This is a genomic window from Lysinibacillus sp. EB271-A1-10B (assembly GCF_058791335.1).
Genome location: NZ_JBYTDL010000003.1, coordinates 197,912 through 255,582 on the forward strand (window position 1 = coordinate 197,912; position 57,671 = coordinate 255,582).

The 57,671-nt window shown below is 35.2% G+C and carries 64 protein-coding genes and 1 other annotated feature (1 of these 65 cut by a window edge); of the genes, 53 read left to right on the forward strand and 11 right to left on the reverse strand.

Features of this window, described 5'->3' with window-relative positions; all coding sequences use genetic code 11:
- The first annotated feature begins 82 nt into the window (after positions 1–82).
- The 19 genes from AC3WSK_RS06210 (at position 83) to AC3WSK_RS06300 (ending at position 15,543) form a co-directional block, all read left to right on the forward strand.
- Positions 83–1,513, forward strand: a complete 1,431-nt coding sequence (locus AC3WSK_RS06210) for a phage tail sheath family protein (RefSeq protein ID WP_492413568.1) — start codon at positions 83–85, stop codon at positions 1,511–1,513.
- A gap of 17 nt (positions 1,514–1,530) precedes the next feature.
- Positions 1,531–2,052, forward strand: coding sequence for a phage major tail tube protein (locus AC3WSK_RS06215; RefSeq protein ID WP_492413566.1), 522 nt, complete (start codon positions 1,531–1,533; stop codon positions 2,050–2,052).
- 26 nt (positions 2,053–2,078) lie between these two features.
- Positions 2,079–2,507, forward strand: a complete 429-nt coding sequence (locus tag AC3WSK_RS06220) for a hypothetical protein (protein ID WP_492413564.1) — start codon at positions 2,079–2,081, stop codon at positions 2,505–2,507.
- Between the two features lie 148 nt (positions 2,508–2,655).
- A complete protein-coding gene (locus AC3WSK_RS06225) occupies positions 2,656–5,562 on the forward strand; it encodes a phage tail tape measure protein (protein WP_492413562.1) in 2,907 nt (968 codons plus the stop codon).
- The gene (locus AC3WSK_RS06230; protein ID WP_492413560.1) at positions 5,555–5,770 is read left to right on the forward strand and encodes a tail protein X; all 216 of its coding nucleotides are present in this window, start codon (positions 5,555–5,557) and stop codon (positions 5,768–5,770) included. The genes AC3WSK_RS06225 and AC3WSK_RS06230 overlap by 8 nt, the downstream gene beginning before the upstream one ends.
- Positions 5,767–6,780: a phage late control D family protein gene (locus AC3WSK_RS06235; RefSeq protein ID WP_492413558.1), complete on the forward strand. Its 1,014-nt coding sequence runs from the start codon at positions 5,767–5,769 to the stop codon at positions 6,778–6,780. The genes AC3WSK_RS06230 and AC3WSK_RS06235 overlap by 4 nt, the downstream gene beginning before the upstream one ends.
- A 1-nt stretch (position 6,781) precedes the next feature.
- Positions 6,782–6,970: a hypothetical protein gene (locus AC3WSK_RS06240; protein WP_492413556.1), complete on the forward strand. Its 189-nt coding sequence runs from the start codon at positions 6,782–6,784 to the stop codon at positions 6,968–6,970.
- Positions 6,971–6,980: 10 nt separating this feature from the next.
- Positions 6,981–7,655 carry a phage tail protein gene (locus tag AC3WSK_RS06245; protein WP_492413554.1) on the forward strand — a complete coding sequence of 225 codons (675 nt, stop codon included), beginning with the start codon at positions 6,981–6,983 and terminating at the stop codon, positions 7,653–7,655.
- Position 7,656: 1 nt separating this feature from the next.
- Positions 7,657–7,965, forward strand: a complete 309-nt coding sequence (locus tag AC3WSK_RS06250) for a GPW/gp25 family protein (protein ID WP_492413552.1) — start codon at positions 7,657–7,659, stop codon at positions 7,963–7,965.
- Positions 7,949–9,079, forward strand: a complete 1,131-nt coding sequence (locus AC3WSK_RS06255; RefSeq protein ID WP_492413550.1) for a baseplate J/gp47 family protein — start codon at positions 7,949–7,951, stop codon at positions 9,077–9,079. Before AC3WSK_RS06250 ends, AC3WSK_RS06255 begins: the two co-directional genes overlap by 17 nt.
- Positions 9,072–9,722 (forward strand): phage tail protein I, encoded by a 651-nt coding sequence (locus tag AC3WSK_RS06260; protein ID WP_492413548.1) that lies wholly within the window; start codon positions 9,072–9,074, stop codon positions 9,720–9,722. Before AC3WSK_RS06255 ends, AC3WSK_RS06260 begins: the two co-directional genes overlap by 8 nt.
- A gap of 1 nt (position 9,723) precedes the next feature.
- Positions 9,724–11,475, forward strand: a complete 1,752-nt coding sequence (locus tag AC3WSK_RS06265) for a phage tail protein (protein ID WP_492413546.1) — start codon at positions 9,724–9,726, stop codon at positions 11,473–11,475.
- Between the two features lie 11 nt (positions 11,476–11,486).
- Positions 11,487–11,900: a hypothetical protein gene (locus AC3WSK_RS06270; protein ID WP_492413544.1), complete on the forward strand. Its 414-nt coding sequence runs from the start codon at positions 11,487–11,489 to the stop codon at positions 11,898–11,900.
- Between the two features lies 1 nt (position 11,901).
- Positions 11,902–12,048, forward strand: coding sequence for a hypothetical protein (locus tag AC3WSK_RS06275; RefSeq protein ID WP_492413542.1), 147 nt, complete (start codon positions 11,902–11,904; stop codon positions 12,046–12,048).
- Positions 12,049–12,155: 107 nt separating this feature from the next.
- Positions 12,156–12,716, forward strand: a complete 561-nt coding sequence (locus AC3WSK_RS06280) for a hypothetical protein (RefSeq protein WP_492413540.1) — start codon at positions 12,156–12,158, stop codon at positions 12,714–12,716.
- A gap of 121 nt (positions 12,717–12,837) precedes the next feature.
- Positions 12,838–13,224 (forward strand): phage holin family protein, encoded by a 387-nt coding sequence (locus tag AC3WSK_RS06285; protein WP_492413538.1) that lies wholly within the window; start codon positions 12,838–12,840, stop codon positions 13,222–13,224.
- The gene (locus AC3WSK_RS06290; protein ID WP_492413536.1) at positions 13,221–13,916 is read left to right on the forward strand and encodes a peptidoglycan recognition protein family protein; all 696 of its coding nucleotides are present in this window, start codon (positions 13,221–13,223) and stop codon (positions 13,914–13,916) included. Before AC3WSK_RS06285 ends, AC3WSK_RS06290 begins: the two co-directional genes overlap by 4 nt.
- Positions 13,917–14,055: 139 nt before the next feature.
- Complete coding sequence (locus tag AC3WSK_RS06295) at positions 14,056–14,535, forward strand: hypothetical protein (RefSeq protein ID WP_492413534.1); 480 nt, start codon at positions 14,056–14,058, stop codon at positions 14,533–14,535.
- Between the two features lie 228 nt (positions 14,536–14,763).
- Positions 14,764–15,543 carry a hypothetical protein gene (locus tag AC3WSK_RS06300; protein WP_492413532.1) on the forward strand — a complete coding sequence of 260 codons (780 nt, stop codon included), beginning with the start codon at positions 14,764–14,766 and terminating at the stop codon, positions 15,541–15,543.
- Positions 15,544–15,674: 131 nt separating this feature from the next.
- Here the strand turns inward: AC3WSK_RS06300 and AC3WSK_RS06305 are convergent, their stop codons facing one another.
- From AC3WSK_RS06305 to AC3WSK_RS06325, 5 genes are all read right to left on the reverse strand, one after another.
- Positions 15,675–16,868 (reverse strand): Ger(x)C family spore germination protein, encoded by a 1,194-nt coding sequence (locus tag AC3WSK_RS06305; RefSeq protein WP_492413530.1) that lies wholly within the window; start codon positions 16,866–16,868, stop codon positions 15,675–15,677.
- A gap of 113 nt (positions 16,869–16,981) precedes the next feature.
- Positions 16,982–17,155: a hypothetical protein gene (locus AC3WSK_RS06310; protein ID WP_492413528.1), complete on the reverse strand. Its 174-nt coding sequence runs from the start codon at positions 17,153–17,155 to the stop codon at positions 16,982–16,984.
- Positions 17,130–17,543, reverse strand: coding sequence for a hypothetical protein (locus AC3WSK_RS06315; protein WP_492413527.1), 414 nt, complete (start codon positions 17,541–17,543; stop codon positions 17,130–17,132). The genes AC3WSK_RS06310 and AC3WSK_RS06315 overlap by 26 nt, the downstream gene beginning before the upstream one ends.
- Positions 17,544–17,628: 85 nt before the next feature.
- Positions 17,629–17,760 carry a hypothetical protein gene (locus tag AC3WSK_RS06320; RefSeq protein ID WP_492413526.1) on the reverse strand — a complete coding sequence of 44 codons (132 nt, stop codon included), beginning with the start codon at positions 17,758–17,760 and terminating at the stop codon, positions 17,629–17,631.
- Positions 17,761–17,991: a helix-turn-helix domain-containing protein gene (locus tag AC3WSK_RS06325; RefSeq protein ID WP_492413524.1), complete on the reverse strand. Its 231-nt coding sequence runs from the start codon at positions 17,989–17,991 to the stop codon at positions 17,761–17,763.
- A 184-nt stretch (positions 17,992–18,175) separates the two neighbouring features.
- On the opposite strand from AC3WSK_RS06325, the gene AC3WSK_RS06330 reads away from it, so the two are divergent.
- From AC3WSK_RS06330 to bioF, 11 genes are all read left to right on the forward strand, one after another.
- On the forward strand, positions 18,176–18,370 hold the full coding sequence (locus AC3WSK_RS06330) for a hypothetical protein (protein WP_492413523.1): 195 nt from the start codon (positions 18,176–18,178) through the stop codon (positions 18,368–18,370).
- 35 nt (positions 18,371–18,405) lie between these two features.
- Complete coding sequence (locus AC3WSK_RS06335) at positions 18,406–19,293, forward strand: helix-turn-helix domain-containing protein (RefSeq protein ID WP_492413522.1); 888 nt, start codon at positions 18,406–18,408, stop codon at positions 19,291–19,293.
- Positions 19,294–19,418: 125 nt separating this feature from the next.
- Entirely contained in the window at positions 19,419–20,621 is a 1,203-nt protein-coding gene (locus tag AC3WSK_RS06340; RefSeq protein ID WP_492413520.1) for a YgiT-type zinc finger protein, read from the forward strand.
- Positions 20,622–21,065: 444 nt separating this feature from the next.
- Complete coding sequence (gene queC, locus AC3WSK_RS06345) at positions 21,066–21,725, forward strand: 7-cyano-7-deazaguanine synthase QueC (protein WP_492413518.1); 660 nt, start codon at positions 21,066–21,068, stop codon at positions 21,723–21,725.
- Positions 21,726–21,728: 3 nt separating this feature from the next.
- Positions 21,729–22,202: a 6-carboxytetrahydropterin synthase QueD gene (gene queD / locus AC3WSK_RS06350; RefSeq protein ID WP_079562315.1), complete on the forward strand. Its 474-nt coding sequence runs from the start codon at positions 21,729–21,731 to the stop codon at positions 22,200–22,202.
- Positions 22,195–22,923: a 7-carboxy-7-deazaguanine synthase QueE gene (queE, locus tag AC3WSK_RS06355; RefSeq protein WP_079562316.1), complete on the forward strand. Its 729-nt coding sequence runs from the start codon at positions 22,195–22,197 to the stop codon at positions 22,921–22,923. The genes queD and queE overlap by 8 nt, the downstream gene beginning before the upstream one ends.
- Positions 22,924–23,295: 372 nt before the next feature.
- On the forward strand, positions 23,296–24,330 hold the full coding sequence (locus AC3WSK_RS06360) for a C45 family autoproteolytic acyltransferase/hydrolase (protein WP_079562317.1): 1,035 nt from the start codon (positions 23,296–23,298) through the stop codon (positions 24,328–24,330).
- Positions 24,331–24,441: 111 nt separating this feature from the next.
- Positions 24,442–24,990, forward strand: coding sequence for a GNAT family N-acetyltransferase (locus AC3WSK_RS06365; protein WP_079562318.1), 549 nt, complete (start codon positions 24,442–24,444; stop codon positions 24,988–24,990).
- A gap of 307 nt (positions 24,991–25,297) precedes the next feature.
- A complete protein-coding gene (locus tag AC3WSK_RS06370; RefSeq protein ID WP_079562319.1) occupies positions 25,298–25,801 on the forward strand; it encodes a hypothetical protein in 504 nt (167 codons plus the stop codon).
- Complete coding sequence (gene bioW, locus AC3WSK_RS06375) at positions 25,782–26,513, forward strand: 6-carboxyhexanoate--CoA ligase (RefSeq protein WP_079562320.1); 732 nt, start codon at positions 25,782–25,784, stop codon at positions 26,511–26,513. The genes AC3WSK_RS06370 and bioW overlap by 20 nt, the downstream gene beginning before the upstream one ends.
- A 3-nt stretch (positions 26,514–26,516) precedes the next feature.
- On the forward strand, positions 26,517–27,686 hold the full coding sequence (gene bioF / locus AC3WSK_RS06380; RefSeq protein ID WP_079562321.1) for an 8-amino-7-oxononanoate synthase: 1,170 nt from the start codon (positions 26,517–26,519) through the stop codon (positions 27,684–27,686).
- A 158-nt stretch (positions 27,687–27,844) separates the two neighbouring features.
- Here bioF and AC3WSK_RS06385 read toward each other — a convergent pair whose 3' ends face one another.
- From AC3WSK_RS06385 to AC3WSK_RS06395, 3 genes are all read right to left on the reverse strand, one after another.
- Entirely contained in the window at positions 27,845–28,699 is an 855-nt protein-coding gene (locus AC3WSK_RS06385) for a transglutaminase family protein (RefSeq protein WP_079562322.1), read from the reverse strand.
- 61 nt (positions 28,700–28,760) lie between these two features.
- Positions 28,761–29,726, reverse strand: coding sequence for an alpha-E domain-containing protein (locus AC3WSK_RS06390; RefSeq protein ID WP_079562323.1), 966 nt, complete (start codon positions 29,724–29,726; stop codon positions 28,761–28,763).
- Positions 29,680–31,170 (reverse strand): circularly permuted type 2 ATP-grasp protein, encoded by a 1,491-nt coding sequence (locus AC3WSK_RS06395; RefSeq protein WP_427484035.1) that lies wholly within the window; start codon positions 31,168–31,170, stop codon positions 29,680–29,682. The genes AC3WSK_RS06390 and AC3WSK_RS06395 overlap by 47 nt, the downstream gene beginning before the upstream one ends.
- A gap of 78 nt (positions 31,171–31,248) precedes the next feature.
- Between AC3WSK_RS06395 and AC3WSK_RS06400 the strand changes: the two genes are divergently transcribed.
- The 21 genes from AC3WSK_RS06400 to AC3WSK_RS06500 all read left to right on the forward strand — a co-directional run bounded on the left by AC3WSK_RS06400 (position 31,249) and on the right by AC3WSK_RS06500 (position 53,418).
- Positions 31,249–31,662 carry a hypothetical protein gene (locus AC3WSK_RS06400; RefSeq protein WP_079562325.1) on the forward strand — a complete coding sequence of 138 codons (414 nt, stop codon included), beginning with the start codon at positions 31,249–31,251 and terminating at the stop codon, positions 31,660–31,662.
- 392 nt (positions 31,663–32,054) lie between these two features.
- On the forward strand, positions 32,055–33,017 hold the full coding sequence (locus AC3WSK_RS06405; protein WP_079562326.1) for a tyrosine recombinase XerC: 963 nt from the start codon (positions 32,055–32,057) through the stop codon (positions 33,015–33,017).
- Positions 33,018–33,121: 104 nt separating this feature from the next.
- On the forward strand, positions 33,122–33,634 hold the full coding sequence (locus AC3WSK_RS06410) for a DinB family protein (RefSeq protein ID WP_079562327.1): 513 nt from the start codon (positions 33,122–33,124) through the stop codon (positions 33,632–33,634).
- Between the two features lie 446 nt (positions 33,635–34,080).
- Positions 34,081–34,452: a YxiJ family protein gene (locus AC3WSK_RS06415; protein ID WP_492413512.1), complete on the forward strand. Its 372-nt coding sequence runs from the start codon at positions 34,081–34,083 to the stop codon at positions 34,450–34,452.
- Between the two features lie 205 nt (positions 34,453–34,657).
- On the forward strand, positions 34,658–35,188 hold the full coding sequence (locus AC3WSK_RS06420) for a hypothetical protein (RefSeq protein WP_079562330.1): 531 nt from the start codon (positions 34,658–34,660) through the stop codon (positions 35,186–35,188).
- 195 nt (positions 35,189–35,383) lie between these two features.
- Positions 35,384–35,533 carry a hypothetical protein gene (locus AC3WSK_RS06425; protein ID WP_004230023.1) on the forward strand — a complete coding sequence of 50 codons (150 nt, stop codon included), beginning with the start codon at positions 35,384–35,386 and terminating at the stop codon, positions 35,531–35,533.
- 472 nt (positions 35,534–36,005) lie between these two features.
- Positions 36,006–36,176: a transcriptional regulator gene (locus tag AC3WSK_RS06430; RefSeq protein ID WP_079562331.1), complete on the forward strand. Its 171-nt coding sequence runs from the start codon at positions 36,006–36,008 to the stop codon at positions 36,174–36,176.
- Between the two features lie 378 nt (positions 36,177–36,554).
- A complete protein-coding gene (locus tag AC3WSK_RS06435) occupies positions 36,555–38,261 on the forward strand; it encodes a putative bifunctional diguanylate cyclase/phosphodiesterase (RefSeq protein WP_427484031.1) in 1,707 nt (568 codons plus the stop codon).
- 150 nt (positions 38,262–38,411) lie between these two features.
- Positions 38,412–38,630, forward strand: a binding site (T-box leader).
- A gap of 73 nt (positions 38,631–38,703) precedes the next feature.
- Complete coding sequence (proS, locus tag AC3WSK_RS06440; RefSeq protein WP_427484030.1) at positions 38,704–40,140, forward strand: proline--tRNA ligase; 1,437 nt, start codon at positions 38,704–38,706, stop codon at positions 40,138–40,140.
- Positions 40,141–40,317: 177 nt separating this feature from the next.
- A complete protein-coding gene (locus tag AC3WSK_RS06445; RefSeq protein ID WP_492534993.1) occupies positions 40,318–41,745 on the forward strand; it encodes an ABC transporter permease in 1,428 nt (475 codons plus the stop codon).
- 10 nt (positions 41,746–41,755) lie between these two features.
- Positions 41,756–42,442: an ABC transporter ATP-binding protein gene (locus AC3WSK_RS06450; RefSeq protein ID WP_492534995.1), complete on the forward strand. Its 687-nt coding sequence runs from the start codon at positions 41,756–41,758 to the stop codon at positions 42,440–42,442.
- 53 nt (positions 42,443–42,495) lie between these two features.
- Entirely contained in the window at positions 42,496–42,822 is a 327-nt protein-coding gene (locus AC3WSK_RS06455) for a hypothetical protein (RefSeq protein WP_492413178.1), read from the forward strand.
- A 920-nt stretch (positions 42,823–43,742) separates the two neighbouring features.
- Complete coding sequence (locus AC3WSK_RS06460) at positions 43,743–44,186, forward strand: GNAT family N-acetyltransferase (RefSeq protein WP_492413372.1); 444 nt, start codon at positions 43,743–43,745, stop codon at positions 44,184–44,186.
- A 218-nt stretch (positions 44,187–44,404) separates the two neighbouring features.
- The gene (locus tag AC3WSK_RS06465; protein WP_492413180.1) at positions 44,405–45,328 is read left to right on the forward strand and encodes a serine hydrolase domain-containing protein; all 924 of its coding nucleotides are present in this window, start codon (positions 44,405–44,407) and stop codon (positions 45,326–45,328) included.
- A 131-nt stretch (positions 45,329–45,459) separates the two neighbouring features.
- A complete protein-coding gene (locus AC3WSK_RS06470; RefSeq protein ID WP_427483705.1) occupies positions 45,460–45,939 on the forward strand; it encodes a hypothetical protein in 480 nt (159 codons plus the stop codon).
- A gap of 201 nt (positions 45,940–46,140) precedes the next feature.
- A complete protein-coding gene (locus AC3WSK_RS06475) occupies positions 46,141–46,827 on the forward strand; it encodes a response regulator transcription factor (RefSeq protein ID WP_170939003.1) in 687 nt (228 codons plus the stop codon).
- A complete protein-coding gene (locus tag AC3WSK_RS06480; protein WP_427483704.1) occupies positions 46,820–48,274 on the forward strand; it encodes a sensor histidine kinase in 1,455 nt (484 codons plus the stop codon). Before AC3WSK_RS06475 ends, AC3WSK_RS06480 begins: the two co-directional genes overlap by 8 nt.
- A 210-nt stretch (positions 48,275–48,484) precedes the next feature.
- A complete protein-coding gene (locus AC3WSK_RS06485) occupies positions 48,485–48,811 on the forward strand; it encodes an ArsR/SmtB family transcription factor (RefSeq protein WP_427483703.1) in 327 nt (108 codons plus the stop codon).
- Positions 48,808–49,224: an SRPBCC family protein gene (locus AC3WSK_RS06490; RefSeq protein WP_079562559.1), complete on the forward strand. Its 417-nt coding sequence runs from the start codon at positions 48,808–48,810 to the stop codon at positions 49,222–49,224. Before AC3WSK_RS06485 ends, AC3WSK_RS06490 begins: the two co-directional genes overlap by 4 nt.
- Before the next feature lie 208 nt (positions 49,225–49,432).
- Entirely contained in the window at positions 49,433–52,603 is a 3,171-nt protein-coding gene (locus AC3WSK_RS06495) for an ATP-binding cassette domain-containing protein (protein ID WP_492413184.1), read from the forward strand.
- 128 nt (positions 52,604–52,731) lie between these two features.
- A complete protein-coding gene (locus AC3WSK_RS06500; RefSeq protein ID WP_079562561.1) occupies positions 52,732–53,418 on the forward strand; it encodes a Dph6-related ATP pyrophosphatase in 687 nt (228 codons plus the stop codon).
- A 215-nt stretch (positions 53,419–53,633) separates the two neighbouring features.
- Here AC3WSK_RS06500 and AC3WSK_RS06505 read toward each other — a convergent pair whose 3' ends face one another.
- Positions 53,634–54,305: an NAD(P)H-dependent oxidoreductase gene (locus tag AC3WSK_RS06505; protein WP_492413186.1), complete on the reverse strand. Its 672-nt coding sequence runs from the start codon at positions 54,303–54,305 to the stop codon at positions 53,634–53,636.
- A 153-nt stretch (positions 54,306–54,458) separates the two neighbouring features.
- Here AC3WSK_RS06505 and AC3WSK_RS06510 point away from each other — a divergent pair, with 153 nt between their 5' ends.
- Positions 54,459–55,328 carry a LysR family transcriptional regulator gene (locus AC3WSK_RS06510; RefSeq protein WP_427483709.1) on the forward strand — a complete coding sequence of 290 codons (870 nt, stop codon included), beginning with the start codon at positions 54,459–54,461 and terminating at the stop codon, positions 55,326–55,328.
- Between the two features lie 197 nt (positions 55,329–55,525).
- Here AC3WSK_RS06510 and AC3WSK_RS06515 read toward each other — a convergent pair whose 3' ends face one another.
- Positions 55,526–55,636 (reverse strand): YjcZ family sporulation protein, encoded by a 111-nt coding sequence (locus tag AC3WSK_RS06515; RefSeq protein ID WP_492413188.1) that lies wholly within the window; start codon positions 55,634–55,636, stop codon positions 55,526–55,528.
- A gap of 392 nt (positions 55,637–56,028) precedes the next feature.
- On the opposite strand from AC3WSK_RS06515, the gene AC3WSK_RS06520 reads away from it, so the two are divergent.
- On the forward strand, positions 56,029–57,231 hold the full coding sequence (locus tag AC3WSK_RS06520; protein WP_492413190.1) for an MFS transporter: 1,203 nt from the start codon (positions 56,029–56,031) through the stop codon (positions 57,229–57,231).
- 205 nt (positions 57,232–57,436) lie between these two features.
- Here the strand turns inward: AC3WSK_RS06520 and AC3WSK_RS06525 are convergent, their stop codons facing one another.
- Positions 57,437–57,671: the 3' portion of a C40 family peptidase gene (locus AC3WSK_RS06525; RefSeq protein ID WP_492413192.1), read on the reverse strand. The gene runs 671 nt beyond the window's last position; only the last 235 of its 906 coding nucleotides appear in the window; its start codon lies off the right edge, out of view; it ends in the stop codon at positions 57,437–57,439.

Genomic DNA, 57,671 nt, shown 5'->3' on the forward strand with positions numbered 1-57,671 from the left:
CAAATGCATTTGAATGATTCTGGAACAGTAGAATCAATGTTTTACAAAAAGGTAATAGAATACTTTGAGGGAGTGAAGTAATATGCCACATGGATCTCGTGTGCTTGAGGAACCAACAAGCCCTGGAACACCATCCGTTGTTTCTAGTATCGTACCAGTTGTTTTTGGTACAGCGCCTGTCAACTTAGTTGAGGGCATTGACAATATAAATAAACCTATTATGTGTAAATCTTTACCGGACTTTAAAAAGCAGTTGGGGTACTCGAAGGATTGGGACAACTATACTTTATGTGAAGTAGCGTATGCAGCGTTTGTTGAATTTGAAGTTGGGCCGTTTATTTTTGTGAACGTATTAGACCCTAAAGTGCATAAAAAGAGCCTTACAGAACAAACGTTAACAATCGAGAATCATAAAGCTACGATAAAAAATTATGGTGTGCTTAAAAAATCACTAAAGTTGATAGCAAACAATTCAGAATTAAAAGAAGATGTAGATTACATCGCGTCATTTAATGATGTTGGTTTAGTTACAATCGCCTTTTTAACTACCCAAACAGCAGTTACAGCGGAATATGATATGTTAGATCCTTCGCTTGTTACAGCCACTGAAATTATAGGTGGATATGATGTTGATACAGGTAAAGCATCAGGATTAGAGTGCATTAATAAGGTATTTCCACGTTTACGCCTTGTGCCTAGTCTAATCCTGGCACCAAAATTTGCACTTGACCCAACTGTAGCTGCAGTCATGCGAGCAAAAGCAAATTATGTAAATACGTATTTCAAGTCATTCGCTTTAACAGATGCAGATACAAGCGAAACTGTAGTGTTTACTGATGTATCTGGTTGGAAAAATGATAACGGCTATACAGGTGAGCTAGAAGCTTTTTGTTGGCCACTAGTAGCTAGAAAAGATAAAGTGTATCACTTATCGACTCATTTCGCTTGTAACGTCTTAAAAGTTTGTGCAATCAACAATAACTATCCATATGAATCTGCATCAAATAAATCAATTCCTATCGATAAGTTAGTTGTGAAAAACGGTGACAAATACGAAGAAGTAGAACTGGAACCGAACCAGGCAGAAATTTTAAATGATCAAGGTATTGTAACAGCAATGAATTTTGTAAATGGATTTGTCACATGGGGAAATTACACAGCTGCTTATCCAAATGTTACAGACGTAAAAGATAAATTCCATGCGAACCGTATAATGCATAATTTCATCGGCAATACAATTGTACTTAAAACTTGGGAGAAGGTAGATGGTCCAATCCGTCCGCGCATGGTTGATGAAATTGTTGACGAGATGAATATGTGGATGAATGGTCTGCAAGGAGATGGAGCAATTATTGGTGGACGAGTAGAAGCTCGTGCGGAAGATAATCCAGGCGAACAGTTAACAAACGGCAAAATAATTTTCAGGTATTTTGTGGCTGAACCAACGCCAGGGCAAGAAATTGAAAACATATTACAAGTAGACAAGTCTTACTACGACACAATTTTTAACTAAGGAAGGGGAACGATAAAATGGCAAAAATCCCTGAAAAATTAAATGATTTTAGAGCATATGCAAATGGCAGTCCTGAGCTAAAAGGAGTAGCTGATTTACAACTACCATCATTAAACCCTAAAACTGAAACTGTAAGTGGCGGTGGGGTTATGGGGGAGTACGATTCTCCAAACTTTAGCCACTTAGAATCAATGAAGGCCACAATCAACTGGCGAATGATTAACGATGAACTATTAGAATTTTTAAAACCAGAAGCAATTAAGTTAGATTTTCGATTAGCAAACCAAGAGTACGATGGTGCGAAAGGTAAACATGAGTTTAGTGTTAACCGTATTGTTATACGTGGGATTCCAATTAATAATGATTTAGGTAAGGCAGCAAAAGGTTCGCCTTATGAAGGGTCATCAGAAGTTGAAGTTTTATATATAAAAATGGAATATGACGGAAAAACTTTGATTGAGATTGATAAACTCAACTATATTTATCGTGTTGGAAATGTCGATTATATGGAAAAATTACGTGCTGCACTAGGTATATAAAAAAACAATTGATAGGGGATAGAAAAATGAACAATGAAAACTCAAATGAACAAAAAAATGAACAAAAAAATGAACAAAAAAATGAACAAAAAAATGAACAAGTACTTGATCAACCTACAGAGAAACTAATCGATCAAGAGGATAAAAATAAAACAAAAAATGAGAATCCGGAAATTAAAACGGTTAAAATCAAGCGTCCTATCAAAATTACTGATGGGGCGCTTTTAAATGAGGTTAAACTTGATTTTACAACAATGACTGGGGATAAAATTTTAAAAATTGATGCTGAATTACGTGAAATGGGTACTGGTTTTGATGATTTATGGAATCAAGCTGTTATTTTGAAATTGATGTCTAGAGCATCTGGCATTATGGAGGATGATTTAAGAAAATTACACGGCGGTGATTATTTAGAAGTGGCCTTTCAAACAAGAAATTTTTTCTTGCAGTGGTAGGAAACAATGGTGCTAAGGGACTTAGAAAGATATATATACAGTTAGGCATTGGTGTTCCTGGCAGCATGGATTTTTGGGTAAAACAAAGTATAGGTGAGTTGAATGCTTGGATGGAAGCAATTGATGATTTTGAAGGGGCTGATGGATAGTGTCTAAAACATTTGAAACAACAGTTCAGATAAACGGCGCTATCGGTGGCTCATTTAATAGTTCATTTAGAAACGCTGCATCTGGACTAAAGAATTTAAGCAGTAGTGCAAAAGCTGTACAGCAAGAAATGAATCGCTTGGGCCGAGATTATAATAAAGGAGCTATACATCAATCTCAATATGCCGAAAGTACAGCAAAGCTATCACGCGAATTGAAACAACTCGAAGGATCTCAAAGGCGTGTTTCTGCTTTAAAATCAACTTTTTCAAGCGGTGTTAATACGGCTAAAACAGTTGCAAGTGTCGGAGCAGTTGGTACAGCTGCAGCAGCTACAGGACTAGCAATTTCATCAGTAAATACAGCAGCAAATTTCCAGAAGCAAATGTCAAAAGTATCTGCAATATCGGGTGCTACAGGTGCTGATTTTGATAAATTAAGGGAACAGGCAATAGGACTAAGTAAAACCTCTATATTTACGGCCACTCAAGTTGCAGAAGGGGAAGAATTCTTAGCTTTAGCTGGTTGGAAAACCAATGATATTGTGTCGGCTATGCCAGGAATGCTTAATTTAGCTACGGCAGGTTCTTTAGATTTAGGTAGAGCAGCAGATATTACAAGTGATACCATGCAAGCATTTGGCATGAAAGCAACTAAAGCTGGACATGCTGCAGACGTTTTTGCTTATGCTCAAGCTAACGCTAACACAAACGTTGAGATGATTGGTGAAGCTATGAAATATGCAGCTCCTACGTCAAATCAATTTAGATGGTCTCTCGAAGAAACAACCGCAGCAATGATGGCAATGGCTAACCAAGGGTTGAAGGGTTCAATAGCCGGTCAAGCATTTTCAAGCTCAATGGGTAAATTAGCTGAGGATGAAGGAAAAGCAGCGAAAAAGGCGAAAAGTTTAGGCATGGAGTTTTTTGATGCTCATGGAAAAATGAAGTCCCTACCTGGCGTGATAAAAGAGATAGAAAAAGGCACAGCAGGAATGAGTGATAAGCAGCGAGTTAATACGCTACAAACAATATTTGGTGCAGAAGCATTTAAACATTGGGCTATTTTACTTTCGACTGGTTCAGATGAGTTGGACCGAATGACAACTGCAATGGAGAAATCAGACGGAACAGCAGCGAAAATGTCCAAAACAATGATGGATAATTACAGCGGGGCTCTTAATAACTTACAAGCCAGTATCCAAACAGCCCAAATCGAATTTATGTCGCCAGTCTTACCAGTGCTACAAAAGTTTTTTGGCGGTGTATCAGGAAATATTGAAGATAACATGAGTGTTATTAAAAAAGCTGGAGAAAAAACAGCGAAAGTTCTTAATGACATTACAGAACCATTCAACTCGAAACCAATTATGCCAAAAATCACACCGGATATGGACCCTACTGATGCAAAAAATATGATGGCTCAATACACCAAAGACATGCAAAAATACGAAATGTTTAAGGATATGGGCTTTGGTGAAAAAGTTGAATACATGTTAGACACTACTATGCAAAAAGCAGAAGCATGGGTAGGTGGACCCGGTGGCGAAGCGATGGGTAAAATCTTTACGAAGTTAGGTACAATCGCGGGGAAAGCATGGATTGCTGGGTTAACTGGCGCTGCTAGTGGAGCTTTTTCAAGTGCATTGGAAGGAAACTTTAGCGGAGCTTTAGGTTTAGGTGCTGCAGCTTGGATGTTGGGTGGAGGAACACTCGTGAAAGGCGCTATAGGTGCCGGCAGATGGGCAATGGAGAACAAGGGTGGGAAAGGTGGTAAGAAAGAAAAAAATAAAGACTCAGCAAAAGGTGCAGAATCAGGAGATCTAGTTTCTACATCAGGGGAGTCAAAAAAGAAAAGTAAAGGTAAAAATTCAAAAAACACATCAACAAATGCATCAACGGGTGGTAATAAAGGCAAGAAATCTATTTTCTCATCTATCTGGGATACAGGTAAAGGCCTTGCCAAAGGCGGTGGAAAGGCTTTATCGACTGCAGGTAAATGGGTTGGTAAAGGGCTTGTACCATTAAGTCTAATCTCAGGCGGTTTGGATATATTTAAATCATCAGATAAAGTCAAAGCAACTGGAGAAACTGCAGGAGGAGCTCTAGGTGGCTGGGGTGGTGCAAAAGCGGGAGCAGCAATTGGAACAATATTTGGACCGGTTGGTACAGTTGCAGGAGGAGCCCTTGGTGGAGCAGCAGGATATTTCGGTGGTAAATGGTTAGGTGGAAAAACTATTGATACAGCAAGAGGTAGTGGTGAGGTTGCTAAAAGTACACCAGAACCGTTGCGGACGTTGGCACCTAGACCAACATTGGCACAGAATCCGACACCAGTACCCGGATCAACAAAACAGGCGAGTCCTGAAGCTGCTAAATCCATCGATACTACAAAGTTAAATGAATCAGCCAATAAACTTGCAACTACCTTAGAAACTACTAATACAGCCTTTACACCAATAGCTACAAGTGCTCCGCTGATTGGTCAAAATATGACTACACTTGCAACAAGTTTAGTAACCACTAATACAGCGTTTACAGCAATATCAACAAGCGCTCCGTTGGTAGGCCAAACTATGACTATGTTAACGGGATCATTTACAGAGCTTCAAACAAGTGCTAGTACCACAGCTGCTAATATGAATAATTTAACGATGTATTCAGGATTAGTAAGTACAGACTTTGTTACATCGTTTTATTCGCTTAAAGCAGCAACTGATCAATCAACATCTAACATGTCAAGTCTAGCGGCAGCAATAGCATCTGCATCTGGAATGTTCAATATGCAAGGTATTCAAACAGCGACACAAGGTGTAATAGCAGCTTTAAATAGTTTGAAAGCTCGTATTGACAATGCACAGGTTCCAACAAGCGGTGGTGCAACATCAAGGAGGACGGCATATGAGTAGTTATACAACTATTCAAGGAGATACGTGGGATTTAATTGCATATAAGTTGTGGGGGAGCGAGTATTTGCTCCCTCTTTTATTTGAAGCCAATCCAAAATATAAAGACGTATTAATTTTTGAAGGCGGACTTTTATTAAACGTTCCTGAAGTTATGGTAGAGGAAGTCACAGAAAGGCCGGAATGGTTAGGAGAGGAAGATGAACTATGAGTACGAAACTTGCCAAAAGTACAAAACTCAACATTCTCTATAATCATCAAAGTATCAAAGAAATACTAAATCAACACTTAATTTCTTGGACGTATACAGATAATCTGTCAGGTGAAATAGATGATCTAAATATTGAATTAGAAGATACAGAAGCGTTGTGGCTTGGTGATTGGTTTCCATCAAAAGGCTCTCTTATCCAAGCTACAATTGAAAAATTGAATTGGGAAAACAGTTCCTTTAAACAGCAAATCGGGAAATTTGAAGTTGATACGATTACTGGTAGAGAATCTGTGATTACCATTATGGCTATGGCTACATCTGAAAAGTCTAGCTTACGGGGAGAATACAAAAGTAAGGCTTGGGAAAAAGTTAAATTAAAAAGTGTATTCAGTGAAATTGCAAAAAGAAATGGTATGAAACTAGTTTGGCGATCATCAGAAAATCCAACTAAGGATCGTATTGAACAAGACAACGAAACGGATTTAGCTTTTATCTATCGCTTGTGTAAAGATGAGGGGCTATGCTTAAAAAACGCCAATAACAGCATTATCGTTTTAAATGAGGAAGATTACGAAAAACAAGGAGCTAAGTATTACATCAGACGTAAAAGTAAAGAAACCGACTTAATTAAAGTAATAGAGCGAAGCTTTGAGAGTACATTAACAGACACATATAAAGCTTGCAAAGTTACACATACGGTAAAAAAGAAAACCATTTCTGCTACTTTTACACCGAAAAAACAGAATAAGACTGGCCGTGTTCTAAACGTGAAACAAGAGGTTAAATCCCAAGCGGAAGCGTTAAGAATAGCTAAGAAAAAGCTTCGTGAAAAGAATAAAGAGGCTACAACAGTGACATTAAAAGTGTATTCATTAGTACCTCTCTATGCTGGCATGACATTTAACTTGGTTGAGTTCGGAAAATTAAACGGTAAGTACATTGCATCTAAAGTGGTGCACAATGATTCATCCACCACATTATATTTACGTAGATGTCTGGAGGGGTATTGATATGGAAGAATGCCAAGTAGTAAGCGTTGATGATGCGACAAGGAATATTCGTGTGAAACGTTTAGAAAGTAACGATATGGTATCACGCGAAATTCAGGTGTTTAAAGGTACTGAGCTACCAAAAGTAGATGCACACGTTGTATGCTCATTCAAAAATGGAAAAGGTTATATGATAGGTGAGATAGAATAGAGGTGATGTTATGGGCACAATCGCAACATTTGGTGATTTAGTGTTTACAGTATCAGCTCAACAAGTGAAAACATTTGATGAGTTAAGTCGAACGATGGAAGCTAGATATACCAAGCATGAAATTAAGCATCAAAAACCCATTCTAGAGTTCGAAGGTTTAGATGTAGATCCGATTACTTTTGATATACAGCTACGTGCTGCATTAGGTGTTAATCCAATAAAAGAACTTGAGAAATGGCAGGAATATATCCGAAAAGGGAAACGAGCAATATTAGTGATTGGAAATCGCCCTTTTTCAAATAATGCTTTTGTTGTAAATAGAATCACAGAGAAATATCCGGATATCGACAACAAAGGTAGAATGCTGGCTATTGATGCGACAATTGAAATGTTGGAGTATCCCATTACTATTCAATCATCAAAGAAAACTACTCAAAAGACGGCTAAAACTTCAAACAACAGCAATAGCAGTAAAACATCTAAGAAAAAAACAGGTACCATTACAATTACTGTACAGTCCGTTAATATACGTTCTGGACCAGGTACAAACCATAAAATTCTAGGGTGTGCATACAAGAATAACACTTTAACCGTCTATGAGAAAAAAGGGGATTGGTACAATCTCGGTAGTGGAAAGTATATAACAGCTAGTACGAAATATTCTACGTTCAAAGGAGTGAGTTAACTTGTATGAAGTAGAAGCCATGACCAATATTGACTACGGAGCGACAGGGGTACAAGAAGTACTGCAAAATGTCGCTTTTATTTTGTCTACTTATACAATGAATTGCCCTTTAGATCGTGGTTTTGGTATTGAGTCAGTAATTGATAAGCCTATTACTATCGTTAAAGCATTGCATAGTGCAAATGTTGTTGAAGCGATAAATCAATTTGAACCAAGGGCTACTGTCCAGGAAATTGAAATAACAGGAGAAGCCGAACAAGGGCTACTTAGAACGAAAGTGAAGGTGACAATAAATGACGAATCGATTTGATTTACCTGATATAACGTTTTTTGATAAGTCGCCTGAATCTATTGTTAGTGAAATGCTGCAGCACGTAAATGATAAAACAGGGCTAGAGTTTCAACGAGGGGATCCACGGAGAAAACTTGTTGAATCGCTAGCTGTTTTTGTATCGTTCGAACGCAATCGAGCTGAACATGCATTAAAACAAAATCTCTTAGCATACGCGACAGACGATATGTTGGATTTAAAAGGTGACGAGTTAGACACACCAAGGTTAGTTGATAAAGCTGCTACTACAATTATAGGATTCAATTTAGAAGCTACTAGAGGTGTAGCTTTACCGATTCCACAAGGAACACGGGTGAAAATCGCAGAGGCATATTTCCAAACAACAAAGGTTGCTGTGGTGCCTATCGATACTAATTACATTGAATTACCAATGACTTGCACAGAAACAGGCGAAATGGGTAATGACTATTTACCAGGTGAAACAGTAACGTTAGTGGATCCGTTGCCATACGTAAAATCTGTTGTTAATACTGTTGTTTCAAGTGGTGGTGTGGAAGTAGAAGAAGATGATCCATATGCAGATCGTATCCGATTAGCACCAGAAAAATTTTCTGTTGCTGGGCCAGATTTAGCATATAAGTATTTTGCATTAACCTCTAGCCAAGATATTGCTGATGTTGAAGTGGATAGTCCAAGCCCTGGTGTTACTAGAATCGTTGCATTACTTAAAAATGGTGAAATCCCTACACAACAACATTTAGATAAAATCTTGGCCATTTGTTCTTCAGAGAGTGTAAGACCACTCACTGACAATGTAATAGCAACTATTCCAGATGTATTAAATTTCGAAATTGAAGTGCAATATTGGCTACCAAACTCAAAAGCAACAGTAGCTGATGGACTCATGCAAAAAGTCGAAGCAGAATATCAATCTTATCTAGTTTGGCAACGTTCTAAATTAGGTCGTGACATCAATCCAAGCGAAATTGTAAATAGACTTAAAAGTATATCCACAGAGAAGCTAGCGGAACGTGTGGAGGTAGTTGGGGTAAGTTACACAGAAATTGAAAAAACAAAGATAGCTGTCGCGACTGAACATAAATTAACATTCATGGGGTTCATCGATGACTAGTTTAATAAAAAAACTATTACCTTACTCCTTACAAAAAGATCCCTTCACAGTTGCGCTAGCCGAAGCGTTTGAAATACAAATGACTCAACTATATGAAGAGTTTAGAGCTATATCAAACTTGTATTTATTAACTGATGCTCCAAGCTTGCTTGTCGATTTTTTAGCACATGAGAAACATGTTGATTTTTACGAGGGGTTAACTCTTGAAGAAAAGAAAAACGTTGTAAGAAATGCTCTACACATACATCGAAAAAAAGGAACAAAATCTGCGCTACTACGTGTATTCGAATTGTTGAATCTGGAAGGAAAAATAGATGAATGGTTTGAATATGATGGAGATCCTTATTATTTCAAGGCAAATATAGATGTATCTGATAGAGGCGTTGACGATGCCACAATCAAACTTCTGGAACGTTTAATTAAAACATACAAAAACAACCGCTCATGGCTTGAAGTACTTGATATTAATTTAACTTCTAGACAAAACAAAATTCATGTAGGATCCGCAACACTTACCGGGGAAGAAATAGTGGTGTATCCATATATAGCTACTGACTTGTCAACAAACTCAAAAATTAAAATAGCAGCTGCTAATACAGCAAACTCTGAAAATCTAACCATTTATCCGAGAGGAGGAAATTAAATTGAGTGAAAGATTTGACACAATACTAACAAACGCTGGTTTAGCAGCCGTTGCAAATGCCTCGATTACTCAAAAACAAGTAAACTTTGCGAAATTAGCTGTAGGTGATAGTAATGGTGCCTATTACACACCAACACAAGAAGCTACAGCACTACGCAATCAAGTGTGGATTGGTAATGCATCATCTGTAACAACCGATCCGAACAATCCTAATTGGATTGTTGTTAAAGCCGTCATACCTGGAACGGTTGGTGGTTTTGAAATTCGAGAAATTGGTATTTTTGATGAGAATAATGTTTTGTTAGCAATCGGGAAATTACCATTGACATACAAGCCTATTTTTTCGGAAGGTAGTACCAAAGAGCTCACTATTAAAGCTATCTTTGAAGTGACTAATACAAGTGCTGTCACATTGAAAATAGATACATCTGTTATTTATGCAAGTGAAAAATATGTAGATGAAAAAGTAGCCACTATTGTTTCAGGACTGGAAAATGTACAACAAAAGCTAACTAAACATGAAGTCGATTATGTGAAGCACCCTTTCCATACAACACCAACGTTTGCTTCGAATATATACAGTGTCACGCTTGATACTACAATAACTGACTATGTAGACGGTATGGGTCTGGTGCTTAAGTGTCCAACAGCTAGTACTACTAATGTTGTAATCAAGGTTGGTAGTTTACCGCAAAAAGTGGTATTAAATGCTAATGGTAACTTAGTTAAGAACTTTAAAAAAGACGCTATTTATGCTGTACGCTACAACGCTACAGTTACAAACCCCGCAATATTCACAGGTACAGGGGCTTTTATCTTACAGGGTGAAGGGGGGGAGTACGGGAACGCTACAGCGGCAGAGGTTGCGAAGGGTAGGACGTTCGGGACTGACGACGGTTTAAAAACGGGTACTGCTATAATCAGTAAATTGCCACCATTCATACCTAATAAACAGATGTTATATACATCTGGGACACTTTATCAATGGAATCATCTGCAAGCACCGATATTCTCAGTTGGCGGTCTATTTGGAATTACAGCAACTAACTCACCTGCTAACCTTGATGCGACCAAAATCTTTAGGTTAACTACTAGTAGCTATCAAGCGTTGTTTGACTCAGATTCATGGACACATATCAAAGGGTGGGGTTCATATTTCCGTTCAGGATGGCATTTAGTCACAGACTACGCACCATCATCATACCAATTATTTTCTAGTGACAGTTCAACATATATAAGCATATTCCAAATAACATCAACAGCGTTTAATGCGAATGGCAATATAACAGCCGCTAAGCCTTGTGCAGGTGGTCTATCTGGTGTACAACGTGATGGGTATTTATACACTATTGAGCGAGCGGAGGGTGGTATAACGCGTTTACACAAGCTATATGCACCGTTCCAAGGCGGTGCGGGGTCGTTAATACAAACATGGTCTGTTGCGTTAGACTCACTTTATGCTAGCGGATATAACGTCCAATTAATAGATGGTTATGTGGTATTTACTAGAAGAGATCTTATGAAAGTCATTGTATATGACCTAACACTAACATCGGTGAAGGTGATAGACGCGGACTATGGTAATGGTCAGGACGCATTGATGACATCACCAGATAACATCAGAGGATTATTGTACTCGTCTATCGTGTACGATAAGACAACAGGTGCATTTGGGCAAAAGAATATGGGCTTAAATCAAAACCAAGCCAATGTCCATACGTACCCGTACAATTGGGTTACATCAAACGGATGAGGAGAGATATTATGAATAATACAGAAAACGCAATTCACCTAAAAATAACCGATGGTTTGGCAGTAGTAGTGGGGAACTCGAAAACATATGTCTATGGCGGCATTGATATGAAATACTCATTATATGCATTCGTTGACGATCGGGATGATATTGGGTATGTAATGTATAATGGCACCGAGGAATCACTCGAAGGATTGAATGTCGAAATCATCACAAAAGAAGATTTCGATATCATAAGTCAGAATTATGCAGATTATATTAATGCAAAGGCAGAAGCATCCAAGAACCCAGTAATCATGGAACGATTGGAAGAACTGGAGAAAGAAAATAAAGTGTTAAGGGAAAACAACACAAATCTGCATAAATCACAAGCAGACCAAGATGAATTACTTATGCAATTAATGCTAGGGCTAGGAGGTAATTAATATGAATCCTGTATATACTTGTTTTTTACGTAACTGGGAAAATTGTAGAGCTAAGGAAAAGGAAATTGATTTAGCTGTTTCTAAAGGTTTAATTACTGAAAAAGAAGCCGACAAGATTAAGGTAACTAAGCAAAATAAAACAACATAAGTAAACTAGTAAACGCAGCATAAGCTAGCGTTATTTTTTATGCCTAAAGTTGCAGGGAATACTTTCCTTTTGTCGAAGTAAAGCAGATGAAAGGATGGAGAAGTCAATTGAAACTTTATCATGGAACATCATATAGTAGAGGAATTCAAATATTGGATGACAAAAAAATAAAAGGTAGTAATGTAGATAGAATCTATAAAAAAGAGGAGATAGGATCACCAACTACAGATGGCTATGTATACTTTGGCGATTTAGCAGTTTCGACGGACTATGCCAATAAAACCTGCGTTATATATGATAAGGACCCTTATCTAATGATTTTTGAAGTTGAGGTAAATGACGACATAATAGAAGCAGACATTGATGAAATAAATTATACATTGAAGAGGTACAATAAAACTCAAGGGTTTACAGATATAGAAAATCAGAGACCTGATGAGTGTTGGGCATCATGTAGAGCTTTGAGAGTAAAAGGTGATGTGGAATTGATACCTGGAAAATTTAGATTTGCAAAACTTAAATCCAATTTATTTAGTCTAGATGATAATAGTGATGATAAAATTAGCGCAGCTTTTACAATGAAAATTGTTAAATTGAGAAAGGATTTAAGTGATTTAGGAGAAGAAAAAAAGCTAAACTTATATACACAAATACAATGGGAACAGTAATGCATTCCAATTGAAAAAAATTATTATGAGCTATGAGAGCAATCGAGATGGGCAACGGTACACTGTACTGAATTTCGATGCTTCTCATGGCTTTTTATTTTATGGAAAAGGAAGGTGTCTTATGGACATTGCACAATTAATTCAATATCCGTTTTTATCATTAGTACCAACAACGATTTTATATATGCTACTTGCTTATTTCGCATTTAAAGTATTGGATTTTGTAACAGGCTTATTGAAAACATGGAAAAAGGTATCGCCTTATCAATCACGGATTATGCGTGATGGTATCATTCGATGGATTGGGGAGCTTGTGGCTATTACATTTGTTATCCTATTGGATTTAATTTTTGGATTAGATTTCTATTTAACAGGCTTCACATTAGCTTTATTCCTATACAAAGAAGGTGGTTCAATCGCTGAAAACCTTCAAACATTAGGTGTAGATATGCCTGGAATTGTTGGAGAAACAATTGAAAAACTTAACAAAGAAGGTGGGCGCAAATGACGTATGTTATCGAAAAACGCTTAATGTCAGGATTGCCAAACTATGCTTTGACAGCTGCTAAATACGTCATTGCCCATGAATCAGGGAATCCAAACAATTGTGGCCCAAACGCTTTAGAAAATGAAATAGCATACATGAACCGCAATAAAGCCAATGCATTTACATCTCACTGGGTAGGCTGTGGCGGTAAAATTGTACAAGTTGCGCCAGTTAATCGTGTGCAATATGGTTGTGGCCCGAAAGGTAACCCACTTAGCTATGCACAAGTAGAGTTGGCTCGTACAAATGATAAGGAGCAATTTAAGAAGGATTACGCTGCTTATATTTGGTTGTTACGTGAACTTGCTAAAGAGGCTGGAATACCTGTTGTACTCGATGGCAGTGGCAACGGTATAAAATCACACCGTTGGATTACGGACAATTTAAAAGGTACGACACATAGAGATCCTTTTTCGTATCTGCAGAGCATGGGGATTTCAGAGGAGCAATTCAAGCTGGACATTAAAAATGGTTTAGAGGAAGTAAAAGAGGTGCAAGCAGCGAAAGTAATGCTCAATGATGCTAAGACTATTCCAGCTGTGATTATAGATGGTAGGACGCATGTTCAAGTACGTGATTTAGCTGACCTATTAGGATTGAAGCTTGTTTATAACAATGAGAGCAAAATAACAAAATTATATGAAGTGAAATGATTAAATCAGCCACCTTGTAGCTGAAATGCCCAGGTACTCAATTAATTTTGAGCCTGGGCTTTTTTACTTTTATAATATTGGTATATTTAGTAATTCAAAGTATACTTTATAAGAAATACATATTAGGAGCGATGAAGCTATGGTTAAAGCTTTAAATTGTCCAAACTGTGCTGCAACATTTGATCCAACAGAAAATGTCTGTGAGTACTGTGGTAGTTATAATATTACGTCAAAGGCGAAACAAATTACTTTTGATTCCAATGAATTTAAACTAACAAATAAAAAAATCTTCTTCCACGATATTGAAATGAATGAAAATGAATTTCCAATACGCTCAGGTTTAGGAAATATGTATTACAGTGTAACCAAATCTGATGGTGGTCGTTTGTTGTTAACAAATCAACGATTGATTTTTTGCGCCCATGCTATAAATTTAAATCCTAATTTATATTGGGAAGTTTATTTAGATGAGGTAGTTCGAACTGAACTAGGGTTAAATTTCTTCATTACACAGAAAATTCATGTCTTTGATGAAGAAGAGAACGAAACAATCTTTGTCGTTTATGGTGGGAAGAACTGGGTAAGTGAATTGGATAATGCTTTAAACAGAATTAAATAGCGAACACAATATACAAGGGACTAGGTACTCAAATGAGCGCCTAGTCTTTTTTTATTTCCAATATTTTGTACTTGCTAAAATAAGGACACTTGTTCCTGTGTGTTTATAAAAAACCGTTCTTATAAAAAACTATATTCCTCTAACTGGAAATATAATTTCCAATAGTGAGCACAAATATGTATATAACTGAATACAGTATTAAGGAGCTTATTGAAAGGTGGAAATAAAATGAATTATTCCTATCACTGCCCAATGTGTGGTGGGCTAATATATAATGACACTTATTTTGGGCAGAATCTCAGCCCTAACTATCAACAAGCCTACTATCCTAATATGCCGGTAAATAATCATTTAGTTCAAAGATTTGACTCTGACTTTGTATCACCGCAAGAGTTTCCTCGATTAAAAGGGAAGAAAATTCAAACAACTATCCCGAATCTTGGCACTATAACTGCTTGTGTGGGCAATTATGATCCTAATAGTAACCGTGTGGAATTATCAGATATTATAGCTATTCATACGGGTGTAAATCACGGTGCTATGGATTATAATCCAGCAGATTTAACAGGACTTAAAGTTATTAGTGAAACTTGCCAAGCTAATGGCCCTGCAACAGGAGATGGAGGAAGGCCTCCTATCTCAGAAGATGAACTTTCTAAAACAACTGTCATAAGAAAAACAATTACATCATTTGGCGTTCCGGATCCGAAATGGGATGATCCTTTTCATACTAGGACATATCGGGTCTATCTAGAAGTAACTGTACCTATAGTTATTCGCGACCAAGCACAAGAAATTTTAGACAGATGTATGACAAATGCTACAAATATCTTATTGAGAGATTTAGCTCCTTTTTTAACGCCTGCCACATATGGAGGTTTACCAGGTGCAATTCCAGCAGCTTTAGAAGATGCATCCCAAACATTTGCATTATGTGTTGGTAGTAATCCTATAATTTACCCTTATATTAATCGTATTAAGCTTAATGTAGGTGCTGGATTTGTATAACGCTTCGATATATCAAGAAGGAATTAAGAACTTTAAGCAGAAGTATTACTTTTAAGTCATTTAAACAAATAACCAGGCGCTCATAAATATGTGAGTACCTGGTCTTTTACCTTCATAACCAATTATTTAAATTATTCCTTTAATTTCAAGTTTGTCATAGTACCTACGCCAGTAGTGTTTACATTGACGTCAACTTTTATCTCTAATTCGGGAAATATCGTTGACCAATCATCTTTAATTTTTTTCCATGTTTTGTAATCTTCACGGTGAAGCACTTCCCCAAACCCTATAATATCGGCTTGATAATTCCTTTGAATTGTCATAAGTGTTTTTTCAATTCCAGTCTTTATCAACTCTGCAGTTTTTTTATTAATATACTCAATAGATTTGTTTTCAGTTAAATCTATAGCGCATTCAACTTCTCCCACATTTTGATCTATATCAATACGAACATTAATTTGGGGCGTATTGTTTTTAAATTTTCCCTTAATCTTAGTTGTTGATTTTTTAATTTCTGTTGTTAACTTACCTTCTTCAGGACAAGAAATAACTTCAACTGTACTTTTGATATTGTCATTCAAAAAATTGAAGCTTCTACTTTCTTCTTCTGTTAAAAATCCTATTAATTTATCTTGTTTGAATATAGCTAAGCCCGCATACTTCAATTTCGTAGAAGTTTTAATTCTTTCTACATTAGCTTTATCTATGCCTAATTGTGGATCCCCTTGTATTTCAATTATAGAGAGCACGGCACTTTTTTCTTTATTGCCAAGGATATTCACTAAGTCTTCTATATTAACTGATAATGTAGATCCCCAAGCCTTCTCTGAGTCATCTAATGAATTTATCATTTTATTGGCAGGTATTTTTTCTATAGGTGTTAAAACATTTAATACCTCTTTTGCAGAGGACTGATAAGATACGATGACATCAAAATCATTTCTAACTTCAGGATCTCTTGCTAATAAATCTACTGTTTGATCGATACCCTCTGTAGCTAAATCCTCTCCGATGACAACAACTTGAAGGTGTGCAAAATAAGCTTTTCTAGGTGTAATTGTTGTCAGTTTCCTAATTGCTTCAAATACAGATTTCCCCTTAGCATGGTATGTTACAACCGGTGATCGCCCACTAGAAGGTCTATTTGATATTTCACCAGGAGTAACTACTTGCACAGAAACTTCGTATTCATCATCTACTTTATCTACACCAGCCGCCATTACAATAGCAAGTTCATTTAATTCTTTTTTGCTCCAGCAGCTACTTAACAATAAGCTGATTAATAGTAGTAATAAAAATGTTAAAGATTTTTTAATCTCTGTCACCTCCAACTTACTCTCGGGATTGTTATATCAATTCAATTACAAGGATAAGCAAATTAAAGAAGCACTAATCAAGTAACATATAAAAAAGCCACTCGTTTGAGTGACTTGAAACCTTAATTCCATAATTCCATTGTTTGTCCAAATGATTTTACACCTTCATTTAAGTATTCAATCTCGCTAGCATTAACTACAAGATCAGCCATACCTAGTTCAGTGTTGTTAAAATCTACTTTCGCTGGCGTTACATTAAATTGTGCTACTTTAATATCTCCGATACGAATTGCCAACGTAACTGTACCTGTCATCAGGTTGTTGTAAAAATTCAAATGCTTGATTTAGTGTATTTAATGTACTCATACCAGGTTCTGAGTCTGCAGAGTAATCAATCCATACAAGTAAATTGTTTTGAGTAGTGCGGTTGTCAATTACTTCAACAGAATTAGCGTATGTAAAGAAAGAAGTATCCACACCATTTGGCGCCTGTTTCGTTTCTTCAACTGTATTTTCTTTTTCAGACGGCTCAGTGGTATTTTCTTTTGGGGTTGGATACTCTATTTTTTGTTCGCTAGGTTTTGGGTGTTCAATCGTTTCGTTCTTGGGAATCGGCTTTTCAGCTTCTCCACATGCGACAAGTAATAATGCCGACATAGCTCCTATGTAGAATAATTTTTTCATTTATAAATCCTCCCTTACATTTCCAATTACCATTCTAGGAAATTTGGAGGGAAAAGTACATATAAAAAAAGACAGACAACCAATATTAGTTATCTGTTTCTTCATTATTTACGGTTTGTATAGCTTTATTAAATGCTTCTTCAAAAGCTGCTTTAATTTCCTCAATTGTATAACCTTCTTCAAGTAATTCAGTTGTTGCTTTTTCTAATCGGTTCATTTAATTTTCCTCATTTTCTACTTCCAAAATCTTAAATAATTCGTTCATATCAGTTATATCAAATGCATTCAACAACTCGTTGATAGTGTTTTTGGTATAACTTTTTGTTTTGTCATTGTATAAATCGCTAACTGCTCGGTTTGTTAAATTTGTTCTTTCGACTAAATCTTTTTGTTCCCATTCTTTTTCTGCAAGCAAAACACGCAAACGTAATTTAATTTCTTTTGCCAAATTAAACACTCCTTCAAATGTATTTCGTGTACTTTAATTATATATTATTTAATCCAGATACACAATTCGTAATTGACATTTATATTTTAATTGTTTATTGTGTAATTAGGATGTGTTTTTTACATGGTAAATGTATCTGAGGAAAATGAAATACGTTTAAGTGTAAAAATGAGGAGGGGAACCAATGAACAACTATTTCAAACTCGAGCAAGAACGTTCTAGATATTTCTTCGAACAGGCACTTGTATTATCAACGGTGAAAGGTCATTTGAAAGGAACTATCAAGCACAATGAATCCAGTGAAGTTGTTGAGTTTGCAACTATGTTACTGGGAATCATTAACGAAGATTTAGCAGTTGTAGAAGAAAAGTTTAAGTAATTGGTATAAGAATCAAGAAAGTGAGGTGAAAAACGGTGGCGTTCGAATACCTAGCACAATACACAACATTTTACTCAGTAGCAGATATGGACACAACTGTCGAAAATCACATAGAAGTACATTACTATGACTTAACGGAAAGTGAACGTGCCATCGTTTTCAAGCTTGCTTCACACAGCTTAGAACATCCAGGAGTATGTCACTTAAAAGCGAGTACCATAGCTGCAGCATTGGAAATCAGTACTAAGACAGTTTATCGTTCGATTAAGAAATTATCCGAGTTAGGTATTATTGAAAAAGTGCCGGGAACAAAATTAAACGGCATAAAAGGTGCTAGTATTTATCGCATTTTACCTTATGTCCCATCGAGCGTGTCCCAACGAGAGACAGTCGATGAAGCCAGTAATGACGTGGTTTGTCCTCCACAATCTGAGAATCAAGCATTTAACTCTTTTAATCTTTTAAGTTCTAAACAAGCAAATAATATTATGAATCTAGAAAATGAATTAGCTTTGCAAGCTGAAAAGAAAAAAGAATACATGAACGAGTACCAGGTTATGCTATTTGATTTCATGCAATCACTGCCATTAGCAGACGACTTAAAAGATGAATTACATAAATGTGTTTTAGCTTCACAAGTAAATTCTATTGATGAATTTATTAAAGCTAAGACCGTTCTATTCAAAATTGCCATGGATATAAAAGAGGGTGTACTGACGGTTGCTAGTACATTAAGAGCAGTATTCGTAGGGGCATATAGTACAGCTGTAGAGCGATTAAGTATTAAGTCTAGTAAATCATCATATATAGAAGAAACACCAAATAGAGAACGTCCTGTACCGTTTTATAACTGGCTTAATGAACGTGATGATCGTACACAAATAAATAGCAGACCGAGTATGGAAAATTGGCTTGAATGGTGAGTTTCTTAATGAATTTATTAGAGATGGTATATTTGATGATAAGTTGTATAAATTGATAAATACAGTTAAAATAAATGGAAATAGATGATTATTGTATAAAATAATGGTGGTTTGGAGATGGTGTTTTGCAAAATATTTCAATTGATGAATTTATAAAATTGATAGAGAATATTTCAACTGATATATGTCCAGTCTGTAATAATAAAGTTGAATTAGATTTTATTGATTATCAAATCGTAATAGATGGTTATTTAATAAAGGTAAATAATTTACCACAATTAGAATGTCAAAGCTGTAGTAACACTATATTAACATCTAAATCAAAACAGATTATTATGTATGTTTATGAACAATGTAAGGAAAATAATAAATTTGGTTGTGAAATCACTCCACGTGAATTAAATATAAATTGTAATTTTTGTAAAAATTACAACTTTAAATATGATTATAGAGATTATGAAAATATACCAGGATTAGGAGCTATGACTAATGATGGGTTTTTAACTCCTGTATATTTTAAAAAAGAAGCTTTAATTTATTTCATGCATCATCCGGATTATGAATTGAATTTGTTTTCAGAGAGTTATGGAACATTTGGTTATAAAGATGAATTCGAAATCCCTTTTGGTATCAATAAGAATAATAGTTTAATAATTTGGTTAGGTGATTTGGATAAACTAGATGGTAATACACTTAGCTATCTTCAAATTCACAATATCCAATCTGATCATACTTTGATGCATACAGAATTTTATGATGCTCAATTAAATGTAATATGGAGTGAACCAATAATAGAAAGGCGAATAATAAATTTAAGAAACAAATTTTACGATACACTAAAATCTAATTTAAGTTTAGATTTGCATCATTTAGACCAAGAAATACTAAAAGCAATTGAAGATATAAAGAAACCAATTATTTATAGTGACAATGAGATAAAGCCTGTTATAAGTGCTCTACATAAAATATTGATTGAAGCAGTAAATATTAAATCGATTAAAAAATTTTATGAAGAAAATGTCGATACTAACAACAGAGCGAAGGAATATAAAAATTGGGGTTCGATAAAATATTATGAATACTTAATGAAGTATTTATCAATTACCAATATAAAAAATTTAATTTCACCCCTTTATTTATTAAATGATATGAGAATTATTTATTTTCATTTACTTTCAGTTGAACGTGAAGATAAATTAAAGAAAAACATAACCGATACACTAGGACTGAATCATTTTGATACAAAGGAGATTTATAAAAAATTAATAGAAAAGCTTAAGGTATTATTCGATGAATTAAATATAGCGCTTAAAGCTATAGTAAATTAATTTAATCTATTTCTCTTAGAGAAAAAAGACCTCTTCGTGATGGGTGGTCTAAAAAAAGCAAGGTAAACAAAATGTAAACAATTAATGAACTTAATATTGATATATAGGCTTTTTAATATGTCCATATCGGACGTGGCTTTTTTTTATGTGTTTGCTTATGTTTTATTAGAACGATTGGTGAAGCCTCTCTTGAAAAGTGTTGGGAAACATTTTACAAGGAGGTTTTTTTATGTCTGGCCGAAGCCATGAAGAATGACTGTCGGATTTAACATTATTGGGTAACCACAGTACACAATATTTTAATTCAGTAAAAATTGATTACCGATAACTACGGTATTGAATAGTTCAATCAAGAAAGAGGTATTTAGCTACCCTCTAAAAAAAACTATGAAGAAGCAGTACTTTTTCTAGTGCTGTTTTCTTGGAACAAGGGAGTTTTTACACATGAAGCAGGAAAAAGCAATTGTTGTATTTAGTGGAGGTCAGGACAGCACAACCTGTTTGTTTTGGGCAAAAGAACGTTTTCAAGAGGTTGAAGCTGTAACTTTTAATTATGGTCAAAGGCATCATCTTGAAATTGAATGTGCGAAGGCGATAGCAGAAGAGCTCGGTGTCAAGCATCACATTCTTGATATGTCACTCCTGAACCAGCTTGCTCCAAATGCATTGACACGACAAGACATAAAGGTAGAAGACGGAGAAAATGGTGAGCTTCCATCGACTTTTGTACCTGGTCGAAATCTTCTCTTCCTTTCATTTGCGGGCGTTTTAGCGAGCCAAGTAGGAGCTAAGCATATTGTAACTGGCGTTTGTGAAACGGATTTTAGCGGATATCCGGATTGCCGAGATGTTTTTATTAAATCCTTGAATGTAGCGTTAAATTTATCGATGGATGATTCCTTTGTTATTGATACACCGTTGATGTGGCTGAATAAGGCACAGACATGGGAGCTTGCTGATCAGTTTGGAGCACTTGAATTTGTTCGGGAAAAAACGTTGACTTGCTATAACGGTGTAATAGCAGATGGCTGTGGTGAATGCCCAGCATGTAAACTGCGAAAAAAAGGGCTTGATGAGTATTTGAGTTACAGGGAGGAGTCTTAAGGCATGTCAGATTTTAGAATCGTCGATAAGCTCCAAAAACTTGATGTAGATATTCAAAGAAATCAATTGAACTATCATGCAAAGCGTGTTCTCGTAAGTAAAGAATTTACCTTCGATGCTGCTCATCATTTACATAATTATGAAGGGAAATGTAAAAACCTGCACGGTCATACGTATCGCGTAATATTAGGACTGAGTGGATACACAGATGAACGAGGTTTGATGATTGATTTTGGCGATATAAAAAGAATATGGAAAGAAAAAATAGAGATTCATTTGGATCACCGTTATTTAAATGAGACGCTTCCACCAATGAATACGACGGCAGAGAATATTGTTGTTTGGATTTACGAAAAGCTGGCTGCGACCTTGCTTGATGAACAAAGATATGACGGTGCGCGTGTTGAGTTTATTCGGCTATACGAAACTCCGACTAGTTATGCAGAAGCGAGACGGGAGTGGATGGAAGTTGAGTAAGATACCTGTTATCGAGATTTTTGGACCGACGATTCAAGGTGAGGGAATGGTAGTTGGCCAAAAGACAATGTTTGTGAGAACTGCCGGCTGTGATTATTCTTGTTCTTGGTGTGATTCATCGTTTACGTGGGATGGCAGTGGAAAGCATCTTATTGTCCAAATGACAGCTGAAGAGATTTGGTCTGAGTTGAAACGTCTCGGAGGCAGCGGCTTTTCATTTGTCACGATTTCAGGAGGCAACCCTGCACTCATCCGAAATTTGGAGGGGCTCATTGCCACTTTAAAAGAAAATGACATAAAGGTCGGGGTGGAAACACAGGGAAGTAGGTGGCAAAAATGGATGTATGAGATTGATGAGTTGACAATTTCCCCAAAGCCACCTAGCTCTGGTATGACGACAAATTATTCGGTGCTCTCTGAAATCTTCGAAAAACTTAAAAATCGAAACAGTAATCATCATGTATCCCTTAAAATAGTCGTTTTTAATCAAGAGGATTACGAGTATGCTAAACAAATTCACCATCGTTATCCAATGATTCCTTTTTATCTGCAAGTCGGTAACGATGATCTCACGACGACGGACAATTCACAATTAATTACACATTTATTAGATAAATATCATGCGCTGATTGATAGAGTGATGAAGGATGAGGAATTAAGAAATGTCAAAGTACTGCCACAGTTGCATGCACTTGTTTGGGGGAATAAAAGAGGGGTATAGTGCCATTACAAAAATGGCATTAAGACAAATTCTAGAAGAGGATTATGATAACTTGCGACGGTATGAAAGTATAGGCTAATATGGCCTATACTTTTTTTGTGCGTCCAGCAGCATGGATGTAATCTGTTCGTGGCGATGAGAGCATGCATAGCAAGCTAATTATTTTTAAATTTACCTCTTGACCTTAAAGTAACTTTAAGATGTAGCATTGAATGAAGGCGCTATAATGTTTTGAATAAGTTGATGAAAATTCAGGATTTCATCGAAAGAAAGAACTACAGGTTCCATAATCTAATGGCATCGAGGGAATGACTTTACTATCTCGATTTATTATTGCCGGTCACACAATTTGGGAAGAGGGGGCAACGAAAAATGTATAAAAACGATGAAGAGTTAGTCGTTAGAATTGTAGAATTGAGAGGAGATTATTATCAATTTGGCTTGGAACAAGGTGGAGAATTAAAGGCATTACCGACCTTAGAACAATTGGAAGAGCTAGGGGAACTGAATATTAACTCAAATGTACAAAAGGCGAAGGAAATAATAAAGAACGTTTCACCGAATCTTTTTCAAGAACTGATCGGCTTGGCAGAAGGATTACTTATGGACATAAATAATACTATTAAACTTTTTAGTGGTTATGATGTAGCATTTCCACAAATGGGTTGCACTACATTAGTAAATGATGGCTATTATGTACGCAACTATGATTTTAGTCCGGAAATGTACGATGCGAGGCTTGTATGGACGAATCCTACAGATGGCTATGCTAGCGTAGGCTTTAGTCAGCAAATAATTGGAAGACTTGATGGGATGAATGAAAAGGGGCTCATTGTAGGGTTACATTTTGTGAATAATGAATATAAGGAAGAGGGTTTTATTGCAACGACTATTGTTAGAATGCTATTAGAACAATGTGCAAATATTGAAGAGGCGCTAAAATTCATCACAAATATATCTCATGGATATTGTTACAACTACTCCATTACAGATCAAAGTGGAAAAAGTGTAATAGTAGAAGCTTCTCCACAACAACAGGTCATAAATTTCACAAATCCTCTTATTTGTACCAATCACTTTGAGTCAGAACTATTGAGAGAGAAAAACAGAAAAAAAGTACATGGATCGATAAAAAGGAAGGACTATGTGAGTTCCTTATTATCGGAAAGTTTATCACCCATATGTACATATCGTCACTTTAATGATGAAAGTTCTCCGATATTTTATAAAGATTATAAAGAGTACTTTGGGACGTTACATACAGTTGTCTATTCCCCAAAAGATTTGAGCATCATATTTGGAGTTGGTGGGAATTGTGAACCAATGATGTTTTCACTAAAAGAATTTAAGGAGGGGACATTAATTCTACCTGAATATATAAAAGGGACAATTAATCAATCTAAATAAAAGGACATATGCTATTTGAATTAGGAAATACTATTTTAATAGGAAGGAAATAATTCCCTTATGTCGAATAATCTATAGAAGAATAGAAAGTATTCTAGATGAGGTGTTTGATTGAATAAAATAAGAACTGAAACAGAAAGATTAGTGATTCGATTTCTTGAAGAAGGTGATTATTCTTCTTGGCTAACCCAATATGAAAATCGTTTACCTTCTCAACATAAATACGATCAAGGTAAACTAAATATGAGCATCTGTACGAAAGAATGGTTTCGTGATTTAGTTACTAAACATCATCAAATGGCTGAAGATGACAAAGTCTATGTATTTGGAGTGTTTAAAAAAGAAGATAATACTCATATTGGTTTTATAGACTTTTCGACAATTATGAGGGAAGAATTTCAATGGGCCAGGTTCGGATATACAATTCATAACCAGTTTTGGAGAAAAGGTTATGGGAAAGAGGCAGTAAAAGCTGCCTTAGATCTAGCGTTTGAAAAATTAAATTATCATCGAATAGAAGCTCATATAAACCTTGATAATATTGCATCTATAAAGTTAGCAGAAAGTGTTGGAATGATGTATGAATGTACGAGGAAAGGATTCATATTCGAGGACGACAAATGGACTGATCATCTAGTTTACTTTATAAACGCAAAGTAAGTTTATAAGGTGACAAGAACGAAGATGTTTCTTGTATACATTCTCATATGAAGATTAAAAAGCAATAGATTTTAATAAAACCCCTGATTTTTCTGCTTAGCGTAGAAAAATCAGGGGTTTTTATTTACACATTTGATAAGTAACAAAACCTATTTTCATAATTAATAAAAAATCCTACCATTTTATCTACTTTTCAACCTTAATTTGTGTTAACTTAATATAAATATAAGTTAACACAAATTAAGAATAGGAGGAAATAACATAAAGTTATTTCAGGTTAATTTAAAAAGTAACATGGAGGAATAAAATGGTCCGAAAGTTTTCTACATATGATCTTGCTCAGATTTCATTGCTAGCTTGTCTTATTATCGTTACAGGTATGTTTAAAATTCCAACAGGTATTCCTGGGTCTGAATTTCAATTATCAGCACCCATAGCAGTTGCGATTGCAGCGGTATTTGGGTTTAAGCGATATTTTCTAGCGGGGATTATTGCAAGTTTAATCTTATTTTTACTAGGTATACACTCAATCTTAAATGTGGAGATCGCATTGATTTTCCGATTGACTGTAGGCCTACTCATTGTTTTATTTGGGACTTCAATTCCGGTACTTGTTTTGACTGGCCCAATTGGAACAACGGTTGCTCGATTTGGTTTGGCTTTTACGTTAGGGACTCCATTTTTACCGTTATTAGTTTTGGCTATTCCAGGCATGATAATCACAGCTGTTAGTGTTTATCCCATAACGAAAATGTTACATACAATTAATAAGAAAGTAGCAGGTAATCATCATGTTAAAAGCGTGTTATAGCATTCGAATGCGTGCGGCTGAAAAAAATCCTGAACTAGGCGAAAAGCATATATCCGGTGGTGAACGGATAGGTCGTAAATCTCAGATAGAGCCAATTGTAAAACAGTTATTGAACAAAGCAAGTAATCATTCACGTGGAGATGCTGACTTTATTCAAATTACCATTGAAAAAATAGCGCCTGATCAAATTCAGTATATACCTCCCTTAGAAATTACGGCAGTTGAGGCGGCTTCAATCGACAAGGCCCATAGTGAAGCAAGAAAAATACTAACCTCATTAGGTGTTTCGGAGCATGCAGTGAATGTTGCTTTTGATCAGCTTAGTAGGTATCAAAATCTCCGTGGGGCAATCATCCTAAATAGTAAAACTGGCTTACGGCTTGACGACCGAGGACAAAAGGGTGTTCGTGTATCACGAATCGATTGGCAAGATGCTACTTGGGACCTTAATGAGCGTGTACGTGAAGCGTTGGCTCTGGCGTCGAAAGTGGCAAATTCTCCGTTTACAATTGCAGAATTATGTTGGTCTGATGATCCAGATTACGTGACTGGATATGTAAGTAATCGTGGCATTGGTTATGTCAGAATTACACCGTTAAAAAGGGAGGGCTGTGAAAGCGGGGGACGTGTTTATTTTGTGTCCGATGAAGTAGAACTAGAATCTTATATAGACTATTTAGAAAGCGTACCGGTTCTCATTAGGAGGGATTAAAAAATGGATCATTGGTTTCAACGGGAGCTACAATTAATAGAAGAGAAAGGATTGACAAGGAAGTTACGTTCGTTTTCAAATGGCAATGAGAGCGAGGTAATCATAAATGGTAAGAAATTTTTGCTTTTTTCATCTAATAACTATTTAGGTCTTGCAACAGATTCTCGATTGAAAAAGAAAGCATCTGAAGGTATTAGTAAATACGGTACAGGAGCTGGTGGTTCGAGATTAACAACTGGAAATTTCGATATTCATGAACAGCTTGAATCAGAAATTGCCGATTTTAAAAAAACTGAAGCTGCCATTGTTTTCAGCAGTGGTTATTTAGCGAACATTGGCGTGATTTCAAGTGTGATGAAGGCAGGGGATATTATATTTTCTGATGCTTGGAATCATGCGAGTATTATAGATGGTTGTCGCCTTAGTCAAGCAAAAACTATTGTATATGAACATGCGGATATGGTGGATTTAGAGCATAAATTGAAGCAATCACGTGGAGATGGAAAGAAGTTAATCGTGACGGATGGCGTCTTTAGTATGGATGGTGATATTGCTCCGCTTCCCGAAATAGTTGCGCTAGCAAAGGAATACAATGCTTACATAATGATTGATGATGCGCATGTGACAGGTGTCTTAGGAAATGCTGGTCGTGGTACTGCTGATTATTTTGGATTGAAAGATGAGATTGATTTTACAGTAGGCACATTGAGTAAAGCGATTGGTGCAGAGGGTGGTTTTGTGGCGACGTCGGCAATTGCAAAGAACTATTTATTAAATAACGCTAGGTCGTTTATTTTCCAAACAGGTTTATCTCCAAGTGCGATTGAAGCAGCGCGAGAAGGGATATCTATTATTCAAAATGAGCCCGAACGAAGGCAACAATTGCTGAATAATGCTAAGTATTTACGTTTAAAATTGGAGAAATCCGGTTTTGTAGTTAATGAGGGAGAAACACCAATTATAACGCTTCTTATTGGAGATTCCCGTGAAGCAGTGCAATTTTCTGAGAAACTTATGGATGAAGGTGTCTTTATTCCAGCGATTCGACCACCAACTGTGCCAAAAGGGTCAAGCCGATTGCGGATTACAGTGATGGCAACACATACAATGGAGCAGCTCAATACAGTTATCAATAAATTGAAGAAAATAGGAAAAGAAATGGGTATTGTATAAAAAGTCTGATAACACTTAATAATGTTGAAAATATGTAAATAACAGTTGGATTACTGAGATTTTTCATTTTCAAAACAATAGTTCTTAACAAAACCCCTGATTCTTCCGCTTAGGATAGAAGAATCAGGGGTTTTAATTTAAACCGGTACCCATTTTTGTTACAAATGATTCAATGCTTTGACACTCACTTTAACTGTTAAATTATGCTTTCCACCTGAATAAACACCTTCAACAGGGCTTATATCGGAATAATCACGGCCAATGCATAAAATAATGTGATGTTCTAATACTTCAACATTATTAGTTGGATCTAGACCAATCCAGCCGATTCCCGGTATCATGACTTCTACCCAAGCATGAGTTGCAATATCTCCAATCAAGGCGGAGTTTTCATCCACATATAAATAACCGCTCACATAGCGCGCTGGAATTCCTTTAGCTCTGAGTACCGCCAGCATGACATGTGTGAAATCCTGACAAACACCTCGCTTCAGGGCGAAGGCTTCACTTGCCGTTGTCGTCACATCGGTTGCATCCGGATCGTATTCAAAAGTCGAATATAAGTATTGCATTAAATTTAATGAAAATAGTACAGGATTTTCAGCATGACCAATGGCATGATATACTTCCTCTAACTGATTTTCCGTCATATACGTAAATTGTGTAAACTTTAAATAGGGCAAATAATGCTCATAAAACAATTGCGAGTGAAAAATCGTCTGCATCTCTGGTGAATATTGAATACGATGAATAAATGGCGCACGTTGAATACTGACAATAGAGGTCGTTTGAATTTCAAGTTCTTGATGCTGCTCTGGTATATAAAAAGTACCAACCGTATTGCCCCATATATCTGTATGCTCACGCGTTAAAGATGAAGGTGTAATGGCGATGCGATAGGATAATAAGCGCTGACGCTCATCGCCTCTTGGCTTTAAGCGGATTGTATTTAAGCTTTGATCGACTTCAGACTCATATTGAAAAATATTAGTATGTTGAATTTCGAATTTCATAGTGTCCGCTTCCTTTGAATTACTGACTTGCTTGTTGATAGGGAGCTGTCGTTGATTCCTTTCAATGTTGTACGCTGGGTTCATATAAATGATATATTGTTGAAAATGTATTGCCTAAATCAATACATTGACACAATTTTTCCTCCATGAATAAAATAGTTTCTTCTAAAGTACTATTCCAAACATCTATATTCATGATAGCAAACAATAAATTTTCTAATGGAGCATGAAGCTCTAAAAATCTAGCTGAAAGCGGATCGTTTTCTAAACAAATAAATGCTTCCTCTAATTTTTGTAAGCAAAACATCACTGAACGTGGGAAATGCTTATCTTGTAATAAATATTGAAGTACACATAGTAAGTTAGTTTGGCGATGCTTTTGTAAATAAGACTCCGTCGCCTCTGATAAATCAAGTAAAAACGAACCGTCCGCTTCTACTAATGAGATGGCTATTTCCTTATGTTGCTCCAGTATAATTAAAGCCATACGAATCGTTTTTTCTGCACGCTCCAACCATTTCCCAACTTGCATGAAATAAAAAGGTACATCTCGATCCATCGAGCCTTCGATAAGCCCAGTTACCGTTAATGAAGTTTTACGAACATTTTGTAAAAAAGAGTTAAGAACGATAAGTGGAATAGGTCTTTCACGTTCCATTAGTTCTTGCTGTAAGGATAAATAAAAGTCATTTTGCAATTCCCAAAGCTCAATGGGAATGCTATCTCGAGTTACACGTGCATTTTCTCTAACGGCACATAAAGTAGCATGAAGAGCGTTACAGTTATTAGTAGAAAAGAGTAGATATTCGATAAGTGGATTAACTCGAATCGACTCATATAAGGTCAAGTATTCTTCCTTCGAGGCGCAAATATTCAACACCGCTTCCCAATGATCGATGTATTCATTTTCTTTGCCAGATTGCTCCAACATATTCAACAGCTGTACTTGTAATATATGTGCATTCGATTGTGATCGTTCACTATATCGTGCCATCCAGTATAGTGCATCGGCTACTCGACTTAGCATATTGTAATTCCTCCTTTAATATCCACGTATCTTTTGCTCCTCCACCTTGTGAAGAATTCACGACTAAAGATCCTTCTTTTAATGCTACACGTGATAAACCTCCAGGAAGCACATAAATATCCTCACCCTTCATCACATAAACACGCAAATCGACATGGCAAGGATAAAATCTTCCATCCTGGAAAGCTGGTGCTCTAGATAGACTAATCGTTGGTTGTGCAATGTATTGATGTGGGTTCTCCATAATTTTTTCTTTATAAATAGCGATTTCCTCATCACTCGCATGTGGACCAATAAGCATATCATAGCCACCAGAGGCACTAACATTTTTTATAACAAGCTCTCTTATATGCTCAAGAACCCAATCTAGCTGTCGATGATCAGCAAGATGATAAGTTTTCACATTACGTAAAATAGGTTCCTCATTCAAATAGTAACGAATCATATCAGGTACATAGGCATACATCGCCTTATCATCAGCAACACCGTTACCAACTGCATTTAAAATAGCAATATTTCCAGCTTTATAAGCCTCCATAATATGAGGAACTCCGAGTAAAGAATCTTCACGAAAAACAACAGGATCTAGGAAATCATCATCAATTCGACGATAAATAATATCGATTTGTTCAAGACCGTAGATAGTCTTCATGTACACCTTATCATCTCGGACCACTAGATCATGGCCTTCAACAAGCTGAATATTGAGCTGCTGTGCTAAAAAAACATGATCGTAATAGGCCGAATTATACATGCCAGCTGTTAAAAGGACTGCTTTAGGTTCTCTATTTGGCTCCATACAAGGCGGTCTATGAGCAAGAAGTGCCTTTTGCATAAAGGTCATTTGTTTGTCGAGTGACTGGATCGTATGTTTAGAGAAAAATTCAGGATACACTTCCTTCATCACAGATCGATTTTGAAAAACATAGGAAATACCTGAAGGATTGCGTAAATTATCTTCTAACACGTAATAAACACCATTTTCATCACGAATCAAATCGATACCAGCTAAAAAAATATGATTATCGATAGGTACTTTTACACCAAGCATTTCTTTATAATAATACGGATTGTTTTCAACGAGTTCTTTCGGAATAAGCCCATCTTCAAAAATAGATTGTTCATGGTAAACATCATGTAGAAAGCAATTTAACGCTTTTACACGTTGCTTCATCCCAGCTTCTATTTCTTGCCACTGTTCATTTGGAATAATAATAGGTATAAAATCAAAGGGCATTGTCCGTTCTGTTCCACCTTGTGCTCCATATACGGTAAATGTAATGCCTTGTTTAAGGAAACTAGATTGTGCTTGCTGATATTTTTCCTCTAATTGGTCCTTTGTGAATGCATTGAGCTTATGGTGGAAAGACCGATAATGAGGCTTCGGTTGATTGCCATCTAACATTTCATCAAAAAACAAACCAGATTCGTAAAACTTCATCATATGGATCGCCCTCCGAATTTAAGTAGTAGAGAAAACGTGTTACACTAAAAATGAATACATATTAAAGGAGATATAAAAATGACAACCATTAATTTAATGCAAGCTTATGAGCTAGACAAGCTTTCGAAATTAGATTTTACTAATGAGGAGATTGTGCGCACATTGCAAACAGGGGATTTATCAGTTTGGCAGGAAAAAGTACCAAACTATGAATTTTCCGAAACAATGGCACTTTTTCAAGAAGGGGAACAATTATTTTTGGACGCTTTGCATGGTAACTACCGTATTAAATATGTAACTTTGCCAGGCATTCAACGTCTACTATATCTTCACTTCCAATTAGAAGAAGGTAAGGATTATCAATTATTAGAAGCAGGCATCCAACATTTAACTTGTAATGAGGAAACAATCGAGAAACTTCAACGTATGCTATCAACTAATTGGTCTTTAGCCAAACAAGTAGATGGGACGTATAGCATCTTTATTTCGTAAACAGATTTTGTCCTGGCTTAATGGCCGCTTCGTTGCCTTACAGGTAAAAAATGCGCCCAAAATCGGCAAATTCCAAATAATTCCACGCGCGTTGTGAGAAGAATCGACATGTATAGTTACCCATCTTTTCATTTTTCGAATCGTCTCACGGTGCATAGTTCATTTAGTCCACTAGATTTAAATATTCATTTTTTTCTCGGTTTATGCCTAAAAAATGAAAACTTTTAAAAATAGGTGATTTTCTTTCTAAAAGGGAATCATCTTTTTTACTACTTAAATAGAGAACGTATGTTTCGTTTATTAAAAAATATCATTTTTTTCACCATAAAGTTCCCAAATTTATATTTGGGAACGTTTTTTCGTGGTAAAATAGAGCAAATAGAGGTGATTTTATGGAAAAGCCTAAGCTACCAAAAATAATGAGAGATTTCCTAGTTTATTTAACGACGATTAAAGGGAAGTCTCAACGTACTAGAAAAGAATACGAATATGATTTGACATTATTCTTCCGTTTTTACATAGCCATTCAAAATGATCATGAACTATCAAATTTAACGAGAATAGATATTTCTACTATTTCAATAGAAGAAATTCGTGAGATGACATTAGAAGATTTATATTTGTTTATGGAGTATTGCGAGGTACAGCGTGGAAATTCTGCATCAGCAAGAGCGCGTAAAGTAGCAACGTTGAAGTCATTTTTTAAATACTTAAAAGGAAAACGTCGTCTTATAGAGGAAAATCCGGCAGATGAATTAGAAACTCCAAAAATCGGACGGAAAAGACCTATCTATATGAATATCGAGGAAGCGACGCAATTTATCGATGGGATCCAGCCAAATCGTGCTTCACCGAGAAACTACTGTATGATGATGTTTTTCTTAAATTTAGGGATTCGTGTAACAGAGCTTTGCCAGCTAAATAAGTCATCCATACAAGGGCGCTACTTAACAGTTGTTGGGAAAGGGAATAAAGAGCGGACTGTTTATTTGAATGATAGCTGTGTACAGGCACTTACAGACTATGAAAATAGCGGCAAGACAACATATAAAGGTGAGGGAGAGGAGCCCCTATTCATCTCACAAAAAGGAACACGATTTACTCGTCAAACCGTGGCAAAAATCGTTAAACGGATTAATCAACAATCTGGACTCCAAAAAGAACGACTGACGCCACATAAGCTACGACATACATCTGCAACAATGATGTATAAATCAGGAGCGGATATTCGAAGTCTTCAGCACATATTGGGTCACTCAAGTGTGGCAACAACACAAATCTATACACATATTGAAAATGAAGAGCTGCAACATGTACTCGAAAACAATCCATTCAATATTGTTCGAGCAAGATAATTTTCAAAATATAAAGGGAAATCACTTCATCTATAGAATATTTTACATGGTATGGAACATATACAGAATAGGAATCAAAAATCGTTTGATAAGGGGAGTAGCTTATGAGTCAATTAATTAATGACCAACTATGTGAAACAAGAAACAATTTAGTAGAGGAGATCAAATTATTAAGTGATACTCAATTCAATGCTAAGCCTGATGCAAACAGTTGGAGTATAGCCCAAGTTTGCCATCACTTAACTTTAACAGAGGCATCTTTTATAAGACTGATTGCGTGGGCATTAAAACAAGAAGATAGTAAGCAAGCGGAACGTAAAAATATTCTTATTATCGCAGATAGAACAAAGAAAGTCCCAGCACCGGAATTTGTTGTTCCAGCTGAAGACTTATTTACAGTTCAGCAAATTATTGAGTTACTTGACGAATCGAGAGGAAAATTCACAACATTCCTCGATACAATTGACGATCCATCTTTATTAACAGAAAAATCCTATAAACATCCTTTTCTTGGCGATCTACCTCTCGATCAATGGATAGAACTAATTTCTATTCATGAACAACGACATATTGAACAAATAAAAGAAATCAAAGCATTCATAAAAGTTGAGCACTAATGTACTTCCCGGAGACTAAATACAAAGAATGAAAAAAAGCAAACCTCGAAATTATATTAAAGAATTAATACAAAGAATGAAAAAAAGCGAAGCTCGATATTATATTAAAGAATTAATAAGAGCGATTAAAAATTCAATCGCTTTAGAAATAATCTGGAACATTTTAATATTTATCCCTAAAATGATCTTCCGTTTATTGAAAAATTTATGGTGAATGGTCCAATTTCTCGATATAAATATTGAGAAATCGGGCTTTTTTAATGTGTTTTTTTGAAAAATCAGACTCACCGTATGCTTTTTGGAATTAAAAAACAAAAATTTTAAAAACTTTAGATGAGCATTTAGTATAATACAATGAGACTAAATGTTTTAATGAACTATTTGTGCAGGCTGGTTGGTTAAAGGTAAAAACATGATAAATACCATACTTAAAAAGGGAGAAAAAAATGGGAAGTATTTTAAAACAACTTACTGAAATTAAAAGCGAATTAGAAAAGCCATTTCCATCTAGAGATATGGAAAAAATAAAACAAGATTTTCGTGCAGAATTATTAACTTTATCAGATGAAGAAAATGAACTAAAGTTTGATTTTAATGATTATTGTATGAATATAGCTGGAACTTTAAGCTATGTTTTAGCAGACAACATAACTAACATCCCAGAAAATCAAATTGAGATGTTACATAAATCTTTCTTTGATTACTATAAACAATATCGTTTTTTTGAAGACACAATTGAAGCCTATAAAGATTTCTTTCAGGAATATAAAATCTTTGAACAAACCAGAAAGTTGTTATTACAACTATTAACTACATAAGCATTTCATATTGAGCTAACAATGCAATATTCATAGTGTAATCGCTTTATCACTAATAAGGCAGGCTAACTGACCTGCATCGTGTTGTTGCTGACGCTCGAGATATAGCGACATAGAAAAGAAGGAAAGGACAAAGAGCCTTTACTTCTTTTTTTCGTTTTATGGTATAATTATCATTATTTACTATTTTTAGTTAGGAGAAGTTATGAGAATTTATAAGTTAGTTATTCTATGTACTTCTATTATACTCTTAACAGGGTGTAATACATTTTCATCTAAAACAGAAGTACCCTCTAAAAATGCAACTTCAGAGGCTGTAAAAAATGAACCTGTTGTCTCGGATAGCACAACACATAAGGAGAAAGAAGATGAACCTGTTGTCGTAGATATCACTAATAAGGAAACTGACGATATATCAACAGGAAGTTCTCGCGCTATTGTAATTAATGAAGAAGTAGCGTCTCCGCTTGGTGAAAGTAAATCATATTTTACTTATGAGTGGGATTTTCCATTTAAAATATCCGCAACCAATACTGGAACAAAAAGGTTTTACTACAAAATTCAAAATGTAGATAAAGAAGCAATAATTGCAAATGGTATTTTAAACGGCAACGAAAGTTTTGAAAAGTTATTTAAAGGATTTCCAAAAGGAGCTTATGTCATAACTTACCGTGTAACAGAGGAAGAGCCTCCTGTAGATATAAAACTAAAAGTAAAGGTAGAGGTACTTTCCTGAAGTATTATATTTGAAATAAAGGGAGCCATTGTTTTGATCAATCTTTTTCAAAACAATGGCTTTTGTTATTTCATTAAAGTAATACTTCAAGGATATTTTTAAATTGTAAAGCTTGACGAAACGAAGTATCTGTTATATATTAATAAAAAATAATAACAACTGTTATAAGACAGTTTAATTTTAGGAGGAATTCAAATGTCAAAGTATCGTGATGGTTATGAGTTTTATTGTGAGATGTGTGAGCGTTATGGTTTAGAGCCAATTTCTTTCCGCTATTATGTGCTACAGTTATCACAGCAGCAACTTTCAGCTTATAATATGCAAGCAAAACAACTAGGTATTTAAAAGGTTTAAGATTAAAGGATGTGATTATAACGGACGCCGACGTGAATATTTTATGAAAAGCCCAGCCATACTAACTTTAATGGACTGGGCTTTCAACTATTTGAAAGAAATATCAGATAATTCATTGACATAGTAAAGAAACTGTTATATTTTATTAAAAAAATAATTAATCTGTTATATAACAAGTGGAGGATAATGCGAATGTCTCATTATAAAATTGGATACGAAATTTTAACTTCATTCAGTAGAAGACATTCACCTTTGAAGATGTGATGTCACGGATTTTCAAAGGAATGAATTGTGCGATCACAATTCAAAATCCAGAATCAATTACACTAAGGCGAAATTGCTTGAAAGAAGTGTGAACAATTTGATTTAGAACACATCAATTTCTATTATTATGTAAATCAATTATCACAAGAACAATTAGACTATTATTATGAAGTTGCACAAATGGAAGGAAGTTATTAGGATGACAAAATATCGCGAAGGCTATGATTTTTATCGACAAGTATGTGAAAAACACGGTTTGGAGCCCATCAATTTTCACTATTATATGTTGAACTTATCTCAGGAGCAACTTGATGCCTACAATGAACGAGCCAAAACATTGGGAGGTCCAATAGAATATGAAGTCTCTTAGCTTATAAAATACCTTACTGCCTCGTTATGACAGTAAGGTATTTTAGATATTTATCATAAATGAAGTAATTATTCAAGTATCTAAAAGTAACAATTATTCGGTTGAAAGATAAATAGGCTAAACATAACATACAAATAGACTAAAGTACTTAATATATTCCAAAACAAGTGTATTAAACGAGTTAAAAGACCTTGTTTTCGAGTCCGTTCTAAAAAAATCATTTAAATATAGATTTAACCGCTTTAATATTTGGGTTGAATTAACTGCTTTTCTAATACTATAATGTAATTACATAATAAAGGGCGATATCCCATAACTTTATACCCCGCTTTTTATAAAGCAAAAGTACCAAACCCTTCTAATGAACGGAGAATGTAAATGATGAATATCACGCCTAGTAGTATTAATCAAGTTAACTATAGTCTGAAAGAATTACAAGATATTTTTTCAGCAATGAATAGTTCAATCATCGTAGCAATTACAGACCGAACTGGGAAAATTACGTTTGTTAATGATCATTTTTGCAAAATTTCTAAATATACACGTGAAGAGTTATTAGGGCAAGATCACCGTTTACTGAATTCAGGTTACCATCCACGATCTTTCTTTAGAGAGATGTGGAAAACGATAGGTAAGGGTGACATGTGGAATGGCGAGGTATGTAATCGCGCAAAGGACGGTAGTCTGTACTGGGTGAAGACGACGATTTTTCCTTTTCTTGATGACAATGGTAAACCATATCAATATATTGCTATTCGAGTCGACATAACTGCACAGAAAGATATAAAAAAGATTACTCATATTGCCTATCACGATGAATTAACAGGGCTACCAAATCGTCGTAAGTTAGAGCAACGTTTAGAAAACGAATTCCATCAATCTCGACGTACAGGTGAGAAGTTTGCGTTATTTTTTATTGATGTAAATCGTTTTAAAAACATTAACGATGGACTTGGTCATATCATCGGGGATCTATTCTTAGTGGAAATGGCGAATCGCCTACGAAACATTGATTACACATCGAATTCTATCTACCGCCACAATAGTGATGAATTTGTAATTATACTAAACGATGTTGACCGTATTGAGGAGAAGGCTGAGGAAATAATTAGCGTCTTTAATGAGAGTTTTATTGTGAATACGTATGAATTTTACGCAAGTATTAGTGTTGGAATTAGTATTTTTCCAGATCATGCAAACTCTGCGGAGGAATTATTGAAAAATGCAGATATCGCTATGTATGCTGCGAAATCTTCCCGTGGTAATCAATATCGCTTATATCGACCTACTATGGATGAAATCAATGATAAATGGCTACTACTTGAAACAAAATTACATCAAGCGTTAAAAAAGGATATTTTAGAATTACATTATCAACCAAAGATTAATTTAAAGACGAATACAATGATTGGCATGGAGGCTTTACTTCGTTGGCATGATCCTGTACTTGGTCATATACCTCCGGATCACTTTATTCCATTTGCTGAGGAATGTGGGCTTATAAATGATATAGGGGTATGGGTGTTAAGAAAAGCATCCGCCCAGGCACGCGCTTGGAACGAGGTACATAATTTAAACTTACGTGTTGCCGTAAACATTTCTCCGATTCATATTAGTACGACAGGCTTTGTCGAAATGGTACGCGAAATTATAACAGAAACTAAAATAGAACCACATCTATTAGAAATTGAAATTACTGAAATGAGTATGTTGGATTATACCGAAGACTTGCTCAATACCATTAACCAATTAAGAGCTCTTGGTATTACGATTTCTTTAGATGATTTCGGAACAGGTTATTCATCGCTCAATTACTTAAAATCATTTCCCGTAGATGTTTTAAAAATAGATCGTGCATTCGTCCGTGATATTTTACCTGAAAAATCAGGCATTGCCATGATTTCAGCTATGATCTCTCTAGCACATGCTCTAAATCTTCAAGTAGTAGCTGAAGGCGTCGAGGAAGAAGCAGAATTAAAAGTGCTTCGTGAACATGGCTGCGAGTACGTACAAGGGTATTATTTCAGTAAGCCATTATCGGTAGATGACTTTACGCAGTTGATAGTTGAGAGTAAATACTTATAATAAGTCTTTATAAACAATCAACTGGTGAAAAATCCTTTGTTATTAAAAGTGATATTTTGCACCTGGAGTAATGTCAATTTTCAGATATTTCCCGAAAAATAATTATTAATATTTGAAATTATTTAACTGTTTTGCTAAAGTTATATACAATATAAATTGATGATGTGGCCAAGTAAGGTGGAATTGTGAAACAGAAAATATAGCAAATGTTGAGAGCTATATCACCGCTTCCATCTGAACCCTACCACGGAGATGTTATGCAAACATAACCGAGTCGTTTTCGTTACAAAACGTTTGAGGGTTTTAAGATGTTCTTAAAACTAAATTCAAGGTGGTACCACGTTAAATCGGCACAAAGACGTCCTTATTTTAAGGACAGCTTTGTGCTTTTTTGTTTTTATTCTATAGGTGACAAATAGCTTATCGAAATGGAGGAAAGAACATGACGACACAACAAAATGATTTTTCAAAATGGTACATTGAGACAATTCAAAAGGCAGACTTAATGGATTATACACCGGTCCGAGGCTGTATCGCATTTAAACCAGACGGCTATGAGATTTGGGAACATATTCAGGAAGAAATGGACCGCCGTTTTAAAGAAACAGGCCATCGAAATGCTTATTTCCCGATGCTAATCCCTGAATCCTTTTTCCAAAAAGAAAAAGATCATATCGAAGGCTTCTCACCAGAGCTTCCTTGGGTAACAGAGGCAGCAGGCGAGAAATTAGAAGAACGTTTAGCACTTCGTCCAACATCCGAAACGATGATAGGACACTTATATTCAAATTGGATCAAAAGTTATCGTGATTTACCGGTCCTCATTAATCAATGGGCAAATGTTTTTCGTTGGGAAAAGAAAACACTTCCGTTCATTCGAACATCTGAATTTTTGTGGCAAGAGGGCCATACAGCGCATGTTGATGAAGAAGACGCACGTAAAGAAACAATGCAAATGTTAACGATCTATAAAGAGGTAGTCGAGGATTTACTTGCAATCCCTGTCTATGATGGACAAAAAACACCTTCAGAACGTTTTGCAGGAGCGGTTGATACATTTTCAATCGAAGCAATGATGAAAAATGGCAAGGCAGTACAAGCCGGTACCTCTCACTATTTAGGGACAAAATTCGCTGAAGCCTTTGATATTAAGTATTTAAACAAAGCTAATCAGCATGAACATGTACACACGACATCTTGGGGGACATCCACACGCTTAATCGGTTCTGTCATTATGGTTCATGGTGATGAACAGGGTCTTATTTTACCGCCACGAATTGCACCAACCCAAGTTGTCTTAATACCTGTAGGTCCATGGAAAAAGAACCCTGAAATTATGGAGAAACTAGATGACATCTTCGCAGCCCTTAAGAAGAAGGGAATTCGAGTTCGATTAGATGATTCGGACCAATCACCTGGATTCAAATTTAACGAATGGGAATTAAAAGGTGTACCGATTCGTATTGAACTAGGACCTCGTGATTTAGAGAAAAACCAGGCATTGTTAAAAGCACGAGATGAAGATGAGAAGCATTCCATTGACCTGAATGACATTATCGCAGCCATTGAGGTAGAACTAACAACGATGCAAACGCGTTTATTTGAAAAAGCACGCACATTCCGTGATGAGAACGCTCATACAACGATCGATACACTGCAGGAATTACAGCAGCATATTAACACGTCCAAGGAAAACGGATCGATACCAGGCTGGATTCTTGCTGGATGGTGTGGAGATGATACATGCGAGGAAAAAGTGAAAGAAGAGACAAAATATACTTCACGTAACATTCCGTTTAACCCACCAACTACGAAGACTACTTGTATTTGCTGTGATAATGAAGCAAAGCATACAGTTTGGTTTGCGCAAGCATATTAATTATTGAAGAGATAAAAAAGAAAATATTACAAATATAATAAGCTTGCTTCTCGCATTTTGAGAAACAAGCTTATTTTTTGTTCATTTAATATTTAAATCTCTAGATAAACTCCGCAGTATCTCCATATAAACTACAGGTTACCCATTTATAGTATAGCTATCAAGGAGGTAAGGAAAATGAATTTTATCAAACGAGCATTTTTAAGTGTTAAAGCAAGGAAAGGAAAATCGCTAATATTATTTACTGTATTTTTAGTAGTTTCCAATTTAGTATTAGCGGGTTTCGCTATTCAAAATGTTTCACAAAAGGCGAATGATCACGCTAGACAAACATTAGGTGTTGACGTGAGTCTTAGAATGGACGAAGAGAAGCTTATGGAAAATGTGGCGAAACAGCGACAAGAGAATCCAAATGGAAAAATACAACACCCTGAGCTTTTCGCTGATGAAGCGGACCAGTTAGCGAAGTCACCCTATGTAATAGACTACAACTATCTTAAAAGTGACATGCTTGTAGCAGGTGATTTTGCACCTATTAATAGTGAAACGGATGATGAAGGGGTAGTTGGAACAGTAGGTGGTAGTCACTCTGAAAATATGAAAATGCCTAATACATTTATCCAAGGCGTAAAAAGTTCCGATTTATTGCAAGAATTTACAGATGGAACGAATGAAATTATTGACGGTCGTTCAATTGAATCAGAGGATGCGAATAAGAAAGTAGCTCTGATTGAAAAACGGTTAGCCGAAGAAAATGAGCTTCAAGTTGGTGATAAGTTAAAGATTAAATCAGCTGATGAAACATCAGAGGTTGAGTTGGAAATAATAGGGATATACAAAAATTCCGGGATAACTGACTTCGAGGAAAATTTACCAGCTATGATGCACCCATCTAACAAAGTATACACTACTTATGACGCGACGAAAGAAATGTCTGAAGAAAGTGATAAAAAGGGTGTATCTATTAACGAAGCAATTTACTACTTAAAAGATCCAGAGAATATTCAGGATTTTAAAGCAGAGGCAAAGAAAACAACTATTGATTTTGATTTATTTAAGCTAGATGCGCATGATGCTTTATATCAAAAAATGGTAGGCCCTATCGAGAATATTGCCGCTACTTCCAAAATGATTGTTTATTTAGTATCCATCGCAGGATCCATTATATTAGGTCTTATTATTATGTTGACCATAAAAGAGCGACGCAAGGAATTAGGTATTCTATTGGCAATCGGTGAAAAAAAGAGAAAATTAATAGGACAGCTGTTAGTAGAAGTACTATGTATAGCTGTACTAGCATTTGGTCTTTCTATCATTACAGGTAAAACAGTGTCTCAAAAAATGGGCGACAGTTTATTACAGCAAGAAGTGATTGCTGCCGAAGATCAACAACAAGAATCAAATACTTTAGGATTCTCGTTTGGAAGTATAAATAAACAAGATAAGGATGTTGAACCGATCGACAATATTGATGTCAGTATATCATCACAAGATGTGTTGAATTTAGGTGGGTTAGGGCTATTAATTGCGATTTTATCAACACTTCTTCCAGCGTTGTCAATTCTTCGTTTAAATCCAAAAGAAATACTATTAAAAGATGAGTAGGAGGAGTCACATGGACACTATATTACAATTTAAAAATCTATATTACTATTATCAAAGTAATAATAAGAAGAATACTTTATTAGAGAATGTAAATTTCACCTTTGAAACAGGATGTTTCTATAGCATTTTAGGTCCGTCAGGTTCAGGAAAAACAACCGCACTTAGTTTAGCAAGTGGATTAGATAACCCAAAAGAAGGACATGTACTTTACAAAGGAAAAGATATACGGAAAATTGGTTTAGATAAATATCGAAATAAATATGTTTCGATCATCTTCCAATCATATAATCTCATTACGTATATGACGGCTCTGCAAAATGTCGTGACGGCAATGGAAATTACAGGAGTTAACATAAGTGATAAAAAGAGAAGAGCGCTTGAGTTATTAGAAATGGTTGGCTTGTCGGAAATCGAAGCTAAAAGAAAGGTTTTACAGCTTAGTGGCGGTCAACAACAGCGTGTAGCCATTGCCCGTGCATTGTCTTGTGAGGTAGATTTATTAATTGCGGATGAACCGACCGGTAATCTAGACGAGAATACTTCGGATGAAATTGTCAATTTGTTTAAAGAGCTAGCTCATAAAGAAAATAAATGTATTATCGTTGTCACTCATTCCCAGGAAGTTGCTAAACAATCTGATAAGGTAGTGTATCTTGAAAAACGAAATTTGGTTTGTAAGAATCTGAAAAAGGACTAGTTTGTAAAAATGTAGTTGGAATAGAAGTCAAATATAAAATTGGAGTGGAGAAAATGTGGACGAAAATAGCAGCATCCATTGGTTTACTATCTATCGGAATAGCAATAGGTTTATTTGCGAATTTGATGAATTTAGGTGGAAACCTGGATCAAAGTGAAAACAATATGGACCAAAATAATAACACATATTCAGAAGAAGTTACACCTGATCAGCGTCAGTTGGAATCTCCAAATCCAAGAGGAGAAATGACACCAGAACAGTGGGAGGAGTTCACAACAAAACCAGGTGAACAAACACCAGAACAGTGGGATCCATATTCATCTAATCCAGAAGAAGACATGATGCAAGGTTCTACATCGGGTTCTACATCTCCATATTGAGTTTCTTTAATGTATGTAAATACAATTCTGAAAGATACTGAAGCCAATCAGAAGATATATCTTCAGGCAGCAATAAACTAATAGTTATGAAAAAGATATATTCCCCTTAGGATAAACAAGCATGTTTATTCTAAGGGGAACTTTGTGTCTTAAAAAATTCTCAAGAAAATTCAGTGAGGATTTTTTCTATTGATGAAGTTATTACATGTAAGAAAGATTTGTAGGAAGCTCAAAATTAATGGTAGGCAAGTGAAAAGAATAAAGGGGCGTGTTAAAACTTAAACGGCAAAATAAGAATCCATCTTATTTCAAGATGGATTCTTATTATTGCTCATATTGAAAAATAATAGATTTTAATAAATGTCATCTTAACAAGTGACTTCATACACTTAAAGAAGATTTCCTCTGCGCCCAATGCTTTTAGGGATACGTATGTCAAACACGAACACATTAACAACATAAATACGACCAAAAATAACCATGGACGTAGATTGATTTTATACATAATAACTGCTCCTTAACTTAATAAGTTGAAAGATAACTGCTATATAGTCAGATAAATATTGATTCTGAACACTCTATAAATGACGTTAAAATCAATTTTCTTTCTAACAATTAATGTACATGACCAATCTGGATTCTGTATGAAGATATTGAGGAGTTTATATAGAGAAGTTGAACCCATAAGCTTTTATTCAAGTGTAGTTTAGAAATAAAGTCGATACGTTTATAAAAAAGGTTCGATGAGAAATGTTATTGTGGATTTTGAATAGTAATCTAAAATAGTATTTTTTAGTGAAAACTAAAAGAATATGTGAATTTGAAAATCGATTAAGGAAATGAAGAGTGACAATAAGCTGTTTCACTAAAGGCCAGATTATTGAAGATCAACATTGCTGAAAATGAGAATATTTGAGATGATGACTCAGGAACAAGCTGAGGATATTGCACATAATTGGCACTATGATGGAGAATATTCTTTTTATAATATAGAAGCTGATGAAGAAGATTTAGCTGAATTTTTAGACCCAGAAACAAGAGGTAACTCAATGTTTGCAGTTTTGAAAGAAGATGAAATTATTGGTTTCTTCAGTGTTAACAAAGTAGCTGCTAATATTTATGATATAGGTTTAGGAATGAGGCCAGATTTGATTGGCGATGGTAGAGGGTTAGAATTTCTAAATGCAGGTATTGATTTTGTCCAATCAAGATTTACACCAGATAAAATTACATTATCAGTGGCAACTTTTAATCGAAGAGCGATAAAAGTATATAGAAAAGTTGGGTTTAAAGATATTGATACATTTATGCAAGATACAAATGGTAGCACATATGAATTTCTAAGAATGGCTTATGAATGCTAATTTATAGGTTCCTTTGTTAAAATAAATGACGCGTTTCTTGAAGATCATTGAGTTGCATATGCAGCTCTTTTTTTCTTTATTGAACTAACGGTGCAGCTTAGTTCAACAATGGGGCCATTTAATTGAATAACACCTTTGGTGAAATTAATGAATTTATGTTAAAATTTAGGTTAAATTATAAACTAATGACGCAATTTAGTGGAGGAGGGATTATATGTATGAGTGAAATATCTTTTAATGAGTTAGAGAAGAAAGTGAAGAAGATTAAAATTGAAGGTTTTGTCATTTATAAAGGAAATACACGGATCTTTGAATATTTAAAGAATAAAAAAGTCGTAAAAAATCCGACAAAGGTTTATTCCATTACAAAGAGTATTGTGTCTATATTAATTGGAATTATGGTCGATAAAGGGCTAATAAAAAACATTCATGAACCTATTTATAACTACTTTCCGGAAATATTAGAGTTCAATGACCCCATGAAGGAGGAAATCACATTATTTCATTTGCTGACTATGACTTCAGGGTTACAAGTAGGAAAATTCCAAAGTTCAAAAAACTGGGTTAAATTCATACTAGAACAACCAGTTATACATAGACCAGGTTCGACTTTTGAATATAATAGTGGGAACTCTCATTTACTAAGTGCGATCATCCAAAAAGTTTCAGGAGGTACTACCGCCTCATTTGCTGAAGAATTTCTATTCCATCCATTAGGGATAAAAAAATACATATGGGTAAAGGACCCGCAAGGAATTCACGAGGGTGGCTTTAGTATTTCATTAAATTTAGAGGATATGGTGAAATTTGGATTTTTATTACTTAACGAAGGGAATTTTAAATCAAATCAAGTGGTTTCATCTACCTGGATCCACGAAGCAAAAAAACCATATAAACAATTTGACGCAGAAGAAGACAGAACAGCTGGATATGGTTATGGTTATCAGCTATGGACTTGTGAAATGACTAATAGTAACACCAAAATTGAATATTACTATGCGAATGGCTTATACGGACAATATATATTTATTGTTCCGAAATTAAATATTATGGCTGTGGCAAAAAGCTATCTACAAGATGATCAGTCCTCTGCGCCGCAACTCTTTTTTGAAGAACTTTTACGTAGTTGGAAGGATGAATGAGACATTTAAACAAATAAAAAGGGATTTTTCTCATCTTCCGAGATCATAAAAGTATCTTGTGAAAAGGGGTAATCACTATCTTAATGTTCAACATTCGGGCTATTTAATGGAATAACTTATAGGAGGTAAATATGAATAAAGAAGCGTTTCTAAAAGAATTAGATGAAATAATACAAGATGAGTTATTTATCGGCAATTCTGTTGATGACTTAGACGATGAAACATTACTAGATAATTGGTCTATTTCTATGGGGCAAGAATTGGTGAGCAAATTTACTACTGAAGATTTGATAACATTCTTTCATCAAGTTCAAAACAATAGAAAAGAACAGATAGTTAACACCAGTGACCATAATATGATTTTTTATGTTTGGTTTGATTGGCAATCTGCAAGACTTCACTTCAATCTCATATCAGATTTACACACAAAATTACCTTTTGGTTGTAACCATAAGGTAATCGAAAACATAGAGCCAATCCTAAACGACTTTTTACAATTTCCCTATCACGATGGATTTCCAATAGGAGAGAAAGAAGAGAAAGAGGTTATTGAAAATGAATTTGATATTGAACCACTTAAGGTCTATTCGATAATAATTACTAATGATTAAGAAGCTCTATCTTTAATTTGAGAGCTTTTTTAATTTTAGTTAAAAACAACATTAAACATTAACAGAGCTTAGAGAAAAGATAAATAATAGCGTCGGCAGCAATTATCGATTCCGAATATTTGTTGTATGGATGAGAGGATCGTAGAGGTTACTAAGCGAAAATGAAGTATCTTCACATAAACTACAGATTGAAAGGTTATAATGGGCTTCGAGGGGGATATATCGATGAACTATCAAATTCTTGTAGTAGAAGACGATTTAGAAATTCAAGAATTAATTAAACAGTTTTTGATGACACAAAACTATACAATAGAGGTTGCTTCAGATGGACTAGAGGGAATGAAACGATTTAATACACAACCCTTTGATTTAATTCTTCTGGATGTCATGATGCCAAACCTTAATGGATTTGAAGTTGCCAAAATGATCCGTAGTCAGTCAAACATACCCATTATTATGTTGACGGCTTTAGAAGAAGAACAAGATCAAATGAAAGGCTTTGATATAGGGATTGATGATTATATAACAAAACCCTTTTCATTTCATGTGTTAATAAGACGAGTACAAGCGGTTCTAAGAAGAAGTTGTAATCAAAATAGCGATAATCATTTAAATTTTAATGAACTGAATGTCGATTGTGACGGATATAAGGCTTATGTAAATAAAGTTGAAATACCGTTAACAACTAAAGAGTTCGAAATTTTACAACTACTACTTCATAATGAAAAAAAGGTACTTACTCGAGAAATTATTGTAGAAAAAATTTGGGGCTATGAATATGCAGGAGAAACAAGGATGATCGATACACATATAAAAAATTTAAGAAAAAAATTAAATATACCTTATATAAAAACAGTAAAGGGTATTGGATACAAAATCGATGAATAGGATTGTAAACATCATGAAGATGAAACGAATAACGTATAAGCTCTTTATGATCACTTCGCTCATATTATTATCTTTTGCAGTCTTGATTTATTTAACGTTATACTTCTTCCTTCCAACATTTTATGAACAATATAAAACGAATCAACTCCAATCTGGAATTGAGGAAATAATTGATGACTCTAAAAATTTAACAATCCAAAATGCGATTCCACTTTTGGATGAGTATACAAAAGAAAACAATGCCATCATTTACTTACAAACTAAAGAAGGAACTATTATATATTCGCCTTCATTTTTTATTCAGGGGGATACCCAACGACCAATACTTTCTGCAAAAACAGCGCCCTTACAAAATTCAGAAAACCTTAATAATGCATTTAATATTACTTTGCCCATTCAATTCCTAAATGAAGATAATTTAATGGTTACTGTATTTGCGACGTTACAACCTATTGATGAAGCGACACAGGTCTTAGTCCGTTTTCTCCCATATATAAGTATCATTGTAATATGTATCGGGTTAGGAAGTGCCTTTTTATATTCAAGGTTCATTACAAAACCGCTCATCTATATGAATGAAGGTGCGCAAAAGATGGCCAACTTGGACTTTTCCGAAAACATCGTAGTTCGTTCAAATGATGAATTAGAGGAACTATCCAATAGCTTGAATGAGATGTCGAATAACTTGCAACGAACTATGCTCGATTTACAAAAAGCAAATGAGCAATTAAAAGATGATATTGAAAGAGAGCGAAAAATCGAAACAAAACGCCGAGAATTTTTCGCAACAGTTGCACATGAGTTAAAAACTCCGCTCACTGTTATGAAAGGATATTTAGAAGGGATGATTTATCATATCGGCCCTTATCAAAATCGTGACCTCTACTTAGAAAAAAACCACAAAATTATCGAAGGAATGGAACAATTAGTTCGAGAGATTCTAAGCATGTCTAAACTAGAACAAGATACCTTTAAATTGCAATTGGAGGAAGTCAACCTTTTAGAATTATTAGATTCAATAACGAAAGATCTCGGTTATTTTGCTTCTGAAAAAGACATTCAGATTATTAAACAAATTTCTCCTAACATGAATGTACACACAGATCGTGATTTATTAGAAAAAGCTTTCAAAAACATCATTCATAATGCGATTACGTATTCACCGCACGGAGAAACAGTAAGTATAGACGTAACCAATCTCCAAAAAGAAAATCAGATTCAAATACAAGTGATGAATACAGGTGTCACAATCAAAGAAGAGGACATACAACAATTATTTGAGCCATTTTATAGAATCGAAAAATCGAGAAATCGGAATACTGGTGGGAGCGGACTAGGTCTTTATATTGTAAAGCAAATATTTGAATCACTGTCTATTACCTATTTAATGAATAATACCGAAAATGGTGTTCAATTTTTAGCTACCATTCCTAAAGGAAGATCATAGTATATATTTGGACTTAAACAACGCCGTCTAGTTAAAAAAATATCAGTCAAAAGAGTGTCAAATTGTAAAGGTATTTGACACTCTTTTTTTATTGTTGTGGAAAAGAATAAAACGAATGCCAGATGTCAATAATAATATTTGACTGGACACTAAATGGTGTCGTATAATTAAGATACCATTTAGTGTCCTATTCATAAGGGAGAGGGGATTTTGAGCGAGAAAAATCTAGAGCGTGATGTTTATGCTGCGATTGCTGACCCAACAAGACGTCAATTAATACGCTTGTTGGCTGATGCAGAAGAATTACCTCTTCACGAATTAACGGCTCATTTTCAAATGGGGCGTACAGCAGTTTCTAAGCATCTGGCTATCCTTAAAGATGCTGATCTTGTAATTGCTCGAAGGGTTGGTAGAGAAACGAGATATCGGTTGAATGCCAATCCGTTGAAGGAAATTCAAGATTGGGTATCTTATTACGAAGAATTTTGGAAAGAAAGAATGGCTAAATTAAATCTACTATTGGAGGAAAAAAAATGAAAGCAGATGTATCTTTAGATTACCAATTTACAAGTACAATCGAGAAAGTTTGGAACGCATTAACGGATTCAGACACTCTTGAAAAATGGATATGGAAAAATGATTTTAAACCAATCGTCGGGCATAAATTTCAATTCCGAGCTGAGCCAAACGAATGGTGGGATGGAATTGTCAATTGTGAAGTGCTTATAGTGGATGAACCTCATACATTATCTTACACTTGGGCGAGTGCCGGAGAAATCACTACGGTTACGTGGACGTTGACACAAGGTGAAGATGGTACTACTAACCTACATTTTGATCAATCTGGATTTAGTGAAGCAACGAAAGCTCGTCAAGGAGCAATCGAGGGAGCTAAATATGCTTGGATTAACAATGGTAATCAGCTTGAAAAAGTGTTAGCAGAACTATAATCCATATGAATCGCTTTTATAAATAAACCATTCTTCAACAATTCGACGCTTTTCCGAACACGGGAAGCGTCATTTTTAACTTCTTTCAGAAGAAGTTGACACACATTTATGCCGAGGCTTAATTGATTGGCATGTCGATTCAAAAACACAGCAAATACTTCTGAAGTTGTGCTAACATGACAATACTAGATTGAATGGAGAGTATCCGATGAAAATAAATCAATTAATCGCTAACAATATTAACCGATTAAATGTCGACTTGCCGGAAGATCAATCATTAGGAATTGCTGGATTGTCCGGATCTGGTAAAACTACATTTTGCCAAGCAATTGGTGAAGAATCAAAAAAGCGTCTCGTTTCTTTATTACCAAAGGCTGAATATCAGTATTTATTCCCGTATATAATGGAAACGAATTTTAGTGCCATTAAGATGGAAGAAATGCCTTTAGTCCTTTTTCTCGGGAAATCATCCATTTCTGCCAATCCACGTTCGACGGTTGGTACTCATACCGGCGTTTTTAAAGAGATTCGTGAAAAGCTGGCAAATAAATTTGATCTTTCGCCAGAAGTTTTTTCCTTTAATAATGCATTAGGCTGGTGTCCTGCTTGTAAAGGGCGTGGTACGACTAAAAATGTCGAATGTAAAAAGTGTGAGGGTAAGCGCTATAATCCAGAGGTTGAGCAATATAAGTTTGAATTATGGGATCAAGCACATAGTATTTCCGATATTAACAACTTGAGTATTGAAGCGATTTATTCTCTTTCAGAGGAATTAGCGATTAGCGAAGAAAGACAACGTATTCTCACAAATATTATCCAAATGAATATTGGTTACTTAACGTTAAATCGAATTATGGGGACTCTGTCAGGTGGGGAATTAACACGACTGTACTTGGCAGAATTTATGGCAGCTAGTGAAAATACGGTCATTATTATAGATGAAATTTCTGTTGGTCTTGATCATCAAACGCTGTTGAAAATTATAGAGCAGATTAAACAATTGGGCTATAAAAACCAAATTTGGCTTATTGATCATTCTGATACAGTGCTAGATACAGCGGATGAGCAACTGTTCTTTGGACCTGGCAGTGGGAAATATGGCGGTAAAATTGTCGAAGTATCACCACGTCCAGAACCAGTCTTTTGGGAACGAAATCAGGTAATGCCTACAGACTATTATCAATTTCATGATCTTTACTGCCGTAATATTGAAATGGCTGACATTCAGATTCCTAAAAATAGACTCGTAACCGTTACTGGTGAGTCCGGTTGTGGGAAATCGACCCTTGTCAATGAGTGTATCGCTAAGGATTTCCAAAAACGATATCCGAAAGATAAATTGGTTATGGTAGGACAAGACCGCAACCAATCGATTACTAGCCGATCAACAGTTGCTACGTTTCTTGATATTAAAAAGAAAATGACGAAATACAGTGACGAAATTGATGATATTTTCCAACGTTCCATTGAGGACATTATCGATGAGCTTCCAAATGAAGACATCGCTCATAAACGCTTAAGTTTATTAATTAAGCTGGGACTTGGTTATTTGACGTTAGAAAGAAAAACACAATCCTTATCAACAGGTGAATTTCAATGCGTTCATTTAGTGTCTGAGCTGTTTTCGAATGCAAGAAACCCCCATACTTTATTTATTTTTGATGAGCCTTCCAAAGGTTTATCACAAAATATTTTAAACCAATTCATTGATAGTGTTAGGGATATTTTGCAAGATGAATCTGTCTCTATCATGATGATTGAACATAATGCCTATATGATGGAAAGCTCCGATTTCATCGTCGATTTTGGTAAAAGACAGCCGGAACCTGTTCGACATCTTGATGTTGTCAGTCATGATGATTATTTTAGTCAACATAACAAACCAAATAGTGTAGCTCCATTGCATATATCTTCAACTCTAAATTCTAAAAATGGTATTCATTACTTAGAAGAGAATCATATTAGCTATTTTAAAAATGCCGAAAACATTTACAAAGGTGGTATTTTAAAAAGCTTATCATCGATGGCCCGATTAATTTATGGTGAATACGAATCTGCAACTATTGCTCCTGCCGTCGCCATTGATCTAGAAAGACACTTGTATAGTCAGTATAGTTTTTTATATGAAATAGGTGGTCTCATCAACCATATTGTGGCGTCACATCCGAAGAATAAAGATACAAGAAGCTTCGATTTCTTTAGTCAGGAAAATCATTGCCCAAGCTGTTCTGGCCGCCTGCAAATTGAAAAATTTGATTTTGATTTGGTCATTCAAGACAAAACAGTGCCATTTTGGGATGGCTTATTACATCCTGACGTGATGGAAGTATTAAACTATTATCAATATCCGAAATTGGAATTCCTGTTTGATGAGATTAAAAATGAACTGGGTCAAGATATTAGTAAAAGCTACAATGACATGACAGCAGAAGAAAGACATACATTCCTTTATGGTTATTGGGAAAAATCATTTTATGATAAAGCAACGAAGTCTTCGAAAAAATGGGAAGGGTTTAATTTGATCCTTGGACGTTATATGGTGATTTCGAAATCCATTATTAAAGAGCAAATGAAAGCATCGAAAGAGATGATTGCCTGTCCGATCTGTCAAGGAGCGGTGTTAAACCATAAGAAACCACTAACATTTGAGGACACTGATATTCGTGAGCTTATTCATCAACCGATTGATCAGGTTATAAAAACGATTGGCAATTTACCAGAGCTTGAAAAGCTAAAATCAATTGTTGGTGGTGATATGACACTTACAGAAGATGTCTCCTTACTTCCTAGAGAAACACAAGTGTCGTTAAAAATGCTGGAATTAGAACTCGCAAGCTTTGCTGGATATGAAATAGTCCTACAAAATGTTTTACCATTCTGGGACAAAATAAAAGATAATATCGAAGCCATTAGCAGCAATAATCAAGTTACAATTTGTGATTTCGCCCATATTGACGAAACGAGAGAATCCATTATTGATCAGTATTTCACGAATGGAAAATACAAAAAATTAACGTATGTTTATGAAGCATTTGGCTATAAAAAAATTGTTACACAAATTAATAAAATTAAAGCAAATCATAAATGTCCATTCTGTAGTGGGAAGAAAGTCATTTCAGAAGATAATCTCCATGATGGTGTTTATAAATTATCAGTACCATGTGTTCGTTGCTATGAAAGTGGCATCAATGATGAAGGACGTAAGGAAATTGTCGATGGCGTAGACGTGCAAACATGGCTAACCGGCAAAGTAAGCAATGTTGTGGCTGAAAACTTACGAACGGAGGCTGTTGCTAATATCCCTATTTTCAATCGTATTCGAGAGTTAAATAAACGAGAGATGATGGCGGTTTACCAATGCCTTGAGCAAAATAACTAAAGTAAGCCATATATTTTAAGAAAGTCACTTCAAAAACTCATTTGCAATAATAAATGCAAATGAGTTTTTATGTTATCCTGAGAAAGAGCTTGTAAAAAAGTTAGTAGAATAAAAGGGGAAAGATAGGAATGACAGAATTGATGGTCTGGAAAAATAATGCTCAAGGGCATCGTTTTATAGCTTCATTTAGCGGAGGAAAGGATAGTGTCTTAGCTTTATATAAAGCTATGCAGGTTGGAGAAGCGGTTGGACTAATCGTTATGATGGAGGAAGAAGGGAATCGTTCCAGATCTCATGGAATGCCTCCTGAACTCATACGTGCTCAAGCTAATTCTCTAGGTTTACCGGTATATACGGCAGCAGCAAGCTGGACAGATTATGAAAAAGTATTTATGAACCTTTTAGAAAAAGCTAAAAATGAAGGTGCAGAAGTTTTAGTAACAGGTGACTTAGATATGCCTGAACATGGCTGCTGGCATGACAAAGTTACAAAGAATGCTGGTTTAAAGTTAGGCATGCCTTTATGGGAAATGGATCATCGTGAAGCCGTCGATGAATTTTTAAACCTAGGATTCGTTACAATCATAGTCACTGTTAATTTATCATTAGGCATGCGAGAGGACGATTTAGGGCGAACATTAACCCACGAGTACGTGAAGGAGCTTGAAGCCCGCGGTATTGACCCTTGCGGGGAAGGTGGAGAATTCCATACTACAGTATTAGACGGACCAATTTTCAAACAGCCTATTCCAGTTCGTAAATGTGATGTTCTTAGAAGCGGAGAATATGCTTTTCTGCCTTTGGAATTAGATTAGATTGTAGTAATGGTAGATTCGATATAGCAGTATTAAAACTGAATAAAAAATATAAGAGCCTTACTACATTTTATTGTAGAAAGGCTCTTTCATGTTGTTTATTCCACACAATAAGTTAATTGAATAACGATTTAATAAATCATCTAAATACTTATCTATATTGTATTTTTAACTCTTATATTTTTAAACAAGTATTACAATAAACTAATAGATAATTAGTTAATCCATTGAACAACTTCTTCTCGACTTCGTCTTGATTTTTCACGGGCTGGTTCTTCAGATCGGTATCCGAACGCTGCCATAACCGATACACCAAATTTTTCACTATCTAATAATCCTTCATGTTCAAGCACTTCTGTTACTTTATCCATATTGAAACCTTCCATTGGACAAGAATCAATTCCGATTAATGCTGCGGCAGTTAACATATTGCCAAGTGCAATATATGTTTGTTTGCTAGCCCAGTCAAATAATGCTCTTTCACTTTCATACAACTTAAAATCAAATTCTTGGAAGTTTGCATACGCCTTCGTCATATTCTCTACGACAGTTTCAGGTAGCTTTTTAACATTCTTAAATAGATTTTGTACATAATCAGAATTAGCTTTTGCATCTTTTCGAGCAAGAAAAATTACTAAATGACTAGCGGTAGGAAGCTGACCTTGTCCTCCAAAACTAACTTCTTTTAATTTTTCTCTAATCTCCATATTTTGAATAACTAAAAATTTATACGGCTCAAATCCTAAAGAACTTGGTGATAGTCTACCTGTTTCTAAAATAAATTCGAAATCATCTTCTGAGATTTTTTTAGTTGGATCAAAAGCCTTCGTTGCATGTCGAAACATATATGCATTAATAATCTCTTGTTTTTTAATTGAATGGTTCATACTTATTACCGCCTTCTCCAAATTTTTGTACACCCTAACCAACTTTTATAATTGGTTACTGGATAAATTGTAATTGATGATGTTAGTTTAGTAAAATAGATATAAATGAATGAAACGTTCAATAAAAGTGAACGTAAAAAGGAGAAGAATTACATGGAGCTTCGTCATCTTATGACTTTTAAAATGATAGTAGAGAAAGGTGGTTTTAAAAAAGCAGCCGATCAACTTGGATATGCGCAATCCTCTGTGACAAATCATATTAAAGAATTGGAAGAGGAACTAAACCAGCCTTTATTTGATCGCTTAGGGAAAAAGGTGATCCTTACTAATTTCGGAAAAGAGTTTTACCCTTATGCCATAAAAATTATGGATCTCTATACGGAAATTAAAGAAAAGGCAAACCGATTTGGTGAGCCAACAGGAAGTTTGACTATTGGGGCTTCAGAAGCCTTAACAAGCTACCGATTACCTCAAATTTTATTGGATTATAAAGAAAGATACCCCGAGGTGAACTTATCGATCACTTCTATTAACTATCGAAATATTCCTTTAGAACTTCAACAAGGAAATATTGATTTGGCGTTAGTAATTAAAAAGAATGATTGGAAAGAAAAAGATTTACACAGTGAACAAATTAAACAAGAACCAATGGTGCTAATTACACCTTTAAAAGATAAACAAAAAGGAAACAGTAAGACCGTTCTTTATTCAGAACAAAATTGCACGTATAAAAGTATATTTAATGAGTATCTTTCAGAGTCTCAAATTGAGATTGAGGGGAGTGTAGATTTTGCAAGTTTAGAACCTATTAAGCAATGTGTTATGAATGGGCTCGGTATTTCTATGCTTCCTTATTTCACTGTAAAAAATGAGTTAGATAATCAGTTATTAAACGGGAAGATAATCAAAGATGAACAATACGCTATTTCTACATTTGTCACGTATCATAAAGATAAATGGGTTTCTCCAGCGATGGAGAGTATGATCGATTTAATCCAGTCCTATTCTAAGTATTGGGATTGATTTGATTTATACAGCTACTGATAATACCGTCAAGTAGCTGAACATTTAGGTTTTTTCTTACTGTCTACTACTAAAAATTTTGAGTAACTAAACTATTAAAAGGGTCACTGGCGGAAAGTGACCCTTAAGAATGGGAGGTGTATAGGATTAGTTTGTATAATCCTATACATTTTGATTATGAAAGGTGGAATTTGCTATTAGCAATAACCTATAAAGCTAGTACCGACAATAATCAATAGAATGAATAGAACAACGATTAGCGCAAATCTTGAACTTGAACCGTAATCACTACCGCTATATTCAGACATAGTAATTTCCCTCCTTTCAATATTCTATAATATGAATCGTTGATAAATGTATTTGCGGTATTTATCTCTTAAAACATAAAAATAAATATCCAGAGAATAATAATAAGATGATTTAATTCTTCACCTGTGAAAATATATATTTCTTTAGCACCCCTTAAACAAATTTTAAGTAGAAGTAGGTGTAGGGGAATGGCTTCATCCACTGCAATGAAACGGCTATATCGGTGGTAATCAATAAACGATTAGTGAAAGCCCCCAGTAAAAAAACGTGCCAAACATGAGTAATAGATTAGAAAAAAGATTTTTTTCACTTTATATAAACACAAGGTAGATTCCTTTTCTTAATATTTTGTATAATAACACTATTCGGTTTTATTTCGAAAGGGGAAACTATGATGCAAGGTTCTTGGAGGGCATTAGTATGGATTGGATTGTCAGAATTATGTGCTTTAAGCTTATGGTATAGTGCATCGGTAATCGCGCCCGAACTAATTACTATTTGGGAACTTGGCTCTAATTCAGAAGCTTGGCTTTCTGCTTCTGTTCCTATTGGATTTGTCATAGGTGCATTATTTAGTTCCTATTTTGGGGTAGCTGACCGATTTAATCCTCGAAAGGTTTTTGCCATTTCAGCCTTTCTAGGTGCACTTTTAAATACCTTGCTAATACTAGTCGATTCTGGCTTTTTCGGTATTCTCCTTAGGATTTTAACTGGCATAACCCTCGCAGGTGTTTACCCAATAGCAGTAAAAATGTTATCACAATGGTTTCCCGAAAAACGTGGGTTCGCTATCGGCATCTTAATCGCGGCATTAACTTTAGGATCATCATTGCCGCATTTTGTTGTGATGTTCTTTTCTTCATTAAGCTGGAAACTCGTGATCATTTGTAGTTCGGTATTGGCTCTTTTATCGGCTATTATAGTTACTTTCATGTTAGAAGACGCTCCCGTAACATCCCAAAAAACACCATTCTCGTTCAAGTTAATAAAAAAAGTAATGTTGAATAAACCAGTAATGCTTGCGAACTACGGTTATTTTGGCCATATGTGGGAATTGTACGCGATGTGGACATGGCTCCCTGCTTTTTTGACAGCTAGTTTTATTATCAATTCATCTGAAACGCCTCATTGGTTTATTGCATTATCCTCATTTATGTCAATAGGAATTGCAGGAGGGGTTGGGTGTGTAGTTGGTGGACTCATCTCAGATAAAATCGGAAGAGCCAATTTAACGATTATTTCTATGGTGATTAGTGCTATATGCTCTATAGTAATAGGTTTTACTTATGGACAATCGATTTGGTTAACGCTCATCATTTCTATAATTTGGGGAATGTCTGTCATATCCGATTCCGCCCAATTTTCTGCAGCAGTCTCAGAAATAGCCGAAGTTGAATATGTAGGTACTGCCCTTACTTTTCAAATGTGTATTGGTTTCCTAGTTACTATATTTTCAATTAATCTCATCCCTATAATTCAAAGAATCATTGGTTGGGAATGGGTCTTTACTATATTGGCGATTGGACCGATTTTGGGCATACTATCGATGGTCAAATATAGACGATACGAATTCAATGGGAAACACGAGAATTAATGGATAAGAAATTGTTATTTTCATCAACAGGAAACTGTGATTGAATCTACATATTATACACTGGTACCAAGAAGAATAGTTTTTAAGTCAGTACAAATTAGTACTGGCTTTTTTAATGGAGGGAGGGCATATGAAATGGTATTGCCTCAAAGTAAAAGAACGAAAAAAGGCATCTCATCCATGGATGAAACACCTTTTCATAAAGTTATTGAGCTGCTCGTTGGATAAAGGCGTCTAATTGTACTAGTGTGACATTGTCATTTACTCCGAAAGTATTGTCACCTTTACCAACAGTAATTTTATTAGAAGCAAGAATAGATACATAATTGTAAGCCCAATGCGAACTTGGAACATCAACGAATTGTACTGCTGTTCCTTGTTGTTTTAAACGGAATGCTTCCACTAAAACTTTTGATAATTGACCACGTGTCATCGGAGAA

Excerpts from the sequence above, each read along its gene's own strand:
- AC3WSK_RS06465 (WP_492413180.1), top strand. The coding sequence starts at position 44,405 with ATGAGTGAAATATCTTTTAATGAGTTAGAGAAGAAAGTGAAGAAGATT.
- AC3WSK_RS06500 (WP_079562561.1), top strand. The coding sequence starts at position 52,732 with ATGACAGAATTGATGGTCTGGAAAAATAATGCTCAAGGGCATCGTTTT.
- AC3WSK_RS06515 (WP_492413188.1), bottom strand. The coding sequence starts at position 55,636 with ATGTCTGAATATAGCGGTAGTGATTACGGTTCAAGTTCAAGATTTGCG.
- AC3WSK_RS06210 (WP_492413568.1), top strand. The coding sequence starts at position 83 with ATGCCACATGGATCTCGTGTGCTTGAGGAACCAACAAGCCCTGGAACA.
- AC3WSK_RS06430 (WP_079562331.1), top strand. The coding sequence starts at position 36,006 with ATGACAAAATATCGCGAAGGCTATGATTTTTATCGACAAGTATGTGAA.
- AC3WSK_RS06300 (WP_492413532.1), top strand. The coding sequence starts at position 14,764 with ATGAATTATTCCTATCACTGCCCAATGTGTGGTGGGCTAATATATAAT.
- AC3WSK_RS06425 (WP_004230023.1), top strand. The coding sequence starts at position 35,384 with ATGTCAAAGTATCGTGATGGTTATGAGTTTTATTGTGAGATGTGTGAG.
- AC3WSK_RS06290 (WP_492413536.1), top strand. The coding sequence starts at position 13,221 with ATGACGTATGTTATCGAAAAACGCTTAATGTCAGGATTGCCAAACTAT.
- AC3WSK_RS06270 (WP_492413544.1), top strand. The coding sequence starts at position 11,487 with ATGAATAATACAGAAAACGCAATTCACCTAAAAATAACCGATGGTTTG.
- queD (WP_079562315.1), top strand. The coding sequence starts at position 21,729 with ATGTCAGATTTTAGAATCGTCGATAAGCTCCAAAAACTTGATGTAGAT.
- AC3WSK_RS06400 (WP_079562325.1), top strand. The coding sequence starts at position 31,249 with ATGACAACCATTAATTTAATGCAAGCTTATGAGCTAGACAAGCTTTCG.
- AC3WSK_RS06275 (WP_492413542.1), top strand. The coding sequence starts at position 11,902 with ATGAATCCTGTATATACTTGTTTTTTACGTAACTGGGAAAATTGTAGA.
- AC3WSK_RS06320 (WP_492413526.1), bottom strand. The coding sequence starts at position 17,760 with ATGAACCGATTAGAAAAAGCAACAACTGAATTACTTGAAGAAGGTTAT.
- AC3WSK_RS06260 (WP_492413548.1), top strand. The coding sequence starts at position 9,072 with ATGACTAGTTTAATAAAAAAACTATTACCTTACTCCTTACAAAAAGAT.
- bioF (WP_079562321.1), top strand. The coding sequence starts at position 26,517 with ATGGATCATTGGTTTCAACGGGAGCTACAATTAATAGAAGAGAAAGGA.
- AC3WSK_RS06410 (WP_079562327.1), top strand. The coding sequence starts at position 33,122 with ATGAGTCAATTAATTAATGACCAACTATGTGAAACAAGAAACAATTTA.
- AC3WSK_RS06415 (WP_492413512.1), top strand. The coding sequence starts at position 34,081 with ATGGGAAGTATTTTAAAACAACTTACTGAAATTAAAAGCGAATTAGAA.
- AC3WSK_RS06360 (WP_079562317.1), top strand. The coding sequence starts at position 23,296 with ATGTATAAAAACGATGAAGAGTTAGTCGTTAGAATTGTAGAATTGAGA.
- AC3WSK_RS06240 (WP_492413556.1), top strand. The coding sequence starts at position 6,782 with ATGGAAGAATGCCAAGTAGTAAGCGTTGATGATGCGACAAGGAATATT.
- AC3WSK_RS06235 (WP_492413558.1), top strand. The coding sequence starts at position 5,767 with ATGAGTACGAAACTTGCCAAAAGTACAAAACTCAACATTCTCTATAAT.
- AC3WSK_RS06370 (WP_079562319.1), top strand. The coding sequence starts at position 25,298 with ATGGTCCGAAAGTTTTCTACATATGATCTTGCTCAGATTTCATTGCTA.
- AC3WSK_RS06490 (WP_079562559.1), top strand. The coding sequence starts at position 48,808 with ATGAAAGCAGATGTATCTTTAGATTACCAATTTACAAGTACAATCGAG.
- proS (WP_427484030.1), top strand. The coding sequence starts at position 38,704 with ATGACGACACAACAAAATGATTTTTCAAAATGGTACATTGAGACAATT.
- AC3WSK_RS06245 (WP_492413554.1), top strand. The coding sequence starts at position 6,981 with ATGGGCACAATCGCAACATTTGGTGATTTAGTGTTTACAGTATCAGCT.
- AC3WSK_RS06445 (WP_492534993.1), top strand. The coding sequence starts at position 40,318 with ATGAATTTTATCAAACGAGCATTTTTAAGTGTTAAAGCAAGGAAAGGA.
- AC3WSK_RS06330 (WP_492413523.1), top strand. The coding sequence starts at position 18,176 with ATGAACAACTATTTCAAACTCGAGCAAGAACGTTCTAGATATTTCTTC.
- AC3WSK_RS06510 (WP_427483709.1), top strand. The coding sequence starts at position 54,459 with ATGGAGCTTCGTCATCTTATGACTTTTAAAATGATAGTAGAGAAAGGT.
- AC3WSK_RS06495 (WP_492413184.1), top strand. The coding sequence starts at position 49,433 with ATGAAAATAAATCAATTAATCGCTAACAATATTAACCGATTAAATGTC.
- AC3WSK_RS06520 (WP_492413190.1), top strand. The coding sequence starts at position 56,029 with ATGATGCAAGGTTCTTGGAGGGCATTAGTATGGATTGGATTGTCAGAA.
- AC3WSK_RS06285 (WP_492413538.1), top strand. The coding sequence starts at position 12,838 with ATGGACATTGCACAATTAATTCAATATCCGTTTTTATCATTAGTACCA.
- AC3WSK_RS06395 (WP_427484035.1), bottom strand. The coding sequence starts at position 31,170 with ATGATGAAGTTTTACGAATCTGGTTTGTTTTTTGATGAAATGTTAGAT.
- AC3WSK_RS06480 (WP_427483704.1), top strand. The coding sequence starts at position 46,820 with ATGAATAGGATTGTAAACATCATGAAGATGAAACGAATAACGTATAAG.
- AC3WSK_RS06230 (WP_492413560.1), top strand. The coding sequence starts at position 5,555 with ATGAGTAGTTATACAACTATTCAAGGAGATACGTGGGATTTAATTGCA.
- AC3WSK_RS06450 (WP_492534995.1), top strand. The coding sequence starts at position 41,756 with ATGGACACTATATTACAATTTAAAAATCTATATTACTATTATCAAAGT.
- AC3WSK_RS06405 (WP_079562326.1), top strand. The coding sequence starts at position 32,055 with ATGGAAAAGCCTAAGCTACCAAAAATAATGAGAGATTTCCTAGTTTAT.
- AC3WSK_RS06470 (WP_427483705.1), top strand. The coding sequence starts at position 45,460 with ATGAATAAAGAAGCGTTTCTAAAAGAATTAGATGAAATAATACAAGAT.
- AC3WSK_RS06220 (WP_492413564.1), top strand. The coding sequence starts at position 2,079 with ATGAACAATGAAAACTCAAATGAACAAAAAAATGAACAAAAAAATGAA.
- AC3WSK_RS06295 (WP_492413534.1), top strand. The coding sequence starts at position 14,056 with ATGGTTAAAGCTTTAAATTGTCCAAACTGTGCTGCAACATTTGATCCA.
- queC (WP_492413518.1), top strand. The coding sequence starts at position 21,066 with ATGAAGCAGGAAAAAGCAATTGTTGTATTTAGTGGAGGTCAGGACAGC.
- AC3WSK_RS06435 (WP_427484031.1), top strand. The coding sequence starts at position 36,555 with ATGATGAATATCACGCCTAGTAGTATTAATCAAGTTAACTATAGTCTG.
- AC3WSK_RS06390 (WP_079562323.1), bottom strand. The coding sequence starts at position 29,726 with ATGCTAAGTCGAGTAGCCGATGCACTATACTGGATGGCACGATATAGT.
- AC3WSK_RS06255 (WP_492413550.1), top strand. The coding sequence starts at position 7,949 with ATGACGAATCGATTTGATTTACCTGATATAACGTTTTTTGATAAGTCG.
- AC3WSK_RS06315 (WP_492413527.1), bottom strand. The coding sequence starts at position 17,543 with ATGAAAAAATTATTCTACATAGGAGCTATGTCGGCATTATTACTTGTC.
- bioW (WP_079562320.1), top strand. The coding sequence starts at position 25,782 with ATGTTAAAAGCGTGTTATAGCATTCGAATGCGTGCGGCTGAAAAAAAT.
- AC3WSK_RS06505 (WP_492413186.1), bottom strand. The coding sequence starts at position 54,305 with ATGAACCATTCAATTAAAAAACAAGAGATTATTAATGCATATATGTTT.
- AC3WSK_RS06455 (WP_492413178.1), top strand. The coding sequence starts at position 42,496 with ATGTGGACGAAAATAGCAGCATCCATTGGTTTACTATCTATCGGAATA.
- AC3WSK_RS06215 (WP_492413566.1), top strand. The coding sequence starts at position 1,531 with ATGGCAAAAATCCCTGAAAAATTAAATGATTTTAGAGCATATGCAAAT.
- AC3WSK_RS06460 (WP_492413372.1), top strand. The coding sequence starts at position 43,743 with ATGACTCAGGAACAAGCTGAGGATATTGCACATAATTGGCACTATGAT.
- AC3WSK_RS06385 (WP_079562322.1), bottom strand. The coding sequence starts at position 28,699 with ATGAAATTCGAAATTCAACATACTAATATTTTTCAATATGAGTCTGAA.
- AC3WSK_RS06420 (WP_079562330.1), top strand. The coding sequence starts at position 34,658 with ATGAGAATTTATAAGTTAGTTATTCTATGTACTTCTATTATACTCTTA.
- AC3WSK_RS06475 (WP_170939003.1), top strand. The coding sequence starts at position 46,141 with ATGGGCTTCGAGGGGGATATATCGATGAACTATCAAATTCTTGTAGTA.